The sequence below is a fragment of the Sphingomonas sp. GM_Shp_2 genome (genome assembly GCF_026540875.1).
GTDB classification, from domain to species: domain Bacteria; phylum Pseudomonadota; class Alphaproteobacteria; order Sphingomonadales; family Sphingomonadaceae; genus Sphingomonas; species Sphingomonas carotinifaciens.
Genome location: NZ_JALNUQ010000030.1, coordinates 1 through 45,613 on the forward strand (window position 1 = coordinate 1; position 45,613 = coordinate 45,613).

Annotated in this window: 40 protein-coding genes and 2 pseudogenes; 24 read left to right on the forward strand and 18 right to left on the reverse strand. The window is 68.0% G+C overall.

Going from position 1 to position 45,613, the window contains the following annotated elements; translation table 11 throughout:
• Window positions 1–301, forward strand: a pseudogene (locus OXR08_RS11310) (competence protein ComEC); the annotation flags it as partial.
• 7 nt (window positions 302–308) lie between these two features.
• Here the strand turns inward: OXR08_RS11310 and OXR08_RS11315 are convergent.
• Both OXR08_RS11315 and purF read right to left on the reverse strand, forming a co-directional pair.
• Window positions 309–1,019, reverse strand: a complete 711-nt coding sequence (locus OXR08_RS11315; RefSeq protein WP_149683261.1) for an SDR family NAD(P)-dependent oxidoreductase — start codon at window positions 1,017–1,019, stop codon at window positions 309–311.
• Window positions 1,019–2,476, reverse strand: a complete 1,458-nt coding sequence (gene purF, locus OXR08_RS11320) for an amidophosphoribosyltransferase (RefSeq protein WP_112382827.1) — start codon at window positions 2,474–2,476, stop codon at window positions 1,019–1,021. Before purF ends, OXR08_RS11315 begins: the two co-directional genes overlap by 1 nt.
• A gap of 141 nt (window positions 2,477–2,617) precedes the next feature.
• Here purF and OXR08_RS11325 point away from each other — a divergent pair, with 141 nt between their 5' ends.
• The 5 genes from OXR08_RS11325 to OXR08_RS11345 are packed head-to-tail and all read left to right on the forward strand — an operon-like array spanning window position 2,618 to window position 6,071.
• Window positions 2,618–2,869 carry a Rho termination factor gene (locus OXR08_RS11325; RefSeq protein ID WP_267349913.1) on the forward strand — a complete coding sequence of 84 codons (252 nt, stop codon included), beginning with the start codon at window positions 2,618–2,620 and terminating at the stop codon, window positions 2,867–2,869.
• A 45-nt stretch (window positions 2,870–2,914) separates the two neighbouring features.
• Window positions 2,915–3,277, forward strand: coding sequence for a phosphoribosyl-AMP cyclohydrolase (gene hisI, locus OXR08_RS11330; protein ID WP_267349915.1), 363 nt, complete (start codon window positions 2,915–2,917; stop codon window positions 3,275–3,277).
• Complete coding sequence (locus OXR08_RS11335; RefSeq protein WP_267349916.1) at window positions 3,274–3,786, forward strand: hypothetical protein; 513 nt, start codon at window positions 3,274–3,276, stop codon at window positions 3,784–3,786. The genes hisI and OXR08_RS11335 overlap by 4 nt, the downstream gene beginning before the upstream one ends.
• A 32-nt stretch (window positions 3,787–3,818) precedes the next feature.
• Complete coding sequence (locus OXR08_RS11340; RefSeq protein WP_267349917.1) at window positions 3,819–4,256, forward strand: MerR family DNA-binding transcriptional regulator; 438 nt, start codon at window positions 3,819–3,821, stop codon at window positions 4,254–4,256.
• A 12-nt stretch (window positions 4,257–4,268) separates the two neighbouring features.
• The gene (locus tag OXR08_RS11345) at window positions 4,269–6,071 is read left to right on the forward strand and encodes an acyl-CoA dehydrogenase C-terminal domain-containing protein (protein ID WP_267349919.1); all 1,803 of its coding nucleotides are present in this window, start codon (window positions 4,269–4,271) and stop codon (window positions 6,069–6,071) included.
• A gap of 1 nt (window position 6,072) precedes the next feature.
• On the opposite strand, the gene OXR08_RS11350 is transcribed toward OXR08_RS11345, so the two are convergent.
• From OXR08_RS11350 to OXR08_RS11360, 3 genes are read right to left on the reverse strand one after another with little or no spacing between them, the layout of a single operon-like run.
• Window positions 6,073–7,302 (reverse strand): cell wall hydrolase, encoded by a 1,230-nt coding sequence (locus OXR08_RS11350; RefSeq protein WP_267349966.1) that lies wholly within the window; start codon window positions 7,300–7,302, stop codon window positions 6,073–6,075.
• Window positions 7,303–7,343: 41 nt separating this feature from the next.
• Window positions 7,344–8,264, reverse strand: a complete 921-nt coding sequence (gene cysK / locus OXR08_RS11355) for a cysteine synthase A (RefSeq protein ID WP_267349921.1) — start codon at window positions 8,262–8,264, stop codon at window positions 7,344–7,346.
• A complete protein-coding gene (locus OXR08_RS11360; protein WP_267349922.1) occupies window positions 8,261–9,541 on the reverse strand; it encodes an MFS transporter in 1,281 nt (426 codons plus the stop codon). The genes cysK and OXR08_RS11360 overlap by 4 nt, the downstream gene beginning before the upstream one ends.
• A gap of 172 nt (window positions 9,542–9,713) precedes the next feature.
• Here OXR08_RS11360 and pdhA point away from each other — a divergent pair, with 172 nt between their 5' ends.
• Together pdhA and OXR08_RS11370 are read left to right on the forward strand one after the other, a co-directional pair.
• On the forward strand, window positions 9,714–10,757 hold the full coding sequence (gene pdhA / locus OXR08_RS11365; protein ID WP_112382835.1) for a pyruvate dehydrogenase (acetyl-transferring) E1 component subunit alpha: 1,044 nt from the start codon (window positions 9,714–9,716) through the stop codon (window positions 10,755–10,757).
• 1 nt (window position 10,758) lies between these two features.
• Window positions 10,759–12,198, forward strand: a complete 1,440-nt coding sequence (locus OXR08_RS11370; protein ID WP_112382836.1) for a pyruvate dehydrogenase complex E1 component subunit beta — start codon at window positions 10,759–10,761, stop codon at window positions 12,196–12,198.
• A 41-nt stretch (window positions 12,199–12,239) separates the two neighbouring features.
• On the opposite strand, the gene OXR08_RS11375 is transcribed toward OXR08_RS11370, so the two are convergent.
• Genes OXR08_RS11375 through OXR08_RS11385 form a run of 3 tightly spaced genes read right to left on the reverse strand, consistent with a single transcriptional unit; the run spans window position 12,240 to window position 15,300 of the window.
• Window positions 12,240–12,863: a TadE family protein gene (locus tag OXR08_RS11375; protein ID WP_267349968.1), complete on the reverse strand. Its 624-nt coding sequence runs from the start codon at window positions 12,861–12,863 to the stop codon at window positions 12,240–12,242.
• Window positions 12,863–13,468, reverse strand: coding sequence for a TadE/TadG family type IV pilus assembly protein (locus tag OXR08_RS11380; RefSeq protein ID WP_267349923.1), 606 nt, complete (start codon window positions 13,466–13,468; stop codon window positions 12,863–12,865). The genes OXR08_RS11375 and OXR08_RS11380 overlap by 1 nt, the downstream gene beginning before the upstream one ends.
• Window positions 13,465–15,300, reverse strand: coding sequence for a TadE/TadG family type IV pilus assembly protein (locus tag OXR08_RS11385; RefSeq protein WP_267349925.1), 1,836 nt, complete (start codon window positions 15,298–15,300; stop codon window positions 13,465–13,467). The genes OXR08_RS11380 and OXR08_RS11385 overlap by 4 nt, the downstream gene beginning before the upstream one ends.
• A 92-nt stretch (window positions 15,301–15,392) precedes the next feature.
• On the opposite strand from OXR08_RS11385, the gene OXR08_RS11390 reads away from it, so the two are divergent.
• Window positions 15,393–16,049, forward strand: coding sequence for a squalene/phytoene synthase family protein (locus tag OXR08_RS11390; protein WP_267349927.1), 657 nt, complete (start codon window positions 15,393–15,395; stop codon window positions 16,047–16,049).
• 66 nt (window positions 16,050–16,115) lie between these two features.
• Entirely contained in the window at window positions 16,116–16,580 is a 465-nt protein-coding gene (locus OXR08_RS11395; protein WP_267349929.1) for an EF-hand domain-containing protein, read from the forward strand.
• On the opposite strand, the gene trmFO is transcribed toward OXR08_RS11395, so the two are convergent.
• The 7 genes from trmFO to OXR08_RS11430 are packed head-to-tail and all read right to left on the reverse strand — an operon-like array spanning window position 16,510 to window position 26,546.
• Window positions 16,510–17,886, reverse strand: a complete 1,377-nt coding sequence (gene trmFO / locus OXR08_RS11400) for a methylenetetrahydrofolate--tRNA-(uracil(54)-C(5))-methyltransferase (FADH(2)-oxidizing) TrmFO (RefSeq protein WP_267349931.1) — start codon at window positions 17,884–17,886, stop codon at window positions 16,510–16,512. The two genes, OXR08_RS11395 and trmFO, sit on opposite strands and share 71 nt — an antisense overlap.
• A 45-nt stretch (window positions 17,887–17,931) precedes the next feature.
• Complete coding sequence (locus tag OXR08_RS11405) at window positions 17,932–19,224, reverse strand: methyl-accepting chemotaxis protein (RefSeq protein ID WP_267349933.1); 1,293 nt, start codon at window positions 19,222–19,224, stop codon at window positions 17,932–17,934.
• A gap of 33 nt (window positions 19,225–19,257) precedes the next feature.
• Window positions 19,258–20,433 (reverse strand): DUF885 family protein, encoded by a 1,176-nt coding sequence (locus tag OXR08_RS11410; RefSeq protein WP_267349935.1) that lies wholly within the window; start codon window positions 20,431–20,433, stop codon window positions 19,258–19,260.
• Entirely contained in the window at window positions 20,430–24,194 is a 3,765-nt protein-coding gene (locus tag OXR08_RS11415; RefSeq protein WP_267349937.1) for a LamG-like jellyroll fold domain-containing protein, read from the reverse strand. Before OXR08_RS11415 ends, OXR08_RS11410 begins: the two co-directional genes overlap by 4 nt.
• A gap of 20 nt (window positions 24,195–24,214) precedes the next feature.
• Window positions 24,215–25,498: an MFS transporter gene (locus OXR08_RS11420; protein WP_112382845.1), complete on the reverse strand. Its 1,284-nt coding sequence runs from the start codon at window positions 25,496–25,498 to the stop codon at window positions 24,215–24,217.
• Between the two features lie 40 nt (window positions 25,499–25,538).
• The gene (locus tag OXR08_RS11425; RefSeq protein ID WP_240313507.1) at window positions 25,539–26,342 is read right to left on the reverse strand and encodes a 2-keto-4-pentenoate hydratase; all 804 of its coding nucleotides are present in this window, start codon (window positions 26,340–26,342) and stop codon (window positions 25,539–25,541) included.
• 18 nt (window positions 26,343–26,360) lie between these two features.
• Window positions 26,361–26,546, reverse strand: coding sequence for a hypothetical protein (locus OXR08_RS11430; RefSeq protein WP_267349939.1), 186 nt, complete (start codon window positions 26,544–26,546; stop codon window positions 26,361–26,363).
• Here OXR08_RS11430 and OXR08_RS11435 point away from each other — a divergent pair.
• The 6 genes from OXR08_RS11435 (at window position 26,545) to OXR08_RS11460 (ending at window position 33,276) form a co-directional block, all read left to right on the forward strand.
• Window positions 26,545–27,570 carry a LacI family DNA-binding transcriptional regulator gene (locus OXR08_RS11435; RefSeq protein ID WP_267349941.1) on the forward strand — a complete coding sequence of 342 codons (1,026 nt, stop codon included), beginning with the start codon at window positions 26,545–26,547 and terminating at the stop codon, window positions 27,568–27,570. The genes OXR08_RS11430 and OXR08_RS11435 overlap by 2 nt on opposite strands.
• Window positions 27,571–27,640: 70 nt before the next feature.
• Window positions 27,641–29,059, forward strand: coding sequence for a glucuronate isomerase (gene uxaC / locus OXR08_RS11440; protein WP_112382931.1), 1,419 nt, complete (start codon window positions 27,641–27,643; stop codon window positions 29,057–29,059).
• Window positions 29,060–29,124: 65 nt separating this feature from the next.
• Window positions 29,125–29,964: a 5-dehydro-4-deoxy-D-glucuronate isomerase gene (gene kduI / locus OXR08_RS11445; protein WP_267349943.1), complete on the forward strand. Its 840-nt coding sequence runs from the start codon at window positions 29,125–29,127 to the stop codon at window positions 29,962–29,964.
• Window positions 29,965–29,969: 5 nt separating this feature from the next.
• Window positions 29,970–30,725: a 2-dehydro-3-deoxy-D-gluconate 5-dehydrogenase KduD gene (gene kduD, locus OXR08_RS11450; RefSeq protein WP_267349945.1), complete on the forward strand. Its 756-nt coding sequence runs from the start codon at window positions 29,970–29,972 to the stop codon at window positions 30,723–30,725.
• 12 nt (window positions 30,726–30,737) lie between these two features.
• Complete coding sequence (locus OXR08_RS11455) at window positions 30,738–31,748, forward strand: sugar kinase (protein ID WP_267349947.1); 1,011 nt, start codon at window positions 30,738–30,740, stop codon at window positions 31,746–31,748.
• Window positions 31,735–33,276 carry a carboxylesterase family protein gene (locus OXR08_RS11460; RefSeq protein ID WP_267349949.1) on the forward strand — a complete coding sequence of 514 codons (1,542 nt, stop codon included), beginning with the start codon at window positions 31,735–31,737 and terminating at the stop codon, window positions 33,274–33,276. Before OXR08_RS11455 ends, OXR08_RS11460 begins: the two co-directional genes overlap by 14 nt.
• 24 nt (window positions 33,277–33,300) lie before the next feature.
• Here the strand turns inward: OXR08_RS11460 and OXR08_RS11465 are convergent, their stop codons facing one another.
• Both OXR08_RS11465 and OXR08_RS11470 read right to left on the reverse strand, forming a co-directional pair.
• Window positions 33,301–33,504 carry a hypothetical protein gene (locus OXR08_RS11465; RefSeq protein WP_267349951.1) on the reverse strand — a complete coding sequence of 68 codons (204 nt, stop codon included), beginning with the start codon at window positions 33,502–33,504 and terminating at the stop codon, window positions 33,301–33,303.
• A gap of 31 nt (window positions 33,505–33,535) precedes the next feature.
• Window positions 33,536–33,943, reverse strand: coding sequence for a cupin domain-containing protein (locus OXR08_RS11470; RefSeq protein WP_267349953.1), 408 nt, complete (start codon window positions 33,941–33,943; stop codon window positions 33,536–33,538).
• 230 nt (window positions 33,944–34,173) lie between these two features.
• Here OXR08_RS11470 and OXR08_RS11475 point away from each other — a divergent pair, with 230 nt between their 5' ends.
• Window positions 34,174–37,161 carry a TonB-dependent receptor gene (locus tag OXR08_RS11475; RefSeq protein WP_267349954.1) on the forward strand — a complete coding sequence of 996 codons (2,988 nt, stop codon included), beginning with the start codon at window positions 34,174–34,176 and terminating at the stop codon, window positions 37,159–37,161.
• A gap of 1 nt (window position 37,162) precedes the next feature.
• Here the strand turns inward: OXR08_RS11475 and OXR08_RS11480 are convergent, their stop codons facing one another.
• Window positions 37,163–38,056 carry a DMT family transporter gene (locus OXR08_RS11480; protein ID WP_112382934.1) on the reverse strand — a complete coding sequence of 298 codons (894 nt, stop codon included), beginning with the start codon at window positions 38,054–38,056 and terminating at the stop codon, window positions 37,163–37,165.
• Between the two features lie 117 nt (window positions 38,057–38,173).
• Between OXR08_RS11480 and OXR08_RS11485 the strand changes: the two genes are divergently transcribed.
• The 7 genes and pseudogenes from OXR08_RS11485 to OXR08_RS11515 all read left to right on the forward strand — a co-directional run.
• Window positions 38,174–39,808, forward strand: a complete 1,635-nt coding sequence (locus OXR08_RS11485; RefSeq protein WP_267349956.1) for a TldD/PmbA family protein — start codon at window positions 38,174–38,176, stop codon at window positions 39,806–39,808.
• A 26-nt stretch (window positions 39,809–39,834) separates the two neighbouring features.
• Complete coding sequence (locus tag OXR08_RS11490; RefSeq protein WP_112382853.1) at window positions 39,835–41,169, forward strand: TldD/PmbA family protein; 1,335 nt, start codon at window positions 39,835–39,837, stop codon at window positions 41,167–41,169.
• Window positions 41,170–41,401: 232 nt separating this feature from the next.
• The gene (locus OXR08_RS11495) at window positions 41,402–42,100 is read left to right on the forward strand and encodes a DUF4159 domain-containing protein (protein WP_267349958.1); all 699 of its coding nucleotides are present in this window, start codon (window positions 41,402–41,404) and stop codon (window positions 42,098–42,100) included.
• Window positions 42,101–42,107: 7 nt separating this feature from the next.
• Window positions 42,108–43,094 (forward strand): MoxR family ATPase, encoded by a 987-nt coding sequence (locus OXR08_RS11500; RefSeq protein WP_267349960.1) that lies wholly within the window; start codon window positions 42,108–42,110, stop codon window positions 43,092–43,094.
• Entirely contained in the window at window positions 43,078–43,938 is an 861-nt protein-coding gene (locus OXR08_RS11505) for a DUF58 domain-containing protein (RefSeq protein ID WP_267349962.1), read from the forward strand. Before OXR08_RS11500 ends, OXR08_RS11505 begins: the two co-directional genes overlap by 17 nt.
• Window positions 43,935–44,987: a BatA domain-containing protein gene (locus OXR08_RS11510; RefSeq protein ID WP_267349964.1), complete on the forward strand. Its 1,053-nt coding sequence runs from the start codon at window positions 43,935–43,937 to the stop codon at window positions 44,985–44,987. The genes OXR08_RS11505 and OXR08_RS11510 overlap by 4 nt, the downstream gene beginning before the upstream one ends.
• Before the next feature lie 86 nt (window positions 44,988–45,073).
• Window positions 45,074–45,613: pseudogene (locus OXR08_RS11515) on the forward strand (DUF4175 domain-containing protein); the annotation flags it as partial.

A 45,613-nucleotide genomic window follows, 5' to 3' on the forward strand; every position in this document is an offset into this window, starting at 1 on the left:
CGAACAGCCCGATGCGCGGTGCAGTCGCGACCTGTGCCTGGTCGATGTAGCGGGGCGGCGGGTGCTGGCCACGCGCAGCGCCTACCGCGTGCCCTGGGCCGAACTGGTCGCGGCGTGCAGGGCGGCGGATATCGTGGTGAGCGAGCGGGCCCTGCCGCGAGGATGCCGGCCGCGCTGGTTGCGGCTGGATCGGGCAACGCTGCGCGAGACGGGCGGGGTGGCGGTGACGCTGGGCGACGGGTCGCTTCGCACCGTCCGCCGACCGGGCGACCGGCATCCGTGGAGGATAGCCGGCCGCTAGGGACGTGTCAGGCGTCGACGCGTTCGCGGTGATTGGGTTCGAAACCGTCGGTCGCCAGCGCGACGATGCGGGCGGCGACGGTTTCGGGCGGCTTGACGGACGCAGGGTCCTCGCCCGGATAGGCGCGGGCGCGCATCTTGGTACGGGTGGCGCCGGGGTCGACGATGGCGACCCGAACCTGGCTGATCTCCGCCATTTCGTCACCATAGGCGCCGAGCAGCGTGTCGAACGCCGCCTTTGATGCGCCGTAAGCGCCCCAATAGGCGCGCGGGTTGCGGCCCACCGACGAGGTGACGCCGATGACGCGCGCTGCCTTGGACCGGCGCAGCATCGGATCGAAGGCGGCGATCATCGCGGCCTGCGCGCTGACGTTGAGGGTCAGGACCTGCGCCAGTTCGCGCGGATCGATGGCGGGCACCGCCGCGAGCGATCCCAGCGTGCCGGCGTTCAGCACCAGCGTGTCGAGTGCCTGCCAACGATCACCGATCGCCCCGGCGAGCCGGGCGATGGCGTCCGTTTCCGTCATGTCGAGCGGAGCGATGGTGGCGGAGCCGCCGGCGTTGAAGATCGTTTCCTCGACCTCCTCCAGCCCCTTGGCGGTGCGGGCGGTAAGCACGACATGCGCCCCTTGCGCCCCCAGCGCGATCGCGGTGGCGGCGCCGATGCCGCGGCTGGCGCCGGTGACCAGCGCCAGCGTGCCGGAAAGCGGACCCGGCATCAGACGACGCGCTCCGCAAGCATCTGGAACTGATCGACCGTGGCGCTTTCGTCATAGTCGGTCAGCGTCGTCGGATAGGCACCGGTGAAGCAGGCATCGCAATATTTCGGGCGGATATCGGCGCGGCGCGCCTCGCCCAGTGCCTTGTAGAGACCGTCGATCGACACAAAGGCCAGGCTGTCGGCATGGATGAAGTCGGTCATGCCGCCAAGGTCGTGCTGTGCCGCCAGCAGCTTGGCGCGCTCCGGCGTATCGACGCCGTAGAAGCAGCTATGCCGGGTCGGCGGGCTGGCGATGCGCATGTGCACCTCCGCCGCGCCCGCTTCGCGCATCATCTGCACGATCTTCAGGCTGGTCGTGCCGCGCACGATCGAGTCGTCGATCAGCACGATGCGCTTGCCCTGGATCAGCGCGCGATTGGCATTGTGCTTCAGCTTGACGCCGAGGTGGCGCACCTTGTCGCCCGGCTGGATGAAGGTGCGGCCGACATAATGCGAGCGGATGATGCCGAGTTCGAACGGGATGCCGGACTGCTGCGCATAGCCGATCGCGGCGGGCACGCCCGAATCGGGAACCGGGATGACCAGATCGGCCTCCACCGGCGCCTCGATCGCGAGTTGCGCGCCGATGCCCTTGCGCACCGAATAGATCGAATGATCGTCGACGATCGAATCGGGGCGCGAGAAATAGACCCATTCGAAGATGCACGGGCGCGGCGCCACCGCCTGGAACGGGCGGATCGAGCGGATCTCGGTGCCCTGGACGATGACCAGCTCGCCCGGATCGACCGCGCGCTCGAAGGTCGCGCCGCACACGTCGAGCGCGACGGTTTCCGAGGCGAAAATCACTGCATCGTCCAGCCGGCCCATGACGAGCGGGCGGATGCCGAGCGGATCGCGGCAGGCGATCATCCCCTCGGGCGTGGTGACGATCAGCGAATAGGCACCCTCCACCTGCTTCAGCGCGTCGATGAAGCGATCGAGCAGCGTGCGGTAGTTGGAGGTGGCGACGAGATGGATGATCGTCTCGGTATCGCTGGTCGATTGAAAGATCGAGCCGCGGCGGACGAGTTCGCGGCGCAGCTTCATCGCGTTGGAGATATTGCCGTTATGCGCGACCGCGAAACCGCCGGTCGACAGATCGGCGTAGAGCGGCTGGACATTGCGCAGCGCGGTCTCGCCCGTGGTCGAATAGCGGACATGGCCGACCGCCACGTCGCCGGGCAGCGCGCGGATCACGTCGTCGCGGTCGAAGTTACCGGCGACATGGCCCATCGCGCGGTGCGTATGGAACAGATGGCCGTCGAAGCTGGTGATGCCGGCGGCCTCCTGGCCACGGTGCTGGAGCGCGTGCAGGCCGAGCGCGACCAGCGCGGCGGCGCCGGAACTGCCGGACACGCCGAAGATGCCGCACTCCTCGCGGAGTTTGTCGTCGTCGAAGGGATGGGTGGTCAGCATGGAAGGGGAGGCTCACACGTTGCTGGCGGGGCTGGCGGGCATATAGGAGCGGCGATCGGGTTTGTCGCCTGTTTGTCATGTCGGGGCTGGAGCATTTTACCGCTTCGGGCGTTTCGGGCGCCTGACGGGAGGGTCAAAGGCATGGCGCGCGATCACGGCAAGCAGATCAAGGACGACACGCTTTACGAGGACCTGCGCAAGGGCGGGGCGTCCAAGGAGAAGGCGGCGCGGATCGCCAATGCCAAGGCCAAAGGCTCGCTGGAGCATCGCGGCACGCAGCTTGAGGACCGCAGCAAGGCCGACCTGCTGGCGGAGGCGCGCAAGATCGGGATCGAGGGGCGATCCAAGATGAACAAGGCCGGGCTGGTGAAGGCGCTCCGCGATCACGGATGACCGGCGGCGTTTTCGCGAACGCCGCGACCTGCTAGACGGCGCGCCATGGCTGATCCACGCGACACCGGGCTGACGCTCGACCCCAAATATGACGCCAACGGATTGTTGACCGCGGTGGTGACCGATGCCGCCTCGGGCGGGTTGCTGATGGTGGCCCATATGAACGCCGAAGCCTTTGCCGCGACCCAGGCGACGGGCGAGGCGCATTTCTGGTCGCGCAGCCGCGGGCGGCTGTGGAAGAAGGGCGAAACGTCGGGGCATGTGCTGCGCGTGACCGAAATGCGGATCGATTGCGATCAGGACGCGCTGTGGCTGATCTGCGAGCCGGCGGGACCGGCATGCCATACGGGGGCGACGAGTTGCTTCTACCGCCGCGTCGAGGGAGACCGGCTGGCGCCAACCGCATGAGGTGGATCGCCGGTGCGGCGCTGTTGCTGGCAAGTTGCGGTTCGCCGGGTACCGGGAACAAGGGCGGTGACGATGACCCGGCGGGCGCGCGGCTGGAAAAGGCGGCGATCGCGGCGGGGCTGGTGATCGATTCGGAAAGCACCTCGCTTCAGGGAAGCTGGGCGCGCGACGACGACCGGATGTGCATCGTGCCGGGCAAGGAGGCCGGGGCGGATCGGATCGGCATCCTGCTGGATTACGGACCGGGCAACGGGTGCAGCGCGGCCGGCACCGTGCGCCGGCGACGAAGCGGCGATCTGGCGGTGACGCTGGGGTCTTGCCGGTTCGATGCGCAGTTCGATGGCGAGCGGATCGTCTTTCCCGCCGAACTGCCAGAGCCTTGCGCTGCCTTGTGCACCGGGCGGGCGACATTGGCGGCCATGTCGGTGGAGCGGCTGAGCGCGTCGGTGGCGGAGGCGCGGACGCTGCGCGCCGCCGATCAGGCGCCGCTTTGCGGTGCGGATGGTTGACGTTGACGTAAAGGGCAGGTAGCGTCGCCGGCATGTCCAGTGCCGCCTATGCCCTGATCCCGTCGCCCAGCGACCGGGAGCATCACACCATATCTGACCTGTCGGACGAGTTCGGGGTGACCGCGCGGGCGCTGCGTTTCTACGAGGACGAAGGGCTGATCGCGCCGGAGCGGCGCGGCACTCAGCGCATCTATTCGCACCGCGATCGCGCGCGGCTGGCGTGGATCCTGCGCGGCAAGCGGGTCGGGTTCAGCCTGGCGGAAATCCGCGAGATGATCGACCTGTACGATCTGGGCGACGGGCGGCGGGTGCAGCGGCAGGTGTCGATCAAGCGGTGCCTGGGGCGGATCGACCTGCTGGAAGCGCAGAAGCGCGACATTGACGCGGCGATCGCGGAGTTGAGAGACTTTGTCGCGGTGGTCGAGGCAGCCCAGGTCGACGACAGCAACGACAACGAAAAACAAGCCTGAAGGAGCAAGAGGATGCCCCAGTACACGCCACCCGTGCGCGATACGCGCTTCGTGCTCGACCATGTGATCGGGCTGCAACAACATGCCAATCTGCCGGGGTTCGAAACGGCGTCACCAGATGTGGTGGAGGCGGTGCTGGAGGAAGGCGGCCGCTTCGTGGCGGAGGTGCTGTTCCCGCTGAACCAGGTCGGCGACCGGCAGGGCTGCACGCGCCATGAGGACGGATCGGTGACGACGCCGGAAGGCTTCAAGGACGCGTATCGCCAATATGTCGAGAGCGGCTGGGCGACATTGGGCAACCAGCCCGAACATGGCGGGCAGGGGATGCCGCACAGCATTTCGGTGGCGTTTCAGGAATATCTGATCTCCGCGAACATGGCGTTCGCCATGTATCCGGGGCTGACCCACGGGGCGATCGCGGCGCTGGTCGCCAAGGGAAGCGCCGAGCAGCAGGCGATGTACGTGCCCAGGATGGTGTCGGGCGAATGGTCCGGCACGATGAACCTGACCGAGCCGCAATGCGGCACCGATCTGGGCCTGATCCGCACGCGCGCCGAGCCGAATGCGGATGGCTCCTATGCGATCACCGGCACCAAGATCTTCATCTCGGCGGGCGAGCATGACCTGACCGACAACATCATCCATCTGGTGCTGGCCAAGACGCCGGGCGCGCCGGACAGCTCCAAGGGTATCTCGCTGTTCGTGGTGCCCAAGGTGCTGGTGAACGACGACGGATCGCTGGGCGCGCGCAACGCCGTCACCTGCGGCTCGATCGAGCACAAGATGGGCATCCACGGCAATTCGACCTGCGTGATGAACTATGACGGGGCGACGGGCTGGCTGGTCGGCGAGGAGAATAAGGGGCTGGCCGCGATGTTCATCATGATGAACGCGGCGCGGCTGGGCGTGGGGTTGCAGGGGCTGGGTGTGGCCGAGGTCGCGTACCAGAATGCGGTGCATTATGCGCGCGACCGGCGGCAGGGGCGCGCCCTGACCGGCGCCGCCGAGCCGGACGAGAAGGCCGACACGCTGTTCGTCCATCCCGATGTGCGCCGCATGCTGATGGAGGGCAAGGCATGGACCGAGGGGTTGCGCGCGCTGTGCCTGTGGGCCGCGTTGCAAGCCGATCTGGAGCATGCCGCGCCCGACGAGGCGGACCGCGAGCGCGCGGCGGACCTGATCGGGCTGCTGACCCCGGTGATCAAGGGAGTCGGCACCGACAAGGGCTATGAGGTCGCGACGAACGCGCAGCAGGTCTATGGCGGGCATGGCTACATCGCCGAATGGGGCATGGAGCAATATGTCCGCGATGCGCGGATCGCGATGATCTACGAAGGCACCAACGGCGTACAGGCGATGGACCTGGTCGGTCGCAAGCTGGCGCAGAAGAACGGGCGCGCGGTGCAGGCGTTCTTTGCGATGGTGGCAGCGGAGATCGCCGAGGCGAAGGGTGACGACGCGGCGGCGGATCTGGCCGGGCGGCTGGAGAAGGCGCTGGGCGAGTTGCAGGCGGCGACGATGTGGTTCGTGGGACACGGCCTGAAGAACCCCAATCATGTCGGAGCGGGCGCGGTCGCCTATATGCACCTGATGGGGCTGGTCGCGGTCGGCCTGATGTGGCTGCGCATGGCGCGCGCCGCCGCGCGGTTGAAGGCGGCGGGCGAGGGGGACGCAGGCTTTCTGGAGGCCAAACTGGTGACGGCGCGGTTCTTTGGCGAGCGGATGCTGCCCGATGCAGGCGCGCTGCGCCGCAAGATCGAGGGCGGGGCGGACAGCCTGATGGCGTTGCCGGAGGACGCGTTCCTGGCGGCGTAGATCAGGGCTGGCGGGATGGTTCGGCCGGGGCGGCGGTGACGCTGCGCCGGCGGACGCCGTCCAGTTCGGCGACCGGCGACGGGGTGGGCGAGGCGACCGGCTCCGCGCGCAAGGTCTGGCGCTTCATGCAGTCGGACGGTTTCCAGCGGGGGAAGACCGCGCAGTTCCAGAGCTGGCGTTCGATGCCGCTGTCGGGATCGCGCAGATAGCTGAACGCCATGGCGGCGACCTGCGCCATGTCGAGCGGCAGGGTGCGGGGGGTGGCGGCCGCGTCGCTCCAGGCCATGACCTTGCAGGCCTTGCGATCGCCGCAGGTGCGCTGCGCGAGAGCCGGCAGGGCGTCGGAGGTCACACCCTTTGGCAAGGTGAGCAGGAAGCTGTTGGGCTCGCCGGGAACGGGGGCGATGGCGGCGGGCACGGCGCCATCGGTCGCGACGCCGGCTTCGACCATCGCGGCGTCGGCGGCGACCAGCGCTTCACCCATGCGGTGCGCGTCGGAGCGGTCGGCGAGCTTGGCGATCACCGGCTCGCCACCGGTCCAGCGGCGATTGAAGGCGGGCGGCGTGCCCCACCAGCCCGACCAGCGGAAGAACAGGTGGCTGCCGACGCCTGCCACCTTGTCGAGGCTGGACTGCCAATAGGGGACGACCCAGTCGGTATGATAATGGGTCGCATGGCCGACGGGGCGATAGACCGCGCCGTTCAGCGCCAGTTCCGCCACCTGCCGCGCCCGGCGCCAGGCGATGTCGGAGGGGTGCCAGCGATCCAGCGCACCGTCGCAGGTAAAGGTGAACTGGCAACCGGTGGTGCGCTCCTGCCCCTCGAACACGACGCCGCACACGGTCTTGGGGAAAGCGGGGTGGCGCAGGCGGTTGAGGATGACCTGGGCCACGGCGCGTTCGCCCACCGAGTCGTCGCCCGCCTCGTAGACGACCGCGGTCGCCAGACAGTCCAGCGCCCGCGCGCGGTCTTCGGCCGAGCCGGCGAAACGGAAGGGCCGGGCGGCAGGGTTGGGGGCGGTGGAGAAGGGGATGCCGGCATTATAGGCGCGCGCCTCGTCGGGGGCGAGGTCGACAAAGGCGACGGGTTCGACCGGCGGTACCTCCGCCTTGGGCACGACGCGCTGCGGCGGTGCCTTGACGTGCGCGCGGGGCCGCACCGGCGTGGCCGGCGCGTGGGTGACCACCAGGGCCGGCGCGATCACCGCCGTAGCGGCGATCGCGCAAAGGATAGCGCGCAAGGGTCCTCTTACGCGCTGTTCGGGGATGGGCGTCACTGTTCGGGCAGGAAGTCCGGCACGGAGAGGTAGCGTTCGCCTGTGTCGTAGTTGAAGCCGAGGACGCGGACACCGTCGGGGAGGTCGGGGAGCTTCTGGAGGATGGCAGCGAGGGTGGCGCCCGACGAGATGCCGACCAGGATGCCCTCTTCGGCGGCGGAGCGGCGGGCCATGTCCTTGGCGACGGAGGCGTCAACCTCGATGACGCCGTCGATGGCGGCGGTGTGGAGGTTGGCGGGGATGAAGCCGGCGCCGATGCCCTGTATCGGGTGCGGGCCGGGCTGGCCGCCGGCGATGACCGGCGAGGCCGCGGGTTCGACCGCGAAGACCTTGAGGTCCGGCCATTCCTTCTTCAGCGTTTCGGCGACGCCGGTGATGTGGCCGCCGGTGCCGACGCCGGTGATGAGCACGTCGATCGGCGCGTCACGGAAGTCGTTCAGGATCTCCAACGCCGTCGTGCGGACGTGCACGTCGATATTGGCCGGGTTCTCGAACTGTTGCGGCATCCAGGCGCCGGGCGTGTCGCGAACCAGCTCCAGCGCCCGTTCGATCGCGCCCTTCATGCCCTTCTCGCGCGGCGTGAGATCGAACGTCGCGCCGTAGGCGAGCATCAGGCGGCGACGCTCGATCGACATCGATTCGGGCATGACGAGGATCAGCTTGTAGCCCTTCACCGCCGCGACCATGGCGAGGCCGACACCGGTATTGCCGCTGGTCGGCTCGACGATGGTGCCGCCAGGTTGCAGGCTGCCGTCCGCTTCCGCCGCCTCGACCATGGCAAGGGCGATGCGGTCCTTGATCGATCCGCCGGGATTGGACCGTTCGGATTTGATCCACACCTCGGATTGCGGGAACAGGCGCTGGATCTTGATGTGCGGCGTGTTGCCGATCGTATCCAGGATCGTGTTGGCCTTCATGGCTTCGCTTCTCCGTGCTGAGGTTCAACCTGTAACATATCGGGGGGATCGAAGGTCCGTGCGCGCTTCAACTCAGGGAAGAGGCGCGCCCAGGCGAGCGTGACGACGATCGCGGCACAGCCCCCCGCCACCACTGCACCGACAGGGCCGAGCAGCGAGGCGAGCAGGCCGCTTTCCGCCTCGCCCAGTTCGTTGGAGGCGGAGATGGTGAGCTGCGACACGGCCGAAACCCGCCCGCGCATCTCGTCGGGCGTGTGCAACTGGATCAGCGACTGGCGGACATAGACCGAAACCATGTCGGCGCCGCCCGCGACGATCAGCGCGGCGACGCTGAGCGGGAAGGAGGTGGATATGCCGAAGGTCAGGATGGCGACCGCAAAAACGATCACGGCGATCAGCATCTTCACGCCGACATTGCTTTTCATCGGGCGGAAGGAGAACCAGATCGCGGTGGTCGCCGCACCGATTCCCATGCCCGCGGCCAGCAGCCCCAGTCCTTGCGCGCCGACATGCAGGATGTCGCGCGCATAGATGGGCAGCAGCGCGGTCGCGCCGGCGAGCAGCACGACGAACAGATCGAGCGTGATCGCCGCCAGCACCAGCCGGTTGCGGCGGACATAGGAAAAGCCCTCCAGGATGCGGACGAGCGGCCGCCGGTCCTTTTGCGCGGGCGGCTGCGGCACCGGGCCGATGGTGAGCATGGTCAGGAGCGCGACCACGAACAGGCAGGTGACGGTCGCATAGGCGACATCGGGGTGGATGGCATAAAGCAGCCCGCCGACGCTGGGCCCGGCGATCGAGCCGACCTGCCACGCGATCGAGGATATCGCGATGGCGGTCGGCAGGCTTTCGCGCGGCACGAGATTGGGGGCGAGCGCCGAATAGGCCGGGCCGGTAAAGGCACGCGCGATGCCGATCAGCACCGCCGCGCAGAACAGCGCGGGCAGGGTCAATGCCTCGGCCCAGGTGAGGAAGCCGAGCCCGGCGGACACCAGCATGATGAGCGCGGTGGTCGCCCGCACGATCCAGCGCCGGTCGACACTGTCGGCGACGAGGCCGGTGATCGGGGTCAGCAGAAACAGCGGCACGAACTGCGCCGCGCCGATCATGCCGAGCAGAAAGGCGGCGTCGCGCACGTCCATGGTCTGCCGGGCCAGGCCATAGACCTGCCAGCCGATGACGATGGCCAGCGCGGTCTGTGCGATGGTGCCCGACAACCGCGACAGCCAATAGGCGCGGAAGTTTGGGATGCGGAACGGATGCAGGGGTTTGTCCATGATATTGGTAGGTCTTTAGGCGGGCCTGCGGCAAACTGGCAACCATGGCAACGCTTCTGCCATGCAAAGCTGAGGTCGTGCTGCACTGCACCATCGAAGGGGTTTGAGTTTCGCGCGAAATCGCGCTTATAGGCGGGCATCCTCCCCTACGGAAACAAAGGTGTTCCCGACTGTGGCCAAAGCCCCAAGCCGTTCGACCGAACCGCCCGTCCCTAACCGGGAGCGCCCCGCCGAACCGCAGCCATACCAGGCGACGCGCGAGGAGTTGCTCGACTTCTACAAGCACATGCTGCTCATCCGCCGCTTCGAGGAGAAGGCCGGTCAGCTCTACGGCCTGGGCCTGATCGGTGGTTTCTGCCACCTGTATATCGGCCAGGAAGCGGTGGCCGTCGGCCTGCAATCCGCGCTGGACGGCGACAAGGATTCGGTGATCACCGGATACCGCGACCACGGCCACATGCTGGCCTATGGCATCGATCCCAAGGTCATCATGGCCGAGCTTACGGGGCGTGCCGCCGGCATCTCCAAGGGCAAGGGCGGGTCGATGCACATGTTCTCGACCGAGCATAAATTCTATGGCGGCCACGGCATCGTCGGCGCGCAGGTGTCGCTGGGCACCGGCCTGGCGTTCGGTCACAAGTACAGCAACGACGGTGGCGTGTGCCTTGCCTATTTCGGCGACGGCGCGGCCAACCAGGGCCAGGTGTACGAGAGCTTCAACATGGCCGAGCTGTGGAAGCTGCCGATCATCTTCGTGATCGAGAACAACCAGTATGCCATGGGCACCAGCGTCAATCGCGCCTCGTCCGAGGACCAGCTTTACAAGCGGGGCGAAAGCTTCCGCATTCCGGGCATCCAGGTGGACGGCATGGACGTGCTGGCCTGTCGCGGGGCCGCCGAGGAGGCGCTGGCCTGGGTTCGTGCGGGCAAGGGCCCGGTGATCCTGGAAATGAAGACGTACCGCTATCGCGGCCACTCCATGTCCGACCCGGCCAAGTATCGCAGCCGCGAGGAAGTGCAGGGCGTGCGCGACAAGTCCGACCCGATCGACCACGTCAAGCGGCTGCTGGAAGAGCAGGGCGTGAAGGAGGACGAGCTGAAGACGATCGAGCAGCAGATCCGCAAGGAAGTGAACGCCGCCGCCGACTTCGCGGAACAGACCCCCGAGCCGGATCCGGCCGAACTTTACACTGAAGTGCTGGTGGAGCGTTACTGAGATGGCGATCGAGATCAAGATGCCGGCCCTGTCGCCCACGATGGAAGAGGGCACGCTGGCCAAGTGGCTGGTGAAGGAAGGCGACACGGTCAAGTCCGGCGACATCATGGCCGAGATCGAGACCGACAAGGCGACGATGGAATTCGAAGCGGTCGATGAGGGCGTGATCGCCAAGATCATCGTCGCCGAGGGCACCGACAACGTAAAGGTCGGCACCGCCATCGCGCTGATCGCCGAAGAGGGCGAGGACGTCTCGGCCGCGGCGGCAGGCGCGGGCAGCGCCACCAAGGACGACAGCCCCGAGGGCCAGGCCAAGGCCGACGAGAACAAGCCGGCCGACACGGTCGAGGATTCGGCCCACCCGGCACAGGAAAAGGTCGAGACCGGCACGCGCCAGATGTTCGAGGCGGCCGCGCATGAGGGTGAGGTCGCCGATCCGGAGATCCCGGCGGGCACCGAGATGGTCAAGACCACGGTCCGCGAAGCGCTGCGCGATGCGATGGCCGAGGAAATGCGGGCCGACGACCGCGTGTTCGTGATGGGCGAGGAAGTCGCGCAGTATCAGGGCGCGTACAAGGTGACGCAGGGGCTGCTCGACGAGTTCGGCGACCGTCGCGTGATCGACACGCCGATCACCGAATATGGCTTTGCCGGCGTCGGCACCGGTGCCGCGATGGGCGGCCTGCGCCCGGTGATCGAGTTCATGACGTTCAACTTCGCCATGCAGGCGATCGACCACATCATCAACTCGGCCGCCAAGACCAACTACATGTCCGGCGGCCAGATGCGCTGCCCGATCGTGTTCCGCGGCCCCAACGGCGCGGCGAGCCGCGTCGGTGCGCAGCATTCGCAGAATTATGGCCCGTGGTATGCCAGCGTCCCCGGCCTGATCGTGATCGCGCCCTATGACGCGGCCGATGCCAAGGGCCTGCTGAAGGCGGCGATCCGCTCGGAAGATCCGGTCGTGTTCCTGGAAAACGAGCTGATGTACGGCCGCTCGTTCGACGTGCCCAAGCTCGACGACTTCGTGCTGCCGATCGGCAAGGCGCGGATCATGCGGCCGGGCAAGGACGTGACGATCGTGTCCTATTCGATCGGCGTCGGCGTCTCGCTGGAAGCCGCCGACAAGCTGGCCGAAGAGGGCATCGATGCGGAGGTCATCGACCTGCGCACGCTGCGTCCGCTGGACACCAAGACCGTGCTGAAGTCGCTCGCCAAGACGAACCGCCTGGTGGTGGTGGAAGAGGGCTGGCCGACCTGCTCGATCGCCTCGGAAATCGCTGCGGTCGTGATGGAGCAGGGCTTTGACGACCTGGACGCACCGGTGCTGCGCGTGACCAACGAGGACGTGCCGCTTCCCTATGCCGCCAACCTGGAAAAGTTGGCGCTGGTCGATGCGGCCCGCGTGGTGAAGGCGGTGAAGAAGGTGACGTACAAGTAGGATGCGCTCGGGGGGAGCGGCCACGGTCGGCCGTTCCCCCGTCAGCAGGTGGAGACGGGTGCCGCCTGCACGTTGTTGATGCCCGACAGGTCGCGCCGTTCGCGCACCGCCATCGAGGCGATCTCGGTGATCTCCGTCGCCGGCGCCAGCCGCGCGCTGACGAGCGGCGGATAGACATAATAGACCTCCACGAACATCGTCGCGCTGTTGGGGAGCGCGGTTGCCTGTCGACCTGCGGGGCCGATGCCGGTCATGTTGTTCGTGCCCGCGGTGCCATAGCTGGAGGCGCGCGCGATCTTTTGTCCGTAGCAGCGCTGCCAGACGATGCGGAAGCGGCCGGCATTGGCCGGGTCCTGCTCCAGATCGGACAGGATCGCACGGCCGTTCGTGCGCAGGTCCAGCCCGCCCGATTGCAGGTTGGCGCCGACGAACAGGTCGTTGATGTCGGTTTCGGTGATGATCTTGGCCGCGAGCGGCGAGCCGGCGCCCATGCGCGCGGCATTGTCCGCCAGTTGCAGCGCGAGCTGGCTGACCCGCATCTTGGTGATGATGAAGTTGGTGATCTCCGCCCCCGTCAGGCACAGGGTGAGCAGGATCGGGAAGATCAGCGCGAATTCGACCAGCGCGATCCCGCGGCGGTCACGGCGCAGGCGGAGCCACCGCATCACGCGCAACACCCCGTTGCGGTCGAGCTGGTGGTGGTCTGGTCCGCATAGGGCTGGTTCTGGAGCACGGTGGTGGCGGACACGGTGGTCGTCGCGCTGCCGCCGATGAACTTGTGGATCGGCAGCATGCGGGGATAGTTGAGCGTAACGGTGTAGACGACGCGGTCCTTGGCACCGCCGACGCCGGCCGATCCGCCGTCCGCGTCCCAGGTGCCGTTGCCGTTGCTGTCGACATAGACTTCCTGCGCGTCGCAGCGGCCATTGCCGTTGGTGTCGACCCAGACCTCCGGGACTTTGGCGGCGGCCTGCGCATAGGTGGTGAAATAGCGGCGCGAGAAGCTGGGGGTGATGCCATTGTAGAGCTCGCGGACCTGCGCGGTGATCGCGGCGTCGATCTCGGCCTGACGGGTGGCGGTGGTCGAGCTTTCCAGCGTCGAATCCCGGCCGGTCTTCTGGACGATGCCCTGCAGGACCGAGCGCATGTAGAGGGTGTGGGCGACATCGAATGCGCCGGCCAGGAACAGGCACAGGATCGGCGCGACCAGAGCGAATTCGACGATGGTCGCGCCGCGTGTGTCGCGCAGAAGGGGTGGCCGGCGGGTCACTTGGTCAGCCGGAGTTGCGAGATCTGGGTCGCGATGCTGTTGAACGCGGTCTGGAGTGCCGCGGAGTCCGCCGCCTTGAAATAATAGGTGCCCGACGAGGCGCAGCGTTGCAGGCGGCTTTCGGTATCGGCGTTGCTGCCGTTGCCGAATGAAATCACCCACAAGGTGATGTTCTTGTTCTTGACCGCCGTGCACAGCGCCTCGAACCGGGCGTTCACCTCGTCGTTGAAGCTGGCGGTGGGCGACGATGGATTGGCCACGTTGCGGCGGTCGAACCAAGGCACGCCATAGGCGGTATAGTCGGACGCGCGGGTGACCGTGTCGCCGTCGGTCATGAAGATCATGTGGCGTTCGATGTCGCCCCCCGACGGCGTCTTGGCATTGTCGCCCGCGAAGATGCCGGTCGGCGACATCAGCCGGGCGCCCCACAGGATGCCGATGTCGTGATAGGTATTTCCCTCCGGCGTCAGGCTGTCGACATAGCTGCCGAACGTCGAGGGATTGTCCCATGTCTGCAGGCGGCGGGCCGCTTGCGGGCAGGCGAAATAGGAGCCGTTGCCGTAGTTCTCGGTGGTGCTGACGGCGTCCCGGTTCCAGTTGCTCGTGTTGTTCTCCACCGCCCGGCGTGTGAAGATCAGGTCGGGAAGCGCGGGACCCCATTGCGTGCCCGGATCAGCGGGGTTCGGTACGGCATCGATGTTGAGATCGGTCGCGCCAGCCGGAATGGGGCTGAAGCTGGTGCCGGATACGGTGGGGCGGCGTTCCTCGATGCAACCGCGCCATTCGATCGTGGCCGGGCTGCCGCCGGCACCGATCGGCAGGGTGAAGCTGGTGTTCCAGGTGGACCCGTTCTTCAGCCCGCTGACGTCCTGCTCGATGGCGTCATAGCGCCATATTGTGGTCTGGCTGGCGCGCTGCACCTGATAAACGCAGGTGAAAAAAAGAAGCTGCCAGGTTCTCGCGGACAGACGATATTGCTCGGTTGCCGTATTTGGTGGTGGCGCTGGGCAGTTGGTGAACAGACCTACATCGGTCTGAGAGAAATATTGCCAGTCACTCCATGCCGCGCCGCGCGACTCGACACGCCGCGACTGATAGGTCCAGCGGTTGGCGATCGCGCTGGTCGGCAGCAGGTAGCCGACGTTCACGTTGGTCGCATAGGGGACGAAGCCGAAGCGGATCTGTACGCCCGAGGTGCCGCCGGTCGGCTTGCTGCTGGTGCAGAAACCATCGGTCGGCAGCTTTGCCAGGATTTCATAAAAGCATTTTACCGCGTTGCGCAGGCCCTGGATCTTGGTCTGGCTATCGGTGGACACCGCCCGGTCCGCCATCGAGCCCGTCGTATCGAGCACGAACATGACGTCGGTATTCGGCAGGCGCATATCGGCGTCGCAAGCGACCGTCACCGGCTTGTCGCCCGCGCCCAGCACCCGCATCAGCGTCATCGGCAGGGTGGCGGTGACGGCGCCGGATACCTTGCCGCCGCTTTCGGTGAAGCTGGTGGTCAAGGCGGTGCTGCCATAGGCGCCGGGGGGATAATTGGCGTTGAAGAACTGGTTCGCGGCGGCGAGCGAGGCGGCGTTCCAGGTGCCGCCGCCCATCGTTCGGCGCCCGGCCAGGACCGCGGCGTCGCAGGCATGCTGCATCCGCGTCTTGGTGAGATACAGACGGCTGACGTCGAGCGCGCCGCCCATCATGCCGATCAGCGGGATCATCGCCGCCGCGCCGATCGCCAGCGTGTTGCCGCCGATATCGCGCAGCAGCCAGCCAAGGAACGCGGCAAGGCGCCCGCGTCGCGACGCCGACTTGCCCCCGATCCGCTTCGCCGTCATGACCCGCGCTACGCTCCGCATTTCCAGCCAATTCAATGTCTTGGCCTACGGGGGCGATGGATAATTTCATGGTAATGCAGGTGGTTAACAGCATGGTAGCACCCAAGTCGGCCCCCGATCCGCGCGCCGCGGAACGCACGCTGGTGCTGAGTTATGCGCCGGTCGACGCACGCGGGGCGGTGGAGGCGCTGTTCGCGCTGGACGACACGCTGGCCGCGATCCTGCGCACGACGACCGAGCCGATGATCGGGCAGATGCGGCTGACATGGTGGCATGAGGCGCTGAGCGCGCTGGGGAACGCGTCGCCGCCCGCGCATCCGCTGTTGCGGGCGCTGGCCGGGACGGGCGTGCCGGGGGCGGATTTGGCCGGGATGATCGATGGGTGGGATGTGTTGCTGGAGGAGCCTTTGGACGGGGACGCCATGTTGCGCCATGCGCAGGCGCGCGGCGGCGGGCTGTTCCGGCTGGTGGCGGATGTGTCGGGCTTTGCCGATGCGCGGGTCGCGCAATGGGGGGAGGGTTGGGCGCTGGCCGATCTGTCCCGCCATCTGAGCGACGCGCAACTGGCCGAACGGGCGAGGGAAGAGGCCGGGGCACGGCTGGACGACCGCTTTGCCCCGTCGGTAGTGGCGCGGGGGCGGGTGCTGGGCGCGCTGGTCACGGCGGCGCGGCTGGATCTGGCGGGACGCGCGGCCGGATCGCCGGGGCGGGTGGCGCGGCTCGCCTGGCATCGGCTGACAGGGCGGTAAGCGGGGCTTGCCGCCGGGGGTCCGGACCGCCTAGCCTGATGGCGACGGGTTCGTTGGGAGGCGGCGATGTGGCGATATCTGGTGGGGGGCGTGGGCGCATTGGCGCTGGTAGGTGGCGGCGTGCTGATCCTTGGGGGGCGGACGCCGGCCGGCACGGTGCTGGCCCAGGCGCCAAAGGTGGTTCCCGCGACGCCCGAACCCCTGCCCGAACGAGCGCCCGAGGCGACGGTCAAGACGCGCGAGGAAAAGCGCTTCGGCCGCTACGACAAGGATCGTGACGGGCGGATCACGCGTGACGAATATCTGGCGCCGCGGCGCAAGGCCTATGCGAAGCTGGACAGTGACGGCGACGGGCGGCTGTCGTTCGAGGAATGGTCGGCAAAGACGGCGGCGAAATTCACCGGCGCCGACCGTGACCGGTCGGGCACGATGGACGCCGCCGAATTTGCCACCACCGCGGTCAAGCGGAAGCCGGCTCGCGCGAAATGTCCGCCGGGGGCGCCCCGACAGGAGCCGCCGGAAGAGAGCTGAGCCAGGGGGCCAGGGCGGCGCGGGCGCGATCGGTATACATGCGCTTGCGATCCGCCTTTTTCGTGCGGCCCTCGATCGGCGGGAACAGGCCGAAATTGACGTTCATCGGCTGATAGGTCTCCGCCTCCGCCGCGCCGGTGATGTGGCCGAGCAGCGCGCCGAGCGCGGTTTCGACCGGGGGCGGGGCAAGATCATGGCCGAGCAGCTCGGCTGCGGCGAAACGGCCGGCGATAAGGCCGATCGCGGCGCTTTCGATATAGCCCTCGCATCCGGTGATCTGGCCGGCGAAGCGGATATTGGGCCGCGACTTCAGCCGCAGCGTCGGATCGAGCAGTTCGGGCGAGCGGATAAAGGTGTTGCGATGCAGGCCGCCCAGCCGCGCAAATTCGGCATTTTGCAGGCCGGGGATGGTGCGGAACAGGCGGACCTGCTCGGCATGTTTCAGCTTGGTCTGAAAGCCGACGATATTCCACAACGTGCCGGCGGCATTGTCCTGACGCAACTGCACCACGGCATAGGGCCAGCGTCCGGTGCGCGGATCGTCGAGGCCGACGGGCTTCATCGGGCCGAAGCGCAGCGTGTCGACGCCGCGCTCCGCCATCACCTCGATCGGCATGCAGCCCTCGAAATAGGGCGTATCGCGCTCCCAGTCGCGGAACGGCGTCTTCTCGCCGTCGACGAGGCCCTGGTGGAAGGCGAGATACTGCTCCTTGTCGAGGGGGCAGTTGATATAGTCTTTGCCGTCCCCCTTGTTCCAGCGGCTCTGGAACCAGGCGGTATCCATGTCGATGGAGTCGCGGTGGACGATGGGGGCGATGGCGTCGAAGAAGGCGAGTGCGTCGCTGCCGGTCGCCGCGCCGATCTGGTCGGCGAGGCCGGTGGCGGTCAGCGGTCCGGTGGCGATGATCGCAGGGCCGTCGGGTAACGTATCGATGCGCTCGCGCACCACCGTGATGTTGGGATGCCCCTCCAGCATGGCGGTGACGCCGGCGGAAAAGCCGTCGCGATCCACCGCAAGTGCGGAGCCGGCGGGGACACGATGCCGGTCGCCCTCAGCCATGATGAGCGAGCCGAGCGTGCGCATCTCCTGATGCAGCAGGCCGACCGCGTTGCTGTCGGCGTCATCCGAGCGGAAGGAATTGGAGCAGACGAGTTCGGCGAGGCTGTCGGTGTGATGGGCAGGCGTGGCGTCGCCGCCGCCGCCGCGCATTTCGGAGAGGCGGACGCGGATGCCGGCCTGCGCCAATTGCCATGCGGCCTCCGAGCCGGCGAGGCCGCCGCCGACGATATGGATCTGATGGGTCATGTCCTGCCCCCTAATCCATTGCGGCGGGTTCGTCCAAGCGGGGGTTCAGGCGGCGATGACGGTGACGAAGGCCTGCGCGCGCTCCCGAAGCATGGCGACGGTGGCGGACAGCGTATCGGAAAGGGCGAGCAGCGCGTTCGCGTCCTGGCCCACCTGGCCGGCGGCATCGTCCGCCAGCCGGGCCTGCGCATCGATGCTGGCGGCGGCATCGACCGATTGTTCGACATTGGCGGCGATGGCGGTGAGTGCGAGCCGCTGTTCGTCCACCGCGGAGGCGATGGTCGCAGCGCTGCCGGCGATGGAGGCGATCGTCTCGCCGATCCGATCATGTTCGGCGACGAGGTCGTGGACGGCGCCGTGCACCGACTGGACGCTGGCCGCCGCATCCTGCGCGGCGCCGCCGGTTTGCAGCGCAAGCGTCTTCACCTCCTGCGCGACGACGCCGAAACCCTGTCCGGCGGGGCCAGCACGCGCGGCCTCGATCCCGGCGTTCAGGGCGAGGAGGTTGGTCTGGCGGGCGACGGTGTGGATCAGCACGAGCATGCGGTCGATCGCGGCGGCATTGTCGGCCAGCGCCCGGGACTGGGCGCCGGCTTCGCCGACCCGCGCGTCGATCTGGCTGCGCAGGCGCTGCGACGCCGCGAGTTCGGCGGCGATGGTGACGAAGGCATCGGCCAGGCCGCGGCTGCGGGCGGCGATCTCGCCCAGCGCGGTGCCCGTCTGGCCGGCGGCGGTGGCGACGATCGCGGCGCTGCGCCGTGCCTCGCCGACATGATCGGACAGCGTTCGAGCCGTGGTGGCGCCCTGTTCGGCGGCGCGGGTCAGCCCGTCGGCGAGTGCGGCGATATCGGCCAGAAAGCCCCGCGTCGCGGCCTCGACCGTATCGGCGCGCGCGAGACGGGTGCGTGTCTGCTCCAGTTGCAGGTCCGCCGACTGGCGCAGCAGGGTGCGGGCATCGACCAACGTGTCGAAGCGGCCGGCGCGGGTCAGGATCAGCCCCTCGGGCGCGCCGGCGGCGGCATGCACCGCAAGCCTTTCCACCAGCGGCCGGTCGCCCTCGCATACGGGGCAGGGCTGAACGAGGTCGATCAGGCGCGAGCAGAAATCGGGGTTCTGAAGCAGCGCATGACCATAGGGGCTGAACAGCAGGTCGCGCAGATCGGCCTCGTAGATGGCGCCGAGCGGCCGCCGGGCTTCGTCCAGAACGGGAAGAACGCGCAGGTCGGGATGGGCGCGGAACAGGGCAATGGCCTGGGCAACGGGGGCGTCGGCGGCGATCGAGGGGGTCGGTGCGGTCATCGGCAGCGTGAGCGACGGATCGGCGAACATGTCCCTCATCTAGCGCACGTTAGTAAACGGCAGATGCCGGTTTCATGACGGTGATGTGACAGCGATGCGATCGGAACGGCGGCGGCCGTCGATCAGCATCCGGTGATGAAAGGTCGGCAGGCCCGTGGGCGGCGCGGCATCGGCAAGCGCGAGCCAGGCCAGCGCCTCGGCGACGCGGGTCGCGGGTTCGCGAGCGATACGCGCGAGGTCCGCGTCGAAGCCGATAAAGGCGACGGGTTCGCCCAGCCATTCGGCCATGCGCGCGACCATGACGTCGGGCGCGACATGGCCGTCGTGAAGGGCGAGGTCCGCCAATGCCCGCGCGGTGCGGAAGAGCAGCCAGTGCACATGGCCGAGTTCGACGCGAGGGTCCGCCCCCAGCCACCCGGCGTTCCACGCAAGCACCTCCGCATAGGTGGCCCAGCCCTCGGCGAAGCCGGGGGCGTAGCGCAGGCGTAAGGGGTGGGGGTCGGCGGCGACCTCCAGGGGGAGCTGGATCATGTGGCCGGGCAGGAGTTCGTGGGCGACGACCGAGGGGAGCGACCAGGCGGGGCGGCGGCGGATGGCGCGCAGGTCGACGACATAGGCGCCGGAAAGGCCGGGGCGGGGGAGCGTGCGGTAGCCGCCCTTGCCACCTGCGTCCTCGGCGGCGGTCATGCGGGCGGGGTGGACGTCCAGGCACCATGGCGGAACGGGGCCGATGATGGGGGCGAGATGGGCGCGGCAGCGATCCAGGGTCGCACGCATGTCCGCGATGGCCCTGTTTCGGCCGGCTTCGCTGTCGGGGTAGAGGAAGCGTTCATCCCTCCAGAGCCGGCGATAACGCTCGCCGACCGAGCCGCTCCTGTCGCCCAGGGTGCCGAACAGCCGGTCGGCGCGGGCGAGCAGGCGGGTATGTTCGTGGGTCAGGCGGTCGCGGGCGGTGGCCGGCGTGACCGTGTCGCCGATGATGCGGCGGAGTTGCCAGAGATAGGACGGGGTGGCGGCCAGCCTGATCTCTGCGGCAAGACCAGCGCGCGCGGTGTCGAGATCGAGACGGTCGCGCGGCGTGGTCGCATCGAGGGGGGCGAGCAGCGCCAGTGCGTACGCCGGGGGCAGGGTGGCGGCCCGATCGAGCGTGTCTCGGATACCCTGCCCGCGGCTGGCCTGTGCGCGGATGGGGGACGCCGCCAGCGCGATGGCACCGCCCAGCACCGCGCGGCGGCTCCAGCACGTCATTTCGGCAGGGGCACGCGGTTGTTGAGCCGGGTCACTTCGGGGGCGTCGCCGGTGAGGGCGACCTCGACCATCGTGGCGCCGGGGCGGCGGGGCAGGCGCAGCCTTGTGGTGCGCGGGCGCAGGTCGGTGGGGGCCGCCATGGCCGGGATCGCGGTGGTGGCGAGCACGCGGCCGTCCGCGGCGAGCAGGCGGGCCTCGCCACCCGGAACGGGGCGCGCGCCCAGGCTGTGCACGGTGAGCGCGATGCCGCGGCCGTTTGCGACCACATCGTCGGTGCCGATGCCGAGATCGGCGCGATCCTCCACCGGGGTGCCGGGTTCGGCGAGCGCGAAATCGTACACGGTGGTGGTGCGGGGGGCGAAGACGACCTGCGTCCCCAGGCTGCGTTCGAGCGGCACGGTGGTGGCGGGGCCGTCGGAGACCAGCGTGCGTGCATCGTCCGGACTGGTGGCGCGCTGCACGGTCCAGCGGCCGGCATCGATCGACCAGCCGGTCATCGTCGCGACCTGCGGCCGATCGGTGGTGTTGTAGGCGATTACGCGGAAACGGGTGCGGGTGGCGCCCGGCATCAGAATGGCGACGCGCTCTGCCGCGCCGTCCTCGGCAAAGCGCCAGCTAACGGTGTTGCCGGGCCAGCTCTGGTTCCGTTTCAGCGCGACGCCGCCGAGACGTTCGCGTTGCAGAAGGTCGGTGGGCATGTCGACCCGGTCGCTCCACCAATGGCCCACGGTCAGCATGTCCATGCGCTGCATCTTTTCGGTCGCCGCCTCGGCATGGAGGGTGGCAAGCGGGGTGGTGTCGCCCGAAATCTGCCAGCGGGCATAACGGCCGATATCGCTGCTGCCCGTGCCGTTGCCGGCCTTTGCCAGCAATTCGGCGCCGCCGGGGATCAGGGCGGGCGCCTCATTGAATTCGGCGAGCGCGGACGCGCCCGCCTTGGCCAGCCGTGCCTCGACCGGGCGCAGATAGCGCGCGTCGCCGGTGAAGCGCCATGCCGCCCAGGCACCCTGCAACGGCACGGTGGCGCCGCCGCCATCACCCGTCCGGGTGGCATCGGTGCGCCAGTTGATCTCGTTGGGATAGGACCAGAGGCCATCGGCCCCTTGGCGACCATGCGCCAGCCAGCCGTCGATCACCCCGGTAACGAGGCCGCGGGCGGCGGCGTTGCCGTTGAACAGGCCGACCAGCATCGGCCCGTGAAGGACGGTGAAGCTGTACGGCTTCTGCCACTCCCACGGCCCTTCGCGGTAGATGCGGTTGCCGCCATACCAGTTGGAGGCGAAGTGGTGATGGCCAGCCGCGTTGGGCAGGATGACGCCGCTCAAGCCGCGGGTGTTTTCCATCAGGCGTTCGACCGCGATCGGCTCGCCCCAGTTGAGATACAGGCGCGCGGCGTTGGAGTTCAGCCCTTCCTCATAGGCGTGCAGTTCGTCGGTGGTGATCGCACCCAGCCCGTTGACGATCATGCCGTTGCGATAGACCGCATCGGACAGCGCGCGCAGCGAGGCATTGATCCGGTCGGGCGCGACGCCCATCAGCGCCAGCGCCGGCCATTGCTGCACAAGGTCGGTATCGTCGGACAGGCCGCCGCCGAAATCGCCATAGGGCACCTGGCGCTCGGCGATCCACCATTCCACGAAGCGGTGCGACAGCGACAGATCCTGCAACTGGCGAAAGGCCCAGGCGGGAGTGTCGGGGGCCACTGGGGGCAGCGTGACGGGCGGCAGGTTCTCCGGCCGGTAATTGATGTCCGCCCAATAGGCGCGGGCGCCGGCATGGTCGGGGGCGACACGCAGCAGATCGCTGATGTCGGCATAAAGACGGCGATAAAGGCCGGCGCGCTGCGAGGCGGTATGCTCCTCGACCAGAAACGCCCAATTGTCCTTCACCTGGTTGAAGCGGTCGGCGACGTGTTCGGGCAGCGCCTGGTCGCGTGGCTTGAAGACCAGGCGGATGCGGGCGCCGTCGATGCTGGCCGGGCCGAACGCGGGATCGGCGGCGGCAAGGGTCAGGGCCAGGCTTTGCGCGGGCAGGATGCGGTCGCGCAGGTCGAGCCAAAGCGTGCGGGGCTCGCCCGGCGGGACGGAGACGGACAGGTCGATCAGGTCGCGACCGGGCCAGAGCGGATCATGGACCTTGATGTTGAGGGGGACGGGGGCGTCGCTCTTGAGAGCGGGCAGGTCGATCGCGATGCCGTCCAGCCCGTCGTGCAGATTGTGCCAGCCATAATCCCATGCGCGGGCAAGGGGCTGATCGGCGGGGGCGTCGCCGAAGCTGGAGGGGATGAGGATGTGGACGATCGGGGCCGCGGCGGCGGATGCGGCGGCGCGGGCGGTGGGGGCGCCGCTGCCGGCGCCGACCGCGGCCTTGATGCCGGTGCTGGGGAGCGCGACGACGGTTGTGCGTTCCTCGGGTGCGAAGCGGCCGGCGATCCAGGCGTTCAGGTCGCCAAGGGCGGCAAGCGTCGGGGCGGCGGCGGCGTTGACGGTGTAGCTGAGCTGGAAGCTGCCGGCGGGCACGGTGCCGGGCGTGACGTCATAGGCCCAGAGTTCCTGGATCGGCTGTTCGGCCATGCGGTTGGTGAAGCGCAGCCGGCCACCCTGGCGTGGGGCGATGGCGGTGACGCTGCGCACCACGCCGCGAGGCCGATCGGCGAGCGGGGTATAGCGTTGCCCGTCGGCGGAAAAGGCCAGCGTGCCATAGGCGGCGCCGCGCAGCTCGATACGGTTGATCCGCTCGTTCGGCGGGATGGCGAGGTCGTAGGTGCGACCACCCTCCACATAGGTGTTCCAATCGGGCAGCTCGAAATAATCGTGGCGGCCGGGCAGGGCGGAGCGGTTGTAGACGCCGGGCCATGTCGTCTCGGCGATGCCGTCGACGCCCTTCCACATCCATTGCTTCAGGTCGCGGGCGTCGGCGAACTCGACCTTGCGGACGCGGGTGACGGGATCGGTGAGCAGCGGCGGCCTGGCGGTGTCCCAGCCATAGCGGTGGAGCCATGCCGTTCGGTCGCCCGTCGTGGGGGCCGGGGGCGGCGCGGGATCGCCCTTGGCGGCGAGCGCGGCGATGCCGGCGGCGTCCAGCGCGGCGTCGTAGATGCGCAGTTCGTCAAAGTCCGAGCCGCGCATGAAGTTGTAGCGGCTCTGCACCTGATGCGGGGCGATGACGCGGCCGGCAAAGCCGAACTGGTCCAGCCCGGCATCGAGATCGGCGGAAGTTTCGGCGCGCGCGACCTCGCGACCCTCCACGTACAGGCGGATGCCCCGGGTCTCGTCCCAGGTGAAGGCGAGATGCTGCCATGCCGCGGCATCGGGGCGCCGGGGGATGGTCCAGGACACGCGGATGCGCGACAAATTGGCATCGGTGACGAAGGCATCGAAGCCGTGGCCGTTCCAGTCGATGCGCAGGAACGCCATGTCCCAGCTGCTGTGATCGGCATAGCCGGTGCGGAAGATCACGAACGGCGCCTCGCCCAGTGGCTCGCGCGCGCGCCAGAAGAAGGACAAGGTGCCGCGCGCCGCGGTGATGTTGCCGGGCGCGCGCCAGGCGACATAGCCGTCATCCTGCCAGCGCGCGGCGCCGCCGATCGCGCCGTCGCCGACGACGCTGACCCCGCTGCGGAAATTGGGAACGGGATCGCCGGCCGCCTGCTCCGCCGTCAGGCTCTGGTCGGCGGAAAGGCGGAAGGTGAGCGTCTGGGCGGCGGCGGGGGAGGCCAGGGCCGCGCCCAGGGCGAGAAGGGAACAGGTGGTGCGCGTCAACGGATAGCCTCCCCGCCCGATCAGGCCTGCACGCGCGCGAGGCGGGGGCTGAGCAGGTGAATGACGATGATCGCGATCAGATAGGTCGATCCCGCCACCGCGAAGATGGGCGCATAGCTGCCCGTCGTCTCCAGAATATAGCCGGTGAACTTGGCCATCATCATGCCGCCGATCGCGCCCAGCGTGCCGCCGATGCCGACCACGGAGCCGACGGCGGCACGCGGGAACATGTCGGAGGGCAGGGTGTAGAGATTGGCGGAAAAAGCCTGATGCGCGGCGGTTGCCAGCCCGACAATGCCGACCGCGACCCACAGGTTGCTGGTATATTGGGCAAAGACGATCGGCATGACCAGGAAGGCGCAGGCGAGCATGGTAAGCTTTCGCGCCGCGTTCGCCGACAGGCCGCGCTTCATCAGGCGCGAGGACGACCAGCCGCCGGCGACGCTGCCCAGGTCGGAGATCAGGTAGATGGCGACCAGCGGCGGGCCGAAGCTGAGCAGGTCGAGATCATAGGTCTTGGCGAGGAAGTCCGGCGTCCAGAACAGGAACAGCCACCAGATGGGATCGATCAGGAACTTGCCGAGCGCAAAGGCCCAGGTCTCGCGATAGCGGAGCAGGCGGCCCCAGGAGATCGGGGTGACCGGGTCGGCGGGGTCGGATTCGATCAGGGCGAGTTCCGCCGCGCCCAGCCGGGGATGCTCGCGCGGGCGGCGATACAGGGCCAGCCATGCGACCAGCCAGAGCAGGCTGACCACGCCGGTGACGATGAACGCCATCCGCCAGCCATAGGCCACGGTGATGATCGGCACGACCAGCGGCGTGATGATCGCGCCGACATTGGCGCCCGCGTTGAACACGCCGGTGGCAAAGGCCCGCTCGCGCGCCGGAAACCATTCCGACACCGCCTTGATCCCGGCCGGGAAGTTGCCGCTTTCGCCGACCCCCAGGATGAAGCGTGCGACCGAGAACTGGAAGGCGTTGCCGACAAAGCCGCACAGGGTGTGGCCGAGCGTCCAGATGATGAAGGCGATGGTGTAGCCGATGCGCGCGCCGACGAGATCGACGATCCGCCCGAAGCTGAGATACCCGATCGCATAGGCGGCCTGGAACCAGAAGATGACATCGGCATAGGTCGTCTCCGACCAGCCGAGTTCGGCGGAGATGGTCGGCTTCAGCACACCGATCATCTGGCGGTCGACATAGTTGATCGCGGTGGCCGCGAACAGCAATGCGCAGATGCCCCAGCGATATCGGCCCACCCGGCCGGCCGCGGCGGCGACCTCCGGCGTCACGTCCATGGCCATGCCCTTCCTCTCCCCTTGTCCGTCCCGCGATTGGTCCGCGTCAGCCTTGCGCCTTGATGGTGCATGCCAGACGGTAGCTGCCGTCGAAGCGTGCCTCCACCCGGTCGCCGACTGCAACAGGATGCACACCGGTTACCGCACCTGTCGAGACCCATTGTCCTACAACTAGCGGTTTGCCGCGGGCGGCGAGATGCCCGGCCAGAAAGGCGACGGCACCGAACGGGCCGTCCAGCATGTCGGCGGCGATGGCCGCGCCGATGCGCGCATCGTTGATCCACAGCTCGACCGGCCAGCACAACAGGTCCGTGTCGCGCCAGTCCGGCACCTCGGCGCCGATGACGAGGCCGTTGTTGTTGCCGAAATCGGAAATGGTGACCAGCGCGCCATCGGCGTTGATGTGCGGGTAGGGCGAGCTGGCGATCTCGATGCCGACATGGACCGCATCGACCAGCGCACGCGCGTCGTCACGGGTGAAATGGCGCTGCGCCGGATCGGGCGCGGTGCCGATCCGCATCAGGAACTCGGCCTCCGCCGCGGCAAAGCCGCCGGCATAGACGGGCATGGCGGGGGGTGGTTCGCTTGCAATCACCTGATCCGCGAAGATCGGGCCGGCGAGGCGGTCGGCCGTGCCGATCGGCGGGTTGATGCGACCCACCTTCCAGCCGGCCACCGTGCCGCCATGCCGTTCGAGCGCGGCGTCCTGCACCGCATAGGCATCGCCCAGCACGGTCGGGCGCTCGCCGGGATAGTCGGGCAGTGCGTGCCCGGCGTGGCGGGCGGCGACGAAGCTGTCGGCGATGCGCGCACGGTTGCTGATCGCGCTGGTGTCGATATCCGGCTGCACGGGCCGTCCCCTCCCTTGTTACTGTTCGACCGCCATCGTGACGCGGTAGGAAACCGGTGTCAACAGGGTGGCGCGGATCATGGCGCGGGGCTGGCCTTTACAGAAAACCGGTGTCAGGATCGGGCTTGCCTGTGCCGCTGCGGGTCGCCGGGCCGGAAGACCGGCACTGGCCGCGGGGCCGAGGGGGAGGTAGAGCACCGCCATGCAGAAGACCGGTCAGCCGACGATCAACGACGTGGCGCGCGAGGCCGGCGTGTCCAAGAAGACGGTCAGCCGGGTCATCAACCGCTCGCCCTTGCTGGGTGACGACACCCGCCGGCGGGTGGAGGCGGTGATCGAGCAACTGGGCTATATCCCCAATCCTCAGGCACGCGCGTTGGCCTTGCGCCGCAACTTCCTGATCGGGCTGGTCCACGACAACCCCAATGCGCAGACGGTGATGAACGTCCAGCAGGGCATGCTGGAAGGCCTGTACGGCACCGAGTTCGAGATGGTGGTGCGGCCGCTGGACCGTGGATCGCCGAGGATGCTGGACGATCTGCGCCACTTTCTGGAGCGGCAACGCCTGTTCGGCGTGCTGCTGCTGCCGCCGGTCAGCGAGAACGACACGGTGGCCGAGCTGTGCCGGGATATCGGCTGTCGCTATGTGCGGATGGGATCGGCGCCTCTGGATGCGCCGGAGCAGATGGTGGCGTCCAACGACCGCGAGGCGGTGCGCGCCGCGACCGACTATCTGATCGCGCAGGGGCACCGGCGGATCGGCCTGATCTGCGGCCCCCATGGCTTCCGCTCAGGGGTGGAGCGTCGCCGAGGCTTCGAGGAGGCCTTGGCGGCGGCGGGGATCGCGCTGCCCCGCTCGCTGATCGCGGACGGCAACTACACGTTCGAATCCGGGCTGGTGGCGGCGGACCGGCTGCTCGATCTGGTGCCGCGACCGACCGCGATCTTCTCGTCCAACGACGAGATGGCAGCGGGCGTGATCCATGCGGCGCGGCAGCGCGGGCTGGAGATACCGCGCGACCTGTCGATCATCGGGTTCGACGATACGCCGATCGCGGCGCATGTCTGGCCGCCCCTGACCACGGTGCGCTGGCCGATCGCATCCATGGCGCGATCGGCCGCGCTGAAGCTGATCGCGGGATATGAAGAGGGGGAGCCGGTGGAGGAGCCGTCGCTCTTCCTGTCTACCCTGATCCGGCGCGGATCGGTGTCGACCGCGCCGGCCTGACCTTGCCATGGTGTCTGACACCGGTTACCAATTGTCACACAGCCGCGGGGAAGCGGCGGAGAGGAAGATGATGACCCGGCCGTTGACCCTGCACCCCGACCGGCTGTTTCCGGCAGACCCGACGACCCGCGCGATCGCGCGGACACTATATGCACAGGTCGCCGATCTGCCGATCGTCAGCCCGCACGGGCATGTCGATCCCTCCTGGTTCTCCAGCGATGCGCCGTGGACCGATGCGACGAGCCTGTTGCTTGCGCCCGACCATTATCTGTTCCGCATGCTCTACAGCCAGGGGCTGGACCTCGACCGGCTGGGGATAGCGCGGCGCGGCGGCGTGGTGCCGGATACCGATCCGCGCGCGGCATGGCGGCTGTTCGCCGAGCATTACCCTCTGTTCCGCGGCACGCCGTCGCGCCTGTGGCTGGACCACGTCTTTGCCGAGGTGTTCGGGATCGACGTGGCACTGGAGGCGGCAACGGCGGATTTATACTATGACCTGATCGGCGAGGCGCTTGCCACCGAGGCGTTCCGCCCGCGCGCCCTGTTCGAACGGTTCCGCATCGACTTTCTGGCGACGACGGAGGGTGCGCAGGACGATCTGGCGCATCATGCGGCGATCCGCGCCTCGGGCTGGCAGGGGCGCATCGTCACCACCTATCGCCCGGACGGGGTGATCGATGTCGAGCATGAGCAGTTCGCCGGAGCGATGGAGCGCTTTGCCGAGCTGACCGGTGAGGATGTCCATGACTGGCGCGGCTATCTGGCGGCGCATGCCAAGCGGCGCGCGGCGTTTCGCGCCATGGGCGCGACCGCGACCGATCACGGCCATCCCACCGCCCAGACGGCCAATCTGTCGACCGCCGAATGCGAGTCGCTGTTCGCCCGGATCGTCGGCGGCACCTGGTCGGCGGCGGATGCCGAGCTGTTCCGCGCGCAGATGCTGACCGAGATGGCCAGGATGAGCGTGGAGGACGGCATGGTGATGCAGATCCATCCCGGCTCCTTCCGCAACCACAATGCCGGCCTGTTCGCCAGCCACGGCCGCGACAAGGGCGCCGACATCCCGATGCGCACCGATTACGTGTCCGCGCTGAAGCCGATGCTGGACGTGGTGGGTACCGAGCGCGACCTGACGATCATCCTCTTCACGCTGGACGAGAGCAGCTATGCACGCGAGCTGGCGCCGCTGGCGGGCCATTATCCCTGCCTGAAGCTGGGTCCGGCCTGGTGGTTCCACGACAGTCCGGAGGGAATGCGCCGGTTCCGCGAGATGACGACGGAGACGGCCGGATTCTACAACACGGTCGGGTTCAACGACGATACCCGCGCGTTCCTGTCCATTCCGGCGCGGCATGACGTCGCGCGGCGCGTGGACTGCGCGTTTCTGGCGCGACTCGTCGCCGAACACCGGCTGGAGGATTGGGAGGCGGCCGACCTGGCGGTCGAATTGACCAGCGGATTGGTACGCCGCGCCTATCGTATCGCGTAAAAATATGTGGGAAGCGTTCTCACCATGTGCAACATTCCCCGCAATCTGATGACGGAGCCTGTTTGATGTTCGACCGCACCTATTACGCCACGCACCCCGACATGATGGATTGCGTATCCAATGACGAACTGCGCGACCGCTACCTGATCCAGGGGCTGTTCCGGGCCGGCGAATGCGTGCTGAACTACACCCATGCCGACCGGTTCGTGATCGGCGGCGTGGCGGTCGAGACCGGATCGGTGAAGCTGCCCGACCAGACCGAGCCGGCATCGGCGGCGGGTCACCCCTTCCTGGAGCGGCGCGAGCTCGCGATCGTCAATGTCGGCGCGGTCGAAGGCACGGTGACGGTGGACGGCGAGGTCTTCACGCTGGCGGGCAAGGATTGCCTGTACGTGACGATGGGTGCGACCGACGTGCAGTTCGCCGGCGACGGTGCCCGTTTCTATCTGGCGTCCTGCCCGGCGCACAAGGCGTTCCAGACGCGCAAGCTGGGCATCGCCGACGCCAACGCGCTGGATCGTGGCAGCCTGGAGGAATCGAACGAGCGGACCATCTTCCAGCTCGTCATCCCCGGCGTGTGCGACAGCGCGCAGCTGGTGATGGGCCTGACCGTGCTGAAGCCGGGCAGCGTGTGGAACACCATGCCCCCGCACGTCCATGAGCGCCGCAGCGAGATCTATTTCTACTTCGAACTGGACGGCCCGAACGACCGGGTGATGCATTTCATGGGCGAGGGCGAGGCGATGCGCCACATCGTCATGGCGAACGAGGAAGCGGTGATCAGCCCGCCCTGGTCGATCCACATGGGTGCCGGCACCAAGGCCTATGCCTTTATCTGGGCGATGGCGGGCGAGAACCAGGATTATACCGACATGAACGTCCTCGACATCTGTCAGCTGGCGTAAGCGCGATGGGCAATCCTTTCGACCTGTCGGGCAAGGTCGCGGTCGTCACCGGTGCCAATACCGGGATCGGCCAGGCGATCGCGCTGGCGCTGGCCGAGGCCGGTGCCGACATCGCCTGTGTCGGGCGCACCCCGGCGGAGGATACGGTGGCACAGGCACGCGCGCTGGGCCGGCGCGCGGAGATCGTGTCCGCCGACCTGTCCACCATCCAGCCCGTGCAGCGGGTGGTGGACGAGACGCTGGAGAAGCTGGGCGGGCTGGATATCCTGGTCAACAATGCCGGCATCATCCGCCGGGCAGACGCGGTCGACTTCACCGAGGAAGACTGGGATGCGGTGGTCGACACCAACCTGAAGTCGGTGTTCTTCCTGGCCCAAGCGGCCGGGCGGCACATGATCGCGCAAGGGGGCGGCAAGATCATCAACATCGCATCGATGCTGACCTTCCAAGGTGGTATCCGCGTGCCGAGCTACACCGCGTCCAAGGCTGGCATCGGTGGGCTGACCAAGCTGCTGGCGAATGAATGGGCCAAACACGGCGTACAGGTGAACGCCATCGCGCCCGGCTATATTGCCACCAACAATACCGCAGCACTTCAGGCGGATGCGGCGCGCAACAATGCGATCCTCGACCGTATCCCGGCGGCGCGCTGGGGTGACCCGGCCGATCTGGGCGGCGCGGCGGTGTTTCTGGCAAGCCGCGCGTCCGATTATGTGCAGGGCCATATCCTGGCGGTCGATGGCGGCTGGCTGGCCAGATAAGGGGTAAAGGACATGGGTCGGTTCCTGGCTTTCGGCGAGGTGATGCTGCGCCTGTCGCCGCCCGGGCGCGAGCTGTTGATGCAGTCGCCGCGGCTGGACGTGTGGGTGGCGGGGGCGGAGGCCAATGTCGCGACGCAGCTGGCGCGGCTGGGGCATGATGTCGGGTTGGCGACGCGCGTGCCGGACAATGATTTGGGGCGGGCGGCGATCACCACGCTGCGCGGCCACGGCGTCGATGTGTCGCAGGTGCAGACGGGCGGCGAACGGATGGGGTTGTACTTCGTCACCGCGGGCGCCGGCCTGCGCGCGACGGAGGTGATCTACGACCGCGCCCATTCCGCCTTTGCCGAGGCGCCCGTCTCCGCCTGGGACTGGGACAGGATGCTGGCGGGCGTCGACCGGCTGCACCTGTCGGGTATCACGCCGGCGCTGGGCCCCGTACCGGCGGAAAGCGCGATCGCGGCGGCCGCGGCAGCGCGCGAACGTGGCATCGCGGTGTCGTTCGACGGCAACTGGCGCGGCAAGCTGTGGGAGCGGTGGGACAGCGACCCGCGCGCGATCCTGCGCCGGATCGTGGAGCAGGCGGACCTGATGTTCGGCAACCACCGCGATATCGCGCTGCTGCTCGGGCGGGACGATTTCGGCGGTGAGGGCGAGGATCGGCGCCGCGCCGCGGCCGAGGCCGCGTTCGCGGCGTTCCCCAATCTGCAGACGATCGCGTCTACCGCGCGTCATGTCGAGCATGTCGACCTGCACCGGCTGTCGGCGCGTGTCGATGCACGGGATAGCCATGCGCAGACCGCGGAGGTGGAGGTGGCCGGCATCGTCGACCGGATCGGCGGCGGCGACGCCTTTGCCGCGGGCGTGCTGCACGGCCTGCGCCGCGGTGGCGATATCGGGCAGGCGGCGGCGACCGGGCTGGCGCTGGCCGTGTTGAAGCATTCGTTGCCGGGCGATGCGGGTCTGTTCCGCCAGCCCGATCTCGACGCCTATCTTGCCGGCGGGCTGGATGTCCGCCGCTGACGGCTGGACGCGCCGCGCGGCCCTGGGTGGCGGCGCGGCGCTGCTGCTCGGCGGGACCGCGGCGGCGCGCCAGGTGCGTGCGGTGCGGTGCGCCGCGGGCGATTTCATCGGCACGCACGAGGGCGGGTTGCGGGTGTTTCGCGGCATCCGCTACGGCCGGGCGGAGCGGTTCCGCGCGCCCGTCGCGGTAGCATTGCCGGGCCGGCGGGTGGCGGCCGACGCCTTTGGCCCGGTCTGTCCCCAGACGGGGCCTTACGGCCCGCAGGACGAGGACTGCCTGTTCCTCAACATCTGGACGGCGGAGGCGGATGCCCGCGCGCGCAAGCCCGTGATGCTCTACATTCATGGCGGCGCCTATTCGAACGGCAGCGTCACCGATCCGATGAACGACGGCCGTCACATCGCGGGGCGCGGCGATGCGGTGGTGGTGACGGTGAACCACCGGCTGAACGCGTTCGGCTATGCCTATCTCGCGCGGCTCGACCCGCGCTTTCCCGACAGCGGCAATGCCGGGCAACTGGACCTGATCCTGGCGCTGCGCTGGGTGCGCGCGAACATCGCCGCGTTCGGCGGCGATCCGGGGCGGGTGATGGTGTTCGGCCAGTCGGGCGGCGGCGCCAAGATCGCCACGATGATGGGGATGGAAGCGGCGCAGGGCCTGTTCCACCGCGCCGCGACGATGAGCGGGCAGCAGGTGACGGCGTCCGGCCCGATGAACGCGACGGCGCGGGCGCGCGCGCTGCTCGCCCGGCTGGGGGTGGGCGAGCGCGACCTGTCCCCGCTGCTGACCATGCCGGCCGCGCGGATCGTCGAGGGGCTGGCGGCGACCGACCCGGTGCTGGGCGGCGGCCTGTATATGGGGCCGGTGCTCGACATGACATGGCTGACCCGCCATCCATTCTGGCCCGACGCGAACCCGCTGGGCGCGCGCGTGCCGATGATGCTGGGCAACACGCATGACGAGACGCGCGCCTTTATCGGCCCCGACTCGCCAAGGGTGAGAGGGCTGAACTGGGACAATCTGGCCGAGCGGATGGCGCCGGAATTGAAGGTGGACATCCTGCCCGAATGGGTCGTCGCCCAGTTTCGCGCGCGCTACCCGGCCTATGGCCCGCTGGACGTGTTCTATGCTGCGACGACAGCGGGACGAAGCTGGCGCGGACAGGTAGAGGAAGCCGAGGCGCGGGCGCGGGCCGGGGTGCCCGGCTGGGTGTATCAGGTCGATTTCGCCTCGCGCACCGATCCGGCGCGTGGTGCCTTTCACACCATGGATATCCCGCTGGTGTTCGGGACGCTGGATGCGCCGGGGTCGCAGACGGGAACAGGGGAGGATGCGCGGGCCGCATCCAGGGCGATGCAGGATGCGTTCTGCCGCTTTGCCGCGAGCGGCGAGGCCGCATGGCCGCGCTATACGCTGGAGACGCGTGCGACGATGATCTTCGATGCCGCGTCGCGGGTGGAGAACGACCCGCGACGCTGGGAGCGCGAGCTGTTCGCGCGGGTGCCCTATGTGCAGCCGGGAACGTGAAATGGCATCCCGACCAGCGCGGTTTCAGCGTTCTGAGCGAAACGCAAAATACCGGGGATAGCGTGACTTCAGGACGATGAGCACCAAGACGAAAGGCGCAAGGCCGACAGCCGAAGCGGTGGTGAAGCCCATTCGCGGCTGAAGAAGCGCGACGGCGCCATATTGGCAGAACTTGCCGAGGATGACGCCCAGCACGACGAACGCCAGCGTGTAGATCGTCCGTTTCAATATCACCCCCAGTCGGTTCAAAGGACGCCGTTCATGGGCGTACCACCGGATAGGCGATGATCAAGGCCAGCGGCTCGCGACCGGTCTGGCGGATGCCGACCCGCTCGCCGGTGTAGAGATAGGCGGCCATGCCGGGGCCGACGGTGCGGCGCGCGCTGCCCGATGTCACCTCGCCGCGGCCGGACAGCACATAATAGACCTCGTCATGCGCGATCACATGCGCGCCGATCGCGGCGCCGCGATGCAGGATGCGCTTGCGGAACTCCATGGTGCGGTCGGGCACGCCGTCGCTGATCCGAAACGCGGTGCTGGTGCCGATCGCGCCGTGCGGCGGGCTTTCCTCGCGCCGGACGGTGCGTTCGTCGATGACGATCAGGGGGCGGGGCGCAGGGGTCTGCGCGGCGGGCAGGAGCATCAGCAACAGCGTGGCGACGGGCATCCGGGGCACCTTTCCAACGAGAGTATTGACAGGCGTTTATCGTGCTTTCATGATCCTGACACCGGTTACCTGTTCCATGCAAGGGGCAGGCGGGCGCACCAGAGCACTGGGCGTTCGGGAGAGGAAGGCGGGACCGCCCAAGGGCTGGCAACGCATCGTCTCCGACCAGATCATGGGAAACCGGTGGCAACCGGTGTCAGCGGCATCGTCCGCTTTGGGAGGGGATGAGCATGACCAAGGGTTTCAACCTCATGCGCCGCAATCGGATCGGCCTTGGCGTATCGCTGGCGGCGCTGACCGCGGCGCTCGCCATGCCGACGAGCGTCGGTGCGCAGGCCGCCAATATCCCGTCGACGCAGACCCCGGGAACGCCGGCGCAGACCGATCCCGCCCCGGCGCAAACGGGCGTGGTCCCGCCCGACACCACCGAGGAACCGGCCGATTCCAGCGCGATCGTGACGCCGCAAAGCGCCGACCCGGCCGCAGGCGGCGATGCGGACATCATCGTCACCGGCTTTCGCCGGTCGCTGGATGCCGCGCTGAACGTGAAGCGCGATTCGGTATCCGCGGTCGATGCGATCGTGGCGGAGGACATCGCCAAATTCCCCGACCAGAACCTGGCCGAGTCGCTGCAGCGCATTCCGGGCATTTCGATCCAGCGCGACGCCGGCGAGGGGCGGGCGATCACCGTGCGCGGTCTGGGCGCGCAATTCACCCGCGTGCGCGTCAACGGGCTGGAAACGGTGGCGACCTCCACCGACGGTGCCAGCGCGAACCGCGACCGCGCGTTCGACTTCAACGTCTTCGCATCCGAGCTGTTCAACTCGATCGTCGTCCACAAGACCGCCGAGGCGTCGCTGGACGAAGGATCGCTGGGCGCGGTGGTCGATCTGAACACCGGCAATCCGCTGGGCGGCAAGACCGGAGTGACCTTCGTCGCGGCGGCGCAGGGGACGTATAACGACCTCTCGGAAAACCTGCGGCCGCGCGTCGCCGGGCTGTTGTCCTGGAAGTCGGCGGACGGCAATTTCGGCGCGTCGGTATCGGGCGCCTATACCAAGACCGACAATCTGGAACTGGGCAACAACACCGTGCGCTGGGCACAGGCCCGCTTCGACTCGGTGAACGGCACGCCCTGCTATTTCACGAGCGCCACCAGCGCCACGCGGGCGTCGAATGCGGGTGGCGTTTACCGCCCGAGCGCGGCGTGCGACCAGGCGGCACTGGCCTTCCACCCGCGCATCCCGCGCTATGGCGAGGTGTTTCACGGACGCGAGCGGCTGGGCCTGACGGGCAGCGTGCAATGGTCGCCGTCGGACGCCACCAAGGTGTCGATCGACGCGCTCTATTCGCGCTTCACCGAGGATCGCGAGGAGAAATGGGGCGAGGTGCTGCTCCGCTCCAACGAGCGGTCGATCGACCTGTTGAACCCCGTCTATGACGGCAACAACAATCTGATCTCCGCGACGCTGAACGATGCCTGGGTGCGGACCGAGCATTATTATCGCCGGTCCAAGACGGAATTCTATCAGGTCGGCGGAAGCTGGGACCAGGATGTCAGCGACCGTTTCCGTTTCACCCTGATGGGCGGCATATCGCAGTCGGATGCGACGATCCCGGTCGAGACGACCTTCGTGTTCGACGATCGCGACGCGCAAGGGTACAGCTATGACTATACCAACTCGCGCAGCCCGCGGCTGACCTTCGGCACCAGCGTGACCGATCCGGCGAACTTCCAGCTGGCCGAGATCCGCGACCGGCCTTCGACCACGGTCAACAAGTTCCGCACCGGGCAGCTTCGGACCGAATGGGACGTGACCGACGGGTTCCAGGTGAAGACGGGCGCGATGTATCGCCGGTTCGAGTTCGATACCGAAGGGTTCACCCGCGACGCGGTGCTGTGCCCGACCAGCACCACCGCGCGTCCCGATGCGGTGCTGGGCGCGGTGACGTGCACGCCCTCCTCCGTCTTTGGCGCAAACGCGGTGTACGGCCTGCCGGCGGGCAATCTGGGCGAGATCTTCAAGCTGGGCAGGGCGGGGCAGCCGCGGGGTACGACGACCGAGTTCCTGATCCCCAACATCGCCGCATCCGCCGCCGCGACCGGGCTGTATAATCGTCCGCTGGTGGTCGACCCCGGCAACATCCGCAACGTCGTGGAGGAAGTGACCGGCGGCTATGCCCAGTTCGACGTGAAGGGCGATGTCTTCGGACTGGACTATGCGGCCAATGCCGGCATGCGCTACGCCCATACCGCGCAGCGCTCCACGGGGTTGAACAACGGCGTCGCGGTGACGGTGGAGCGCAGTTATGACGACTGGCTGCCGGCCGCCAACCTCGCCTTCTTCCCGACCAGCGAGATCATTCTGCGTGCCGCGGTCGCCAAGGTCATTACGCGTCCGGCACTGGGCAACCTGACGCCGGGCGGGTCGGTCGACGGCTTCAACTACCGGATCAGCTTCGGCAATCCCAACCTGCTGCCGTTCCGTGCCACCGCGTTCGATCTGGCGGCGGAATGGTATTTCGCGCCGCAGTCGATCTTCTCGGTCGCGGCGTTCAAGAAGAATGTGGAAAGCTTCCCCGTGTCGGTGACGACGGCGGGCACCTATGCCTCCACCGGCCTGCCGCTGTCGATCATTCCACCATCCTCGCCCGCTGCCTCGGCGCCGGAGGGGCAGATCTGGACGATCAACTCGATCACCAACGGCACGGGCGCCAGCCTGAAGGGCGTCGAGATCGCGCTGCAGGCGACGTTCCGCTTCCTGCCCGGCTTCCTGAAGAATTTCGGTGCGATCGCCAACGCGACCTTTATCGATTCCGATGCGACCTATACGCAAAGCGGCCCTGCCGTGGTGCCGGGCGGCGCGCTGGTGAACGTGGTGCGCACCGAGACGCTCTATGGCCTGTCCAAGCGGCAGTATAACGGCACGCTCTATTACGAGGATGCCCGTTTCTCGGCACGCGGTTCGATCAGCTACCGGGGGCCATATATCGATGGCAGCTCGGGCACCGGCAACATCTTCGAGGGGTATAACTCGACGATCAACGTCGATGCCTCGCTGCGCTACAAGCTGACGCCCAATCTGGAGATATCGCTGGAGGGCACGAACCTGACCGACGAGTATCGGGACCGCTACACCGATCTCGATGCCAATCGGAATTACGAGAATAATCACTTCGGCCGCACCTTCCTGTTCGGTGCGCGCTTCAAGATGTAGGTCAGTCGACGAACAGCCCGTGGGGCGGGGTGGCGGGCGCGTCGATCGCGGGCCGCTCCCCCAGCACCACGACGATGCTGCCGATGACGATCAGCACGCCGCCCGCGATCAGCGCCACCCCTGCGGGGTCGCCGAACAGGGTGATGCCGACCAGCGCGCCAAACAGCGGTTCGATGTTGATGAAAACGCCCGCACTCGCGCTGTCGACGCGCGCCGCGCCATATTGCCACGCGGCGGTCGCAAAGAAGGTGGAAAGCAGCCCCTGGCCGATGATCCCCGACCACGCGACCGGCCCGATGGCGAGCGACGGGGGACCGTGCAGCACCAGTGCGACGGGCAGGATGGCGAGCAGCGCCACGACGAGCGTCACCGCCGGCACCGCCAGCGGCGAGCGGGTGGCGGGTGCGCGCTTCGCCAGGATCAGCCAGCCGAGGAACACGACCAGCGAGGCGAGCGACAGCGCGATGCCGACCGGCGTGCCGGCCCCGCCGGGCTTTCCCGCGATCAGCGCGGCGCCCAGTGTCGCGCCGGCGACGCCCATCCATGACGCGCGGCTGACCCGCTCGCCCATCGCCCAGGCGGCGACCGCGACCAGCGCGGGCATCGCGCCGACCAGCAGCGCGGCCAGCGTGACCGTGACGCCGGCCAGCCCCTCGAACTGGACGATGAAGGCAAGGCCGTAGAGCACGCCCGCCGCGACCACCGCCGGCGAGCGGAACAGCGCACGCGCCTCCGCACTGCCCAGCGCAAAGGGCAGCGAGGCGATGCTGGCGACCGCAAAGCGCAGCAGCACCATGTGCGCGGGCGCCACCTCGCGCAGGGCCAGCTTGCCGAGGGGAAAACCGAGGCCCCAGAACAGGCCGGCGAGGGTGAGGGCGATAAAGGCAGCGCGCATGAGCCGCCCCTGCAACGCCATGCCTTTTTTACGCAAGACAAATTGACGAACGCGCCGGCGCGCGCAATCATCCGTATTATAGCCGTAAGACGGCGCAACGATCGGGGGATTAAGAGGGTGCATCGACGCGATTTCCTGGCCGCGACCACCGCGGCGCTGGGCAGCGGTCTGCTGCCGGGCTATCTCGGCCGCGCGATCGCGGCGGAAGAGCTGCAATCGGCCATTCCGGGCGAGGTGAAGAAGCGGCTGGCCGATGTCGCGCTGAACGCCGCGCGCGGTGCCGGCGCGACCTATACCGATGTCCGCATCGGCCGCTATCTGCGCCAGTTCGTCATCACGCGCGAGGCGAACGTCCAGAATGTGGTGAACACCGAATCGCTGGGCGTCGGCATCCGCGTGATCGCCGACGGCGCCTGGGGCTTTGCCGCGACCAACGGGCTGACCGAGGACGCGGTGGCAGACGCCGCGCGTCAGGCGGCCGCCATCGCCAAGGCCAATGCGAAAATCCAGTCCGAACCGGTGCGCCTTGCCCCGACGCCCGGCGTGGGCGCGGTGTCGTGGAAGACGCCGATCGTGAAGAACGCGATGGCGGTGCCGATCAAGGACAAGGTCGACCTGCTGCTGGGCGTCAATGCCGCGGCGCTGGGGGCGGGTGCCAACTTCGTCAATTCGATGCTGTTCGTCGTCAACGAGCAGAAATATTTCGCCTCCTCCGACGGATCGTACATCGATCAGGACGTGCATCGCATCTGGGCGCCGATGACGGTGACCGCGATCGACAAGGCGACCGGCAAGTTCCGCACGCGCGAGGGGCTGTCCGCGCCGATGGGGCTGGGCTTCGAATATCTCGACGGCAAGGCGGCGGACAAGTTCACCTCGCCCAACGGCGTCGTGAACTACGGCATGTCCTACGACATGAAGGAGGATGCGATCGCCGCCGCGCGTCAGGCCAAGGCGAAGCTGACCGCGCCGTCGGTAAAGCCGGGCAAGTACGACCTGGTACTCGACCCCTCGCACACCTGGCTGACCATCCACGAATCCGTCGGCCATCCGCTCGAACTCGACCGGGTGCTGGGCTATGAGGCGAATTACGCCGGCACCAGCTTCGTCACGCTCGACAAGGTCAAGGAGCGTTTCCAATATGGCAGCCCCGAAGTGTCGATCGTCGCCGACAAGCTGCAACTGGGCAGCCTGGGCGCGGTCGGATACGACGACGAGGGCGTGAAGACCAAGAAGTGGGACCTGATCCGCGACGGCAAGCTGGTCGACCTGCAAGCGATCCGCGATCAGGCGGCGATGCTGGGCAAGTCCGCGTCGGACGGTTGCTGCTACGCCGATAGCTGGTCCAGCGTGCAGTTCCAGCGCATGCCGAACGTCAGCATGGAGGCGGGCAAGAAGAAGCATTCGGTGGCCGACATGATCGCCGGCGTCGACAACGGCATCTACATCGTCGGCGACGGCAGCTTCTCGATCGACCAGCAGCGCTACAATGCGCAGTTCGGCGGGCAGCTGTTCTACGAGATCAAGAACGGCAAGATCACGCAGCAGATCGAGGACGTGGCCTACCAGATCCGCACGCCGGAATTCTGGAACGCCTGTGTCGGGGTATGCGACCAGAGCGATTATCGCCTGGGCGGATCGTTCTTCGACGGCAAGGGCCAGCCCAGCCAAGTGTCGACGGTCAGCCATGGCTCGTCCACCGCCCGCTTCAACGGCATCAACGTCATCAACACCGCGCGCTCGCTCGGCTGAGACCGGTCTTCCAAGGAAATCCGCACATGACCATTTTCACCGAAGACCAGGCGCGAGCGATCCTGACCAAGGCCGTGTCGCTGTCCAAGGCGGACGAGTGCACCGCCCAGCTGTCCGGTTCGATCAACGGCAATATCCGCTTTGCGCGCAATGCGGTGTCGACCAGCGGCATCGTCGACGATGCCGATCTGGGCGTAACAGTCGCGTTCGGCAAGCGCGTCGGCACGGCCACGATCAACGCCTTCGACGATGCCTCGCTCGCCCGCGTGGTCGCCCGGGCCGAGGAATTGGCGCGGCTCGCCCCCGAAAACCCCGAATTCGTCCCCGCCATCGACAAGCAGGCCTATCGCGCCAGCCCGACATTCAGCGCGGCGACCGCGGGCATCACCCCGGATTACCGCGCCAAGGTGGCCGGCGATTCGATTGCGGCCTGCAAGGGCGAGAAGCTGGTCGCGGCCGGCTTCCTTCAGGACGGGCAGAGCTTCACCGCCTTTGCCAATTCCAAGGGCAATTTTGGGTATCAGCGCGCCAGTGGCCTGGACTACACCTGCACGGTGCGCACCGAGAACGGCCAGGGATCGGGCTGGGTCGGCCGCAACCTTCAGGATTCGTCCGCCTTTTCCGCGGCGACGGAGGTTCGCACCGGTATGCGCAAGGCGGCCGCCTCGGTCGAGGCGCGAGCGCTGGAGCCGGGCAAATATACCGTGATCCTGGAACCGGCGGCGGCGGCGGGGCTCATCAGCTTCATGATGAACTTCTTTGGCGCGCGCGAGGCCGACGAGGGACGCAGCTTCCTGTCGAAAAAGGGTGGCGGCAACAAGCTGGGCGAGCAGGTCTACGACCCGCGCGTGACGATGATCGCCGATCCGTGGCATCCGGAGGCGGCGGTGATGCCGTGGGACGGCGACGGCCTGCCCCGCCAGCGTCAGGCGATCGTGCAGGACGGCAAGATCGCCTCCCTCGACTACAGCCGCTTCTGGGCGCAGAAGATGGGCAAGACCGCGGTCGGATCGCCGGGCAACCTCATCATGTCGGGCGGGACCAAGTCGACCGCCGACCTGATCCGCGGCACCGAGCGTGGCATCCTCGTCACCCGCACCTGGTATATCCGCATGGTCGATCCGCAGACGGTGCTGCTGACCGGCCTGACCCGCGACGGCACCTTCTATATCGAGAACGGGCAGATCAAATATCCGGTGAAGAATTTCCGCTTCAACGAAAGCCCGGTGATCATGCTCAACAATATCGACGAACTGGGCAAGCCGGTGCGCGTGGCAGGCGACGAATCCTCGCTGGTGATGATGATCCCGCCGATGAAGCTGCGGGACTTCACGTTCACGTCCCTGTCCGACGCGGTGTGAGGGGAGGGGGTGCTTTGGTCCCTCTCCCCGGAGGGGAGCATCAGGTGAACAGCGCTCCGCGCTGTTCAGCCCATGCCGGGGGCATGGGCGACCTGATGCTGGAAGGGGCCCGCTGGCGCAGGGCAGTGGGAAGGGTGAGGGGTAGCCAGGCAGTGCTCCGTTCGTGGCAGCCCCTCATCCTCCCCACGGCTGCGCCGCGGGTCCCCTCCTTCTCCCCGGAGGGGGGAAGGCGATGCTGACCCGCCAACAATTTCTCCGCCGTTTTGTAGCGGCCGCCGCCGCCGCCGCGCTCCCCCGCGCGGCGCAAGGCGCCGGCGCCTACGACTTCTGGTTCACCCGGCTGCGGTACGATTCCGGCGACTGGGACGTGGATCAGCGCATGCCGAGCAACCTGCTGACCGCGCTGGTCGACTATACCAACCTGCGCGTCGACCCGCGCGAGCGGGTGGTGGCACTTGCCGATCCCAGGATGCTGACCGCGCCCTTCTGCTACATGGCGGGGCACAAGCTGGTCGACTTCTCACCCCCCGAACGGCGCAATTTCGAGCGTTATGTCCGCAATGGCGGGTTCGTGTTCGTGGACGATTGCAACCACGATATCGACGGGCTGTTCGCCACCTCGTTCGAACGGCAGATGGCGGCGATCTTCGGTGCCTCCGCGATGAAGAAGCTGCCGAACAGCCACGCGCTCTATTCCAGCTTTTTCAAGTTTCCGGGGCCTCCCGCCACCGGGTTCGAGCTGAACGGATGGGGCGACGACCTCGTCCATGACTATCTGCGCGGCATCAGCATCGATGGCCGGCTGGGCGTCCTCTACAGCAACAAGGATTATGGGTGCGAATGGGACTACGATTGGCGCAACAAGCGTTTCCTGGCGGACGACAATACGAAGTTCGGCGTCAACATCGTGCTGTATGCGCTGAACAATTGAGCCTGGCATGACCGAAGGGGAGATCGAGGCGCAACTCGCCACGCTGACCACCTTACGCGCCGCAATCGGGCAGGCGATCGTCGGGCAGGCGGAGGTGGTCGAACAGCTGCTGATCGGCCTGATCGCGGGCGGGCACTGCCTGTTGGAGGGGGTGCCCGGTCTCGGCAAGACGCTGCTCGTCCGCTCATTGGGCGAGGCGCTGCATCTCGACTTCCGCCGGGTGCAGTTCACGCCCGATCTGATGCCCAGCGACATTCTCGGCACCGAATTGCTGGAAGAGGATCACGGCACCGGCAAGCGGCATTTCCGTTTCCAGCCCGGCCCCGTCTTCACCAACCTGTTGCTGGCCGACGAACTCAATCGCACCCCGCCCAAGACGCAGGCGGCGCTGCTGGAGGCGATGCAGGAACGCACCGTCAGCTATGGCGGCATCACCCACATGTTGCCGCAGCCCTTTTTCGTGCTGGCGACGCAGAACCCGCTGGAACAGGCGGGCACCTATCCGCTGCCCGAGGCGCAACTGGATCGGTTCCTGCTCCACATCCGCGTCGGCTATCCGAGCGAGGTGGAGGAGCGTGCGATCCTGGCACAGACCACCGGCAGCGGCCTGCCCGCGGTGCCGCGGGTGATGGAGGGGGCGGCCGTTCTGTCGCTTCAGGCGCTGGTGCGGCAGGTGCATCTGTCGGACGGGCTGCTCGACTGGATCACGCGCATCGTGCGTGCCAGCCGACCGGGGGACGGCGTGCCCGATGTCGTGACACGCTATGTGCGCTGGGGCGCCGGCCCGCGCGCCGGCCAGTCGCTGGTGCTGGCGGCCAAGGCGCGGGCGCTGATCCACGGCCGCCTGGCGGCGACGCGGGAGGATATCGCGGCGCTGGCCGGGCCGGTACTGCGCCACCGGTTGCTGCTGTCCTTTGCGGCCGAGGCGGAGGGCATGGACGCCGATGCGGTCGTGGCGGGCCTGGTCGCGGGAGTGGGTGGCCCTGTCGGCTGACCTGATCCCCGCCGACGTTCGCTACCGTCTGAAGGCGCTCGGGCTCGCCACCCGGCGCGCGGTGGGCGATCGGGGGATCGGCGCGCATGCCAGCCGGTCGCGCGGCGCCGGTCTCGAATTCGCGCAATACCGCGCCTATGAGCGGGGTGACGAGCCGCGGCAGATCGACTGGAAGCTTTATGCACGCTCCGACCGGTTCTTCGTGCGCGAGGCGGAGCGGGAAAGCCCGGTGGCGCTGTGGATCATGCTCGACGCCAGCGCCTCGATGGCGGACCGCTTGCCCGCAGCGCGGGGGGTGGCGGCATGTCTGGCCGAGCTGGCGCTGGCGAATGGCGACCGCTTCGGCCTGTTGGCGTTGCGGGGCGATGGCCTGCAAAGGGCGGCACCGGCATCAGGAACGCAGGCGCGCGACCGGTTGCAGCGGATGCTCGCCACGCTGGAAGCCGGGGGCGGCTTGCCCGACGAAGCGCTGCTCGCGCCTTTATGGGAACGGATCGGCGCGCGTGACCTGATCGTGATGCTGTCCGACTTCTTCGACGATGCCGCCGCCGCGCTCGCCACCCGATTGTCGGATGCGGGGCGGGAGGTGCTGGCGATCGAAATACTGACGCCGGCTGAGCGCGACTTCCCCTTTGTCGATGGCCATGTGTTTCGCGATCCGGAAACGGGCAGGGAGCTTGTGGGCGACGGTCCTGCGTTGCGCGACGCGTTTCTGATGCGGTTCGGGGAAGCCCGGGCGGCACTGCATGCACGCTTTACCGCTGCCGGGGTGGCCTGCGCGACGCTGTTCACCGACCAGCCGGTCGATACGCCGCTCCACGTCCTGTTCGGCCGGCGGGCATGACGCCTGCGCTGCTCGCTCCGGCGGCGCTCGCCAGCCTTGCCGCGATCCTGATTCCGCTGGTCATTCATCTTGCCCGTCGGACCGAGCATCGCCTCCTCGACTTTCCCGCCCTTCGATGGCTCCACCAGACGCCGCGCCCCCGTCACCGCCCACGCTTCGACGAATGGCCGCTGCTGCTCCTGCGCTGCCTGTTGATCCTGCTGCTCGCACTGCTCCTCGCCCGCCCGGTCCTGTGGAACGCCGATGCTCCCCATCCCGTCCTCGCGGCCGTGCCGGGTGCGCGGGTCGATGGCGCGCGGGGCGTGTGGCTGGCGCCGGGTTTCCCTTCGCTCGATACCGCCCCGCCGCCCCGTCAACCGGTGGCGAGCCTGTTGCGCCAGCTCGATGCCGAGTTGCCCAAGGGGGCGTCGTTGACCGTGCTGGTGCCACCGGTGATCGACGGCATGGACGCGATGCTGCCGGCGCTCTCCCGGCCGGTGACCTGGCGGATCGTGGCCGGTGCCGAACCCCCGCCGCCTCCGCCCGCCGCTGCCCCGCGGCTGGTCGTACAGGGGGCGGGGGTGGGCACGAACGTTCTGCATGCCGTTGCGGCTGCATGGGGCGGCGGGGCGAACGCGCCTCGGGTCATCGCTGCCGTGGCGCCCGGCGCGCTGCCCTCGGCGGTACGGGACCATGTGGCGGCGGGGGGGACCGCGCTGATCGGCCCGCGCACCGCCGTTGCCGCGACATGGGCCGATGCCGACGGCGCGATCCCTGCACAGGAAGCGCATCTGGGACGCGGCAGGCTGGTGCGCCTGACCCGCCCGCTCGATCCGGTCGCCATGCCGATGGTGCTCGACTCTGATTTCCCCATGCACCTGCGTACCCTGCTTCAACCCTTGCCCGCACCCTCCCGCGCGCCTGCCGCCGACCTCATCCCTCGCACCGGCGGCCCGACGCCCGATCGCCCCCAACGCGATCTGACGCCCCACCTCCTATGGACGACCGCCCTGATCTGGCTCGCCGAACGCCTACTCGCGACCCGGTCGCGCCGGGCTCCGTCGCCATGACGGCAGCAATGATTGAGCGGTTGGCGAGGCCGGCACGTCGTCGCGCGGGCCAGATCGTGGCGGCCCGCGCTATCCTACCGGCAGTAGTGCTGACGCTACTTGGCTGGCGGGCCGGCGGCGTGGGGCTGGCGTTGGGCTTGCTGGTTTCCGCTGGCGTGACGATCGTGGCGGCTGCGCTTCGCCAAGCGCGGCGCCTTGACGAGGATTGGCTGGTCGCGACGTTGGATCGCACCCATCCCGAGCTGGAGGATTCGACCGATCTGGTGTTCGCCGATGCGGCAGGCCTAAGCCCGCTTCAGCGGGTGCAGGCGGGCAGGATCGCGGTGCGTGTCGAGGCCATTCCGCCTCGCGAACTGGTCGAAGCCTGGCCTGCGCGCAAACTGGCGACTGGCGGGATCATCGCAGTGGCACTTGCGACGATCGTTCTGGTCTGGCCTGACAGCAAGGTGCCGATGCTGGCGCCAGCGGATGAAGGGCTCGCCGCGTCACCAGGCGTGCCGCGGCTGGTCGGGCAAGCTCTGATGGTCCAGCCGCCACCCTATACCGGTGCCCCGACGCGGACGCTCGGCACGTTAGATGCTCGCGTGCCCGAGGGTAGCCGACTGGTGTGGACGTTGCGGTTTGTG

Coding starts and splice junctions, on each gene's coding strand:
- OXR08_RS11455 (WP_267349947.1), top strand. CDS start 30,738: ATGGGTCGGTTCCTGGCTTTCGGCGAGGTGATGCTGCGCCTGTCGCCG.
- OXR08_RS11395 (WP_267349929.1), top strand. CDS start 16,116: ATGTGGCGATATCTGGTGGGGGGCGTGGGCGCATTGGCGCTGGTAGGT.
- trmFO (WP_267349931.1), bottom strand. CDS start 17,886: ATGACCCATCAGATCCATATCGTCGGCGGCGGCCTCGCCGGCTCGGAG.
- OXR08_RS11405 (WP_267349933.1), bottom strand. CDS start 19,224: ATGAGGGACATGTTCGCCGATCCGTCGCTCACGCTGCCGATGACCGCA.
- OXR08_RS11340 (WP_267349917.1), top strand. CDS start 3,819: ATGTCCAGTGCCGCCTATGCCCTGATCCCGTCGCCCAGCGACCGGGAG.
- uxaC (WP_112382931.1), top strand. CDS start 27,641: ATGACCCGGCCGTTGACCCTGCACCCCGACCGGCTGTTTCCGGCAGAC.
- OXR08_RS11475 (WP_267349954.1), top strand. CDS start 34,174: ATGACCAAGGGTTTCAACCTCATGCGCCGCAATCGGATCGGCCTTGGC.
- OXR08_RS11480 (WP_112382934.1), bottom strand. CDS start 38,056: ATGCGCGCTGCCTTTATCGCCCTCACCCTCGCCGGCCTGTTCTGGGGC.
- OXR08_RS11410 (WP_267349935.1), bottom strand. CDS start 20,433: ATGACGTGCTGGAGCCGCCGCGCGGTGCTGGGCGGTGCCATCGCGCTG.
- OXR08_RS11325 (WP_267349913.1), top strand. CDS start 2,618: ATGGCGCGCGATCACGGCAAGCAGATCAAGGACGACACGCTTTACGAG.
- OXR08_RS11500 (WP_267349960.1), top strand. CDS start 42,108: ATGACCGAAGGGGAGATCGAGGCGCAACTCGCCACGCTGACCACCTTA.
- OXR08_RS11375 (WP_267349968.1), bottom strand. CDS start 12,863: ATGCGGTGGCTCCGCCTGCGCCGTGACCGCCGCGGGATCGCGCTGGTC.
- OXR08_RS11435 (WP_267349941.1), top strand. CDS start 26,545: ATGCAGAAGACCGGTCAGCCGACGATCAACGACGTGGCGCGCGAGGCC.
- OXR08_RS11385 (WP_267349925.1), bottom strand. CDS start 15,300: ATGACGGCGAAGCGGATCGGGGGCAAGTCGGCGTCGCGACGCGGGCGC.
- kduI (WP_267349943.1), top strand. CDS start 29,125: ATGTTCGACCGCACCTATTACGCCACGCACCCCGACATGATGGATTGC.
- cysK (WP_267349921.1), bottom strand. CDS start 8,264: ATGAAGGCCAACACGATCCTGGATACGATCGGCAACACGCCGCACATC.
- OXR08_RS11360 (WP_267349922.1), bottom strand. CDS start 9,541: ATGGACAAACCCCTGCATCCGTTCCGCATCCCAAACTTCCGCGCCTAT.
- OXR08_RS11510 (WP_267349964.1), top strand. CDS start 43,935: ATGACGCCTGCGCTGCTCGCTCCGGCGGCGCTCGCCAGCCTTGCCGCG.
- purF (WP_112382827.1), bottom strand. CDS start 2,476: ATGCTGACCACCCATCCCTTCGACGACGACAAACTCCGCGAGGAGTGC.
- OXR08_RS11370 (WP_112382836.1), top strand. CDS start 10,759: ATGGCGATCGAGATCAAGATGCCGGCCCTGTCGCCCACGATGGAAGAG.
- OXR08_RS11420 (WP_112382845.1), bottom strand. CDS start 25,498: ATGGCCATGGACGTGACGCCGGAGGTCGCCGCCGCGGCCGGCCGGGTG.
- kduD (WP_267349945.1), top strand. CDS start 29,970: ATGGGCAATCCTTTCGACCTGTCGGGCAAGGTCGCGGTCGTCACCGGT.
- OXR08_RS11390 (WP_267349927.1), top strand. CDS start 15,393: ATGGTAGCACCCAAGTCGGCCCCCGATCCGCGCGCCGCGGAACGCACG.
- OXR08_RS11335 (WP_267349916.1), top strand. CDS start 3,274: ATGAGGTGGATCGCCGGTGCGGCGCTGTTGCTGGCAAGTTGCGGTTCG.
- hisI (WP_267349915.1), top strand. CDS start 2,915: ATGGCTGATCCACGCGACACCGGGCTGACGCTCGACCCCAAATATGAC.
- OXR08_RS11470 (WP_267349953.1), bottom strand. CDS start 33,943: ATGCCCGTCGCCACGCTGTTGCTGATGCTCCTGCCCGCCGCGCAGACC.
- OXR08_RS11345 (WP_267349919.1), top strand. CDS start 4,269: ATGCCCCAGTACACGCCACCCGTGCGCGATACGCGCTTCGTGCTCGAC.
- OXR08_RS11315 (WP_149683261.1), bottom strand. CDS start 1,019: ATGCCGGGTCCGCTTTCCGGCACGCTGGCGCTGGTCACCGGCGCCAGC.
- OXR08_RS11495 (WP_267349958.1), top strand. CDS start 41,402: ATGCTGACCCGCCAACAATTTCTCCGCCGTTTTGTAGCGGCCGCCGCC.
- OXR08_RS11490 (WP_112382853.1), top strand. CDS start 39,835: ATGACCATTTTCACCGAAGACCAGGCGCGAGCGATCCTGACCAAGGCC.
- OXR08_RS11460 (WP_267349949.1), top strand. CDS start 31,735: ATGTCCGCCGCTGACGGCTGGACGCGCCGCGCGGCCCTGGGTGGCGGC.
- OXR08_RS11430 (WP_267349939.1), bottom strand. CDS start 26,546: ATGGCGGTGCTCTACCTCCCCCTCGGCCCCGCGGCCAGTGCCGGTCTT.